This is a genomic window from Mesorhizobium sp. M0983 (genome assembly GCF_040318975.1).
GTDB lineage: Bacteria > Pseudomonadota > Alphaproteobacteria > Rhizobiales > Rhizobiaceae > Mesorhizobium.
Genome location: NZ_JAMYNH010000002.1, coordinates 332,776 through 387,856, shown reverse-complemented (window position 1 = coordinate 387,856; position 55,081 = coordinate 332,776). Strand labels below are relative to the sequence as shown.

Below are 55,081 nucleotides of genomic sequence, written 5' to 3'. Positions count from 1 at the left end.
ACCGCGTTGCAGAGCGGGGCAAGGGGCTATGTTTTGAAGGGGGTCGGGTCGAGGACGTTGGCTGCGATCCTGCGCACGGTAGCGTCGGGCGAACGATATGTCTGTCCACAATTATCGGCGCGCCTGTTGGCCGATCTGTCGGCTCAATCAAAAGAGCCGGCGAAAGCTGACGGACTTGCCGAACTCACCAGCCGCGAAAGGGAGATCCTGACGCTGGTTGCCGCGGGACTGAGCAACAAGCGGATCGGGCTTCGGCTGAACCTGCATGAGAAAACGATAAAGCACCACATGACGCGAATCCTGGCCAAGCTCAACGTCAGCAACAGGACCGAAGCCGCAATGACGTTGCGCGACGCGACTGAGCGCCAGCATCCGCCTGTTCGCGATCATGCTTGAGCCAAAATTGCCGCACAGCGCAGCTATGTGAACTGGCCCTCAGTTGATCATTTCAAGCAATCTGTCCCGATCGGAACGCGTCGCCAGGCGCCGAATGATGGTGCGGCCCTTGGCATCCCGCATTTCATATTGGCCGCTGTCGATGCGTTCGCTGAGGCCGTTCGAATGCACCACGCCAATGCTCGGCCCACGCACCTCGACCCGGTCTCCTGTGGTCGCGTTGACAAAGAGTTTTGGCTTGCTGTCGGGGTTTACCAAAGGGGCGGGATCAGGGGGATTGTCGTCCTGCGACTTTGCTTTGCCCTTGCCGGCTCCAGCGTTCGAGTTTGAATTGCCGGAGTTTCCACCCGAATTGCCTGAATTCCCGTTCCCGTTCCCGTTTCCGCCATTGCCGTTGCCGTTCCCACCGTCTTTGGCACAGGCGGCCTGCAGGCCGAGCGTCGGCGACGGTCCGTCGAACATGACGCGATACGGGCCTACGACGAGAATGAAGGTCAACACGATTACGGAAATACGGACACGACGTCCTCGTGAAGATCTGGTCCTTCGTCTCCGGGTCGTCATCAATGAACTTGCCAGTCGCATGTCGCAAATCCCCTTAATCATACGGACCTGTCGTGCTGCCTCCTGTTCGACTTCGTGTCATGCTTAAAACAATGGTTTGTATCCGGGACGTCAAGACCCACCAGTCCCACGATGGTAACTGGTGGGTCTCGCTGGCGCAGGAAGGGACTATTTACTGCGCAAGTCTTTTGCCTTCCGTTGGTTGCGTCTCTCGGTGATAGCGCCGACTTCCCACCGTCAGCCAACAATAAATCCAATGGCCGCGATCCCGAAACACAGGCCAAACAACGGAAAAAGCAGCCAACGTGCCTGATGAATGCTCGGGTCCATAGCGGCCTCCTGTACCAGTCGGCATCGCAACGGGGTTCTTTGGAACTCAGTTCCTGAAACTCTCGCATTTCGGGCTTTTGCGATAGCAGCCTCGGACCAAAGTTTGGCCGTGCAGGTCCTTGGTCGACAGTCTTACAGACTGAAGTCCCTATGCCAGGAGCAATGGACCCCGCCTTGCATTCGGCAACCTTTGTATCCGACTGGCAGCTGCGATCCACCGCTCCCTTTCCCCTCTGGAGGTTATAGACCTTCACGCTTGGCCGGACTTAACAGTCCGGCCTTTTTCTTTTGGTCATTTGTGCAGCAATCCGCCGGACAACTCGAATCTGCGAGGCGTCGGTAAAATCGATTTGCAAATGCATTCATGTGCTCATAACCTGTCACCATGAGCACGATTTCCAAGGTTGCCACGCGAGCGGGCGTGTCGCGCACGACCGTGTCGCATGTCATCAACCATGCCGACCGGGTGTCGAAATCGCTGCGTGAACGCGTGCAAGCGGCGATCGACGAACTCGGCTACACGCCGAACCCGCAGGCGCAAAGTCTGCGCACCGGCCGCACCAACATCATCGCGATGCTGATCCCCGACATCCGCAACCCGTTCTACCCGGAGCTGGTGAAGACGGCGCAGTCGACGCTCGAAGTGGTCGGCCTCGACATGCTGATCTTCAACACCGACGTACCGGGCGGACATTCACAGGATCACGGCCGCGAGTATTTGCGCCAGATCGGGCGCAAGCGGGTCGACGGCGTCATCGTTGCCGACTTCGCGCTGCACGGCATGCACAGCGAGCTGCTCAACCTCGATCTGCCCGCCGTCTTCATCGGCAATCTCCCCAATCAAGCCGTCGACAGCGTCCAGCTGGACGATTTCGGCGGCGGCTATCTGATGGGCGAGTATCTGGCGAAGAGGGGCCATCGCCGCGTCGCCCATGTCACCGGGCCATCCTTTTTCAAGGAGGCGATGGCGCGTGCCGCGGGCTTCGAGAAAGGGCTTGCCGACAATGGCGTGCCAATCGCCGCCGATCTTCGGTTCGAGGGAAGCTATCTTGCCCCGTCAGGACGGGAGGCGGTCGCTTGGCTCCTGGACAAGCACGGCGGAAACCTGCCGTCGGCGATGTTCTTCGCCAATTATCTGATGGCCTCCGGTGCGCTGACTGAATTCTACGACCATGCGATTAATATCCCTCAGGATATCGCCATCGCGGTCTTCGATGACCTGCCTCAACTGGAATATGTCAGGCCGAAGCTGACCCGTGTCGGCAACAGCCCGACAATGCTCGCCAAGCGCGCCACGGAAATGCTGCTCGAGCGCCTGGGCGGCAAAGTCGAGGGCGCGCCGCGCACCGAAGTGATCCCATGCGCGTTGAGCCCATCCGACAGCGCATGACGCCAAATGCCGGCAGAGGGAACGGAGGTCCTTCGCCAACGTTCGACCGAACAACACCCAGGGAGGAAATGATGACTGACAAAACGACCCTCAACCGCCGTCGGCTGATCCAGGGCGGCGCCACTTTCGCCGCCGCCGGCCTTACAGGCTTCCCGTTCATCAATAGGATGGCCTTGCGCGCTCAGGAAGCGCCGCTGAAATTCTGGCAGTTCTATGCGCCGGGCGGAGACGTGAAGCCACAGGTCCAGTGGTTCGAAAAGCTGGTGGCCGACTGGAACGACGGCCACGACCAGAAGGTCGAGCTCGAATATGTCGTCAACAGCGAATACATCTCCGGCTCCAAGCTGGCGACGGCCTTCGCGTCGGGCGAGGGCCCCGACATCTTCCTCATCAGCCCCGGCGATTTCCTGCGTTATTACAATGGCGGCGTACTGGCCGACCTGACGCCGCATATCGAGGATGCCGCCAAAGCCGATTTCCCGGAAAGCGTCATCGCCAACCGCATGGTCGACGGCAAGATCTACGGCGTGCCGATGGAGGTCGAGCCGATGGCCTTCTATTATTCGGTCAAAGCGTTCGAGGAAGCAAAGCTCAACGAAAACGACGTGCCGAAGACCTGGGACGAGTTGTTGGCGGTTGCCAAGAAGCTGACGACGCCCAACCGTTATGGCGTGCTGTTCGAAACGACGCCTGGCTATTACCAGAACTTCACCTGGTATCCGTTTCTGTGGCAGGGCGGCGGCGAATTCCAGGGTAAGGACGGCAAGAGCGCCTTCGATTCGGCGGCCACGGTCCAGGCGCTTAAACTCTGGCAGGATGCTATCAATACCGGTGTGGCGCCGCGTCAGGTGGTCGGCGGCGGCTTCGACATCGTCGCCAATCTCGGGGCAGGGCTGTGCGCCACGCAGAACTGCGGCATCTGGGGCATTTCGGCGATGGACAACAACGCCAAGGACGTGCCCTACGGCATCTTCAAATTGCCGACACCTGCCAATGGCAAATATGTCACCGTCGGCGGTGGCTGGGCCTTCGTCGCCAATGCCGGGGGCAAGAACCCGGATGCTTCCGCCCAGTTCTGCGCCTGGGCGCTGGCCTCGATGGATCAGGGATCGATCGACCGGGTCGTCAACTGGTGCACGGTCGCCAAAAGCGACATGCCGCCGCGCAACAGCGCACTGAAGGCCGGCGCCGATGTCTTCAGCACGGGTAAGTTCGGCACCTTCGCCAAGGAAATCCACCCGGGAACGCGTGCCGAACCGCGGGTTCCGCCTGAAGCCTACAAGATCATCTCGGATGCCATCCAGTCGGCACAGCTTGGCGGGGTCGATGCCCAGCAGGCCGCGACGGCAGCCAGTCAGCAACTCGACGCGTTCCTCGCTTCCTATTCCGGCGCGCCGATCCTTTAGGTCCCCTTCCAGCATGCACGCAGACGAGATGAAATCGCCGGCCGCGGGCGCCAAATCCGCTCGCTGCCTTACCGCCAAGCAAAGGGAACGCTACGCCGCATGGCTGTTCGTCCTGCCCGATGCGCTCGGACTGCTGGTGTTCGTCGGCGTGCCGATGCTGCTGTCGCTCGCCGTCGGGTTTTTCGAGGTCAACGGCTTCGGCGGCTATAGATTCGTCGGGCTCGGCAATTATCGGCGCATGTGGAGCGATCCGCTGTTCTGGTCGTCGGTGAAGGTGACCGTGGCCTATGCCGTCATGCTGGTGCCGGCGCTCTACGCCGCCGGGCTGGGGCTGGCGCTTCTGGTGCAGAAGACCAACCGCTTCAACGCGGTCATGCGCTCGATGTTCTTTGCGCCGCAGATGGTCAGCCTGGTCGTCGTGGCGCTCGTCTGGCAACTCATGCTGGTCGAGAAGGTCGGCATCGTCAGCCGGCTGGCGCCGCTCGTCGGCCTCAGCGGAATTTCGCTGCTCGGCGATCCAAATCTGGCGCTGTTCACGCTGGTGCTGGTCAGCGTCTGGTTCCTGATGGGCTTTTACATGCTGATCTTCCTCGGCGGGCTCCAGGACATCCCGGCAGAGTATTACGAGGCCGCAAAGATCGACGGCGCCGGGCCGGTGACAAGCTTCTGGTACATTACCTTGCCCTTGCTCAAACCGACCAGCTTCTTCGTCCTCCTGGTCTCGCTGGTCGCGGCTGTCGCCGGCGGCCAGGTCTTCGACCTGATCTATGTGATGACCAAGGGCGGGCCCGTCAATTCGACCTCGGTGCTGATCATCTACATCTACAAGCAGGCGTTCCAGTTCGGCGCCTTCGGCTATGCATCGGCAATGGCATCGCTGCTGGTGCTGGCGCTGATGCTGGTCACGGTGTTCTTCTTCCTGCTGACGCGCGGCGGACGTTTCGAGCATGACTGACAGCCGAACTCCTTCCACGCGTTCGCAGATACGAGCGGCGAGGCTTGCCTGGATGCTGGCGACCGCGGCGCTTGGCCTGATGACGGTGTTCCCGCTTGTCTGGATGCTGGTCATCTCGCTCAAGCCGGCGAGCGACGTCTTCACGCCGAGCCTCATTCCGGAACAGCCGACGCTCGGCAATTTCCTCTATGTGCTGACCGAGGTGCCGTTCCTGCGCTACCTTTTCAACTCGTTCTTCGTGTCGGCGACGGTGACCGTCGCTGCGCTGTTCTTCCATTCGATGGCCGGCTATTCGCTCGCACGGCTGCGTTTTCCGGGCCGCGACATCCTGTTCCTCGCCATGTTCTCAACGTTCCTGGTGTCGCTACCGGTGATCATCGTGCCGCTGTTCATTTTGACGCGGACGCTGCACATGCTGGACAGCTATGCCGGGCTGATCATTCCGGCGATCTTCAACGCATTCGGCATCTTCCTGCTCAGGCAATACTACCTGTCGCTGCCGAGGGAGCTGGAAGAAGCGGCGATCATGGATGGCGCCAGCTATTGGCGCATCTATTGGAGCATCATCCTGCCGCTCAGCCGGCCGATCCTGTCGGCGTTGGCGATCCTGTTCTTTCTCGCCAACTGGAACGCTTTCCTGTGGCCGTTGACGATCACATCGGACCTCAACCTCTGGGTGGTGCAGGTTGCCATCGCAAACTTCAAGAGCCAGTACGCCGCCGCCTGGAATTATGTCATGGCCGCCTCGACCATCGTCGCCGTGCCGATGCTGGTCCTCTTCGTGATCTTCCAGCGCCAGATCATGGAATCCATCAAGACAAGCGGCCTGAAATAACCGCTGAAGCAAGAGGAGAAACACATGGATAATGCCGGCCTGTCGCCGCTTCGCGGGCTCGCCAAATTGCGCGATGCCAAAACCCGCCGGTTCTCAAGCTACGACCGCACCGGCGGCAATGACGACCGGCTGCATATTGAACCTGGCCAGACGCTGGTGATTGCCGAGCATTATGGTGCCGGCATCATCACGCATATCTGGGCGACGCTCGCCTGCAAGAGCGAGGACTTCCTGCGCAAGATCGTATTGCGCGCCTATTGGGATGGTGAAGAACATCCGAGCATCGAAACACCGATCGGCGATTTCTTCGGCATGGGCCATGCCCGCACCCGCAATTTTGCCAGCCTGCCGGTGCAGGCAAGTCCAGAGGATGGCAAGGCCTTCAACTGCTATTTTCCGATGCCGTTTGCCAGCCATATGCGCTTCACCGTCACCAATGAAGCTGAGGACGACCTGCTTTTCTATTACTATGTCGATCTCGAACTGCATGAGGAACTCGAGGAAGGCCTGGGCCGCTTCCACGCCCAATACAGGCAGCAGCGACCCGATGGCATCGACGAGACGGGGCTGGCCAACGAGCAGGTCCTGTTTGGCGGGGAAAATACCGACGGGAACGGCAACTACACCATCCTGGAGGCGGAGGGTCACGGCCACTATGTCGGCCTGCTCTATTCGGTCTATTCGCGGCGCCGTTCCCCTCTATGGGACTGGTATGGCGAGGGCGACGACATGATCTTCGTCGATGGCGAGCCGGGCATTTCCGTGCCGGATGCGGTGCGCAAGCCCGATCCGCGTATCGGCCCGAAGGCCGAACTGGTCGGCGATCGTGGCGAGACCAGCCCCGGCGCCAACGACGCATGGCCGCCGACGCTGCACGGCACCGGCACGGAAGATTATTTCAATACGGCATGGTGCCCGACACAGGACTACAGTGCGTCCTATCACGGCATCATCGCCGCCGGCGGGCCGAACTGGACCGAGCCGGTTACGCTCTATCGCTGGCACATAGAAGACCCGGTCATCTTTCACAAACGCATCCGGGTGACCATCGAGCACGGTCACGCCAATCGCCGCTCTGACGACATCTCGTCGGTCGCTTTCTGGTATCAGGCGGAACCGCACAAGCCGTTCGAAGAGCTTGCCGATGTCGAGAACCGCATCCCCACCTTTCGCGCGCCTTATCACAATTGGAACGCCGCCTTCGACGAGAAGAGGCGTTAGGCCGGGATGCGTTCGAGTTGAAGCGTGCATCCCGCGCTATCTGCGTCGGGGCGCGACCCTGCCGTAGCGCGCCGCCTCAGCTGCGAGGTGGAAGTTGCTGGACAGACCAGGTGTTGCCGTCGGGATCCTCAAAGAAGACAAATCTGCCCCAGGGAAAATCCTTGATATCGCTGACCACGATACCTTGAGCTGCCAGGTGCCGGTGTGCCTCATCAATATCGGGCACGACCAGTTGCAGGCCTCTTATGGATCCCGGGGGGCTGTCGACGAGGCCCTTGCCCATGGCAATCGAACAGGCCGAACCGGGCGGCGTCAATTGCACGAAACGTATCTCGTCGCTTACGGTGTGGTCGTGATCGAGATGAAAGCCGACCTTGCCGACATAAAAGGCGATTGCTCTATCGACATCCGATACGGGGACCGGGACCAGTTCCAGCTTCCAATCCATGACAGGCCTTTCGCAGCTTGATCGGCAAGTGGTGCCGAACACCGTGGACGACATCCGCCATCTTCCCAATGCCATTGTCGGCGCGGGCCGCTCATTCAGTCAAGAGATGTCCGGCAAGAGATATCCGGTTCGGGCAACGTGAGGACTGGTCTCATTGCCGGCCTAGACGGCGAGGCGTTCGGAACCGATGAGCGCAAGCCCAGTTAGGGGGACAAAGACGCATTTCGGATCAGCAGAGACGGCTTTCATGATCGGAACGCAGATGGCCGGATACGACCATGGGAAGGTTGCGCGCGCCGTTGACGTTCGAAGAGCTGCGCGCCTCGAGACGGCGCTCACCGAAGCTGGCGAAGCTCGTCGGCAGCGAAGCCGAAGCGCCAAGAGCAGACCTGACGCAAAGAGGCTCTCCGACCTAAACCGGCTTCCATCGCTTTGCCAGGCTATTTTCACAGGACCACGAAACAATTGTCTCCGGTCGCCGTTTCGCCCGCAGAACCTTTCGAGGAGGCGACGATGAGCACAACCGGCTTGGACGTTTTTGACAAAACGCTGCAACTAACAAACATCTGGCTCGACGAGATCATGGCGGATCTTGGTCCAGATCGCCACGTCGCCTGGCACACATTGGGCGCCGTTCTGCGAACCCTGCGGGACAGGCTACAGATCGGACTGGCGGCCAAATTGGGAGCCGAACTGCCGCTGCTCGTGCGCGGCGCCTACTATGATCGCTATCGGCCCGCCGACATGCCCGACAAGACACGCTCGCTCGAGGAGTTCCTGCAACACATCGCCGATGAATTGAAATCGACCCGTCCTGTCGATCCCGAGGATGCAGTACGCTCGGTATATCGCGTGCTTGCACGGCATATCGACCTTGGCCAGTCGGCAAAGGTGCGAGATGCGCTGCCAAAGGAAATCCAGGCGCTCTGGCCTGAAAGCGTAGGCGTCAAATAGCGGCGATCCTGCTCATGCGGACGTGCGACGGACCAACTGCCACGAAACGCTGAAAAGGGTAGGTATTGCGCCCGGTGTTGCCGAAATCAATGAGATCAGATGATCGGCAAAATGGTCGTAGTGGGCCGTTTCAGGACCGATCGTCGTCAATGCCGTATGACTGAATTCGCCCTCGTCGATATTGCCACACCCGATGACCGCTATGTCGCCCGGCACGGAGAGCCCGGCCTCCTCGAATGCGTGCAGGGCGGTCACGGCGGCAAGATCGGATTCGACGAAAAGCGCGGTCGGCCGGTCCATGCGGGCGGCCAGCGCCGTGACATTGGCAAACGCAGCCTTGCGCGCCTCTGCACCGCCGATCACAAGGTCATCTCGCAGCGGAAGGCCGCGTGCTTGCAGGAAGCTGTGATAGGCGGCGTGACGGCTTCCGTTCACCGCTTGGGGGTTTAGAAACCTGCCGACGGTGTCCAGGTCGTCACGAACGCCGCACGATGTGTTCCGCAAGGCGATGGGCCTCCTCGGCAATCGCCAATATTATGCCTGATTTGCGCGTGGAGGCGAAATCCAACCCGGCGAAGTAGATGCCTGGCAGGGCGGCCACGCCATCCTCGTGAACAGGCTGTCCTTCCGGGTCGAGCAGACCGGAAAGCCTCACCCAACTGAAATCGCCCTTGAATCCGGTGCACCACACCACGGTCGTGATGCCGGACTCGGCAGCATCAAGAGAACGGACAGCCGGATTCGGCAGCTGCGCTGCGACAGTCTCCGCTGGGTCGGGTTCCGAAACGGGGGCATCGATTCCGGAGCGGCTGATGTATTCGTCGATATAGCGTTTGACGTTGGCGGAGGCCTCATCCGCAAAACGAACATGCTCTTCGAGATCGTCGGCGAATGACAGACGGCCGTCATCTTCGACGAACCGCCCCAGCAGCACGACACCTTGGGCGCCGAGCCCTTGCAGGCTTATCGTGTGTTCTACCCCAAGCAGACCACGAGGTGGAATGCGCCCCGCAAGTCGAATGATCTCGTCTCGACGCACGTCGAGAAATCCGCTTTCGACGAGCCAGAGCATGATGTCGCGACCTCTGTAGTGCCGCGAGAGCCGCCCGACCCGGCTGGTGGCAAGGAAGACTGTTCGGCCTGCTTCCGCCAGTTCTTCCGCGATCTGGGCACCGGACTGGCCGCTTCCGACCACCAGCACCGCTCCAGCCGGGAGATCAGCGGCGCTGCGATAATCAGAAGCATCGATCTGGCGCAGGCCCGGCGGCAACGCAGCGGCCCCAAACTGGGCGCACCGGACAATTCAAGTTGCCGCTGGCGATCACCACGTTGCGTGCCAAAAGTGTTCCGCGCGAGGTGATCAGCCGATAGCCGCCATTCTCGTGCCCGCCGGCGAGCTCGGTCACCACAGTGTCCGGTTCGACCGGCAATTCGTTTCGCCTGGCGAAATCCTCAAGCAGGGCGACGAACTGGTTGCGCGTCAGGGCACCGAACGGATCCGAACCGTCATAGCAGTCGCCGGGCATGACGGTCTGCACGTTGGGCGTATTCATCCGGAAGGAATCCCACCGCTGGGTGCGCCAGGTCTCTCCGATGCGGCCGCGCTCCAATACGGCATGGCGCAAGCCTTGCCGAGCCAGCGAATAGCTGACGCCCAGACCGGCCCAGCCGGCCCCGACTACTACTGCATCAAGGACGTTGGCATTATCCGTCATTTGCCGCGGATCCGGAGGCTAGCGCCGTTGCAGCGCTGTGAGGCGGCACTGGCGCCATCAGCGTAACGCCTCTGCCAACGGACAACCGCCAAACAGCGGCCGATGCTGCCCGAACCCATCCCCTCGATCTGCATGGTTTCGCCCCCGACGCGAGGGCACGATAACAGTTTTATCGGGTCACGGCACGATCAAATACTCATCCGAAACCGGCAATGGTTGCGGCTTAACCTGGAAAGATTGTGAAACCGCCATCGACACGGATTACCTGCCCGTTGATGAAGCGCGCGCGCGGACCGGCGAGGAAGGCCACCGCTTCGGCGATCTCTTCAGGCTCCGCATACCGGTTCAGCGATTTCTTGCTCGAATCCATGCGCTGCGGATCGACCACGCGACTCGCCTGGAACCGTGCCGTCTTGGTGGCGCCAGGGCTTACCGCATTGACGCGTACGCCATCGTCGATCAATTCCTTGGCGAGGCAGCGCGTATAATGGACGACGGCCGCCTTAAGCGTTGAGTAGACCACCTCGGGTGAGCAGCCGATATGCGCTGCCGCCGAGGCGATGTTGATCACCGAGCCCGAGCCCCGCTTGACCATCGGCGGAACGAACGCCTGGCAAACCAACATCGTGCCGATGAGATTGTTCTCGGTTAGAACCTTGATGTCGTCGTAGTCGATGTCGAGTGCGTTGTTGGGACTGGGCTTTACGCCCTTGGCGCCGATGTCGCCGCCGGCGCAGTTGACCAGAATGTGCACGTCGCCGAGGTCCGCCTCGATCTTCCTCTTCATTTCGGCGACAGCTTGCTTGTCGCCTATATTGCCGGTGACCGCGGTCACCCGTGTCCCATGCTTCTCCAAGCCCCGGGCAGAGTCGCCGAGGTCCGCGAATTCACCATATTGAGATGGCCGGGCCCAATCGAGGTCGTGGACCGCGACGTTTGCGCCAAGTTCGGCCAAGCGGTCGGCCATCACGCGGCCGAGGCCGCGTCCCGAGCCGGTGACGAAGGCGGTCAGGCCGCTGAGGTCTCGGGTGGTCATGCTGATCTCTCCATTGCAATGAAACCGAACTTCTTCATATTGGCGGCGCTGCGGCGGATCATGTCGAGCTCATACGAAACGAGCGCGCCGTCATTGTCGCGCTCCCATGGCGTGCGGTAGTCGGCGTCGTCCGCAAGACGGTTCGCGCGCGCAGCACTCATGCAGGCCGCGAACTCGCGTGCGGTCTTCGGCGCATATCCGTTCCACCAGTCGTCCGTGAGACAGCGAACGTGACGGGCCTCCAGCGCGCCCGGTTCGAGCACCGCCGTCAGCGTGTCGTGGTGCTCGCCAAGGATGGCTGCCAGTTCGCCAAAAGGCACGGCGCCGTCGCCGATCGCGCAGCGGACCAGACGGTAGCCCTCATCCGTGAACTGCACGCGATAGTCCTTGAGGTGAACGTGGCGGACATAGGGTGCGATCCGCTGCGTGAAGGCAAGCGGCGCCTCGCCGACAGGAAAAGTGTTGCCGGTGTCGTAGGTGATGCCGACGCCCGGTCCGCCGAGCTCGCAGAACGCGACCAGTTCGTCGCTGCCGAAGTCCTGATGGTTCTCGATGCCGAGTACCCGGCCCTCGGCCGCCGCACGCGGTCCCCAATCTGTCAACGCAGCGCGGATCGTCGTATTGAACTCACTCCATTTCCGGCCCCAGGCGTTGCGGTCGCCGCACAGGACAGGCGTCAGTGCGATACGGATCGTCGTCGCCTCGAGCAGGCGCGCAGCCCGAAATGCGTTGTCCAGCGGACCTGCCACCAGCAGCCCGCCGCTCACCACGGGGACAATATCGAGCGCACTCATACGCTTGCGCAGCGCGACGATTTCGGCATCCGGCAAGTCGGTCAACCAGGGTTCGTAGATCTCGAGCGTGCGTGCGCCCAGTTCCTGCGCCAGCGCGATGAAGCCTTCCAGTCCCACGCCGTCCGGATTGTGCCGCGGCGTGCCACGGCCCTGCAGTCCGAGATAGTAGGTCAGTCCGTAGGGGTTGAGGCCGAGACGAAGCATCAGCTTGGCGGTTCCAATGGAGGGCGGAGAGGGGTCACTAGCGCAGGCCGGCATCGACGGTGATGGACTGCTTCGTGATCATGCGGCTGTCATCCGCTGCCAGGAAGAGCACGGTCCGTGCAATCTCCTCGCCCAGGAGGACGCGACGGATCAATTGCCGCTGCACCGTCTGGTCGACTGCCTCCTGCGTCTTGAACCACAGCTCGCGCTGCCGCTCGGTCATGACGGCGCCGGGTTCGACTGCATTGACGCGGATGTTGTCGGGTCCGAACGACCGCGCCAACGCACGCGTCAGCGCCACCACAGCCCCTTTGGCGGTGGCGTAGGCCACCATCTGGTCCGCTCCGAAACGCCAGGCAATGGAGGAGAAGTTTATGATCGAGCCGAAGCCGAGTTCCTGCATATGCGGATGCACAGCTTGAGCGGCGAAGAAGTGATGCCGGAGATTGATGTCGAAGCTGCGGTCCCAATATTCGGCCGTCACTGCGTCGATGGGATGGCGCTGATCATTGGCAGCGTTATTCACCAGGACGGCGACCGGACCAAGCCGCGCGCGCACGCCTTCTACCGACGCCTTTAACGCATCGACGTCGGTCACGTCGCAATGGAGATATAAGGGAGCCCGCCCGGCGGCACCGCCGAGCTCGCGCAGCAACGCCTCCGCTGGTTCGTCCTGCACATCGAGAAAGGCTACCCGGGCGCCATTCGAGGCGAAGGCGCGGACCATATCGGCGCCGATGCCGGAGGCGCCGCCGGAGATCAGCACGACCCGATCGGCCAAGCTCGGATAGGTTGCGAATTGTACGGACATCAAATTACAGAAGCGCCTTGGTTGTTGGATCGAACAGGCAGGCGCGCGACATATCGATGCCCAGCGTTATCGTCTCGCCCATGACGGGAGCGTCGTCCGGCTCGAAGCGGCCGGTGATCTCCAGGTCACCCAGCCTGAGCACGGCAAGCGTCTCGGCCCCGGTCGGCTCGACCAGCTCGACCGGCGCCTGCATGGACGCCACAGCAGGTTTGCGCGACTTCAGGTCGGTCGTGAAACGGTAGATGTGTTCCGGCCGGATACCGAGCACGACGTCCTTTGGCGCACCGGCGGGCATCGGCGCAGCAAGGGCAAGGCTGGCGTCGCTGCCGTCAGCGGCGCGTACCGAGATGCTGGTCGAGCCGGTAAGCCGCGCCGGGATGAAATTCATCGCCGGCGATCCCATGAAACCGGCAACGAACATGTTTGTCGGCCGGTCGTAGATCCGCTTCGGCGTGTCGAACTGCTGTACCGAGCCCTGGTTCATCACCGCAATGCGGGATGCAAGCGTCATCGCCTCGACCTGATCGTGGGTGACATACACCGTGGTCTTGCCGACGCGATGGTGGAGCTTCTTGATTTCGGTACGCATGTCGACGCGCAGCTTGGCGTCGAGATTGGACAGGGGCTCGTCGAACAAAAACAGCTTCGGGTCGCGGACGAGGGCACGCCCCATCGCAACGCGCTGCCGCTGGCCGCCCGAGAGCTGGCCAGGCTTGCGTTTAAGCAGCTGTTCGATCTGCAGGAGTGCGGCAACGCGCTGGACAGCTTCCGCTTGCACCGCTTTGGGCACGCCGCGGCTTTCCATGCCGAAGGTGATGTTCTGGCGCACCGTCATCGTGGGATAGAGGGCGTATGACTGGAACACCATCGCAATGTCGCGGTCCTTGGGTTGCACCGAGTTCACCAGCCGGTCGCCGATCCAAATCTCTCCCGACGTGACGGTTTCCAGGCCGGCAATCATGGCGAGCAAGGTTGACTTGCCGCAACCCGACGGACCGACAAGCGCGACGAATTCTCCGGTCTTAGCCTCGAGATTGATGCCGGAAAGAATCTCGAGCGAGCCGTAGCTCTTGTGAAGGTTGCGGATCATCAACGCGGACATGGGCGACGCCTCATTTGATGGCGCCCTGCGTGAGGCCGCGCACGAAGTATTTGCCACCGAACAGATAGATCAGCAGCGGTGGCAACGCGCCGATCAGCACGGCTGCGCTCATCACATCGTAAGCACGTGCGGTCGTGCCGCCGGCCGTGAGCGCGACCAACGCCGCCGTAATCGGCTGCTGCTGGCCCGACGTGAAGACGACGCCGAACAGATACTCGTTCCAGATGCCGGTGAACTGCCAGATGACGGTGACAATCAGAATGGGCGGCGACAGGGGCAGGATGATCTTGCGGAAGATTCGCCAGAAGCCGGCGCCGTCAATGCGCGCCGCCTTGATAAGGTCGTCCGGTATGCTGACGTAGAAATTGCGGCAGAACAGGGTGGTGAACGAGATGCCCTGGACGACGTGGATCAACACCAGCCCATATGTGGAATTGGTCAGGCCGAGCTTGCCGAGCAGGAACGCCCACGGCATCAGCGAAATCTGGCCGGGCATGAATACGCCGAGCAGCATCAGATTGAAGATCAGTTCGGAACCCCTGAAGCGCCATTTGGAGAGGATGTAGCCGTTCATGGCGCCGAGAATGGTTGAGATGATTGTGGCGGGGATCGTCATCGCCAGCGAGTTGAAGAAATTGCGCTTCATGCCCTCGCAGGTACCGCTGACACAGTAGGATCCCCAGGCCTGCGCCCACGCATCGAACCGGAAGCTGCGAGGTACGGAGATGAGGCCGTTGCGGGCAATCTCCGACTGCTCGCGCAATGAGTTGAAGATCACCACCAGCAACGGCACGAGATAGACCATCGCGAAAAGCGCCAGCACGGCATAAACAAGGAAGCGGCTCCAGAAATGCCGGCGCGTGGCTGCGGCAGCTTCCGGATCAAAGCCGGTCGGATTGGGGCGGGCCGGGTCAAAGCTGGCATTGGGGGCAATTTCAGCCATTGCGGCCCTCCGCCCGCCGGCGCCAGACGATCCACAACGAGTACGGCACCAGCACCACCGCGACTGCCGCGAGCATCATCATCGCCGCGGCGGCACCCTCGCCGATTTGCCCGCGCTGGAACATCAGGTCGTAGACATAGATGGCGGGGAAGGTGGTGGACACGCCTGGCCCACCCCGCGTCAACGCCGCCACCAGGTCGAAGGTCTTGATGGCGAATTGTATCTGAATGACCGCCACCGCCAGGAATATCGGGGCGATGGTGGGCAGGATGACCCTGCGATAGGTCCGGAAAACCGACGCGCCGTCGATTTGCGCGGCTTTGACGAGATCCGGATCGACCGACCGCAGACCGGCCAGGAAAAGTGCCATCGCGAAGCCGGACGACTGCCAGATACCGGTTATGATCACCGCATAGATCGCCGTGTTGCGGTTGGCCGTCAGGGCGAAGCTGAAGTCGGTCCAGCCAAGCCCGCGAACGAAGGCCTGGATACCGTCGACAGGGTTATAGAGCCAGCTCCACACCGTACCGGTGACGATGAAGGACACCGCCAACGGATAGAGGAAGATAGTGCGCCAAACCGCCTCGCCGCGGACGCGCTGGTCGATCGCGATCGCGAGCAGCAGGCCAACCGCCATCGAGCCAACGATATAGAAGCCGCTGAACAGGAAGAGATTCGTATAGGCGATGTTCCAGCGCCGGTTTGCCCAGAGCGAAGCGTAATTGTCGAGGCCGACGAACCCATAGGTCGGCAACAGCGACGAATTGGACAGCGAGATGTAGAGCGTCCAGAGCGTGAAGACGAAAACATAGACGAAGCTCGCCGCTATCGACGGCGCCAGCACCAGAATGGGCACCATCGTGCCAAGGCGCTCGCGCCACGGACGGGTCGTGGCGGCTGCGGCCGGTACAATCAGGTCATGGGTGGACATCGGGCTGCTCCGGCGAAGTCAGGCCGGGCGCTTCGCCCCCGGCCATCATCGGCAGCTTCACTTCTGCGCTTCGGCCGCATCCGCCATGGCATTGGCCGCGTCCTGCGCACTCATATCCGGCGTCGCCACAAACTCGGTGATTGTATCCATGATTGCGCCGCGGACTTTTTGCGGCACCGTCATGTTGTGCGCCATGGAACGGACGAGCGTGCCGGCGGCGATCGAGGCTTGCAGATCCTTTTGCGAGAGTTGCTGGCAGGGATTGAAGCCGTTCGAAAGATCGACGTCGAGGCGGGCCGGGATGGAGCCTTTGGTCTGATTGAAAATGGTCTGGAACTCGGGCGATAGGATGATGCTGGCAAGCAGCTTCTGTCCCTCGATGTAGTCCGGGTCCTTCTGCTTGAAGAACACAACCGAGTCTGAATTCAGGATGAAGCCGGGCTTGCCCCAATCGGTCGGCGCCTGGGCGCAGACATAATCGGTGCCCTCCTTGAAGCCGCCAGCCGTCAGCAGGCCGATCGTCCAGTCGCCCATGATGTGGAAGGCGGCCTCGCCGCGGCCGACCAGGTGCGACATGGTATCCCAGTCACGCCCATTCATGCCGGGGTCCATGTACTTCGAGGTCATGGTGCGGAACTGCTCGAAGGCCTTGACCATGCCGTCGCTGCGCATGGCATCGACGTCGCCCTCGACGAAAGCTTTCTTGTAGAGATCGAGGTCCTGACCGTACACGACCACTTCGAAAACCGTCGAGTCGGTCCAGTCGGCGGTCGAGTGCGAAATGCAGATCTTGCCGCTGGCCACGATCTTGTCGCAGGCGGCGTTGAATTCCGCCCATGTCTTCGGCATCTCGGTGACGCCCGCATCCTTCATGACCTTTGGCGATGCCCACAGCCAGTTGATGCGGTGGATGTTCATCGGCGCCGCCACCCAATTCCCCGTCGGCTTCATCACCGGCAGCAATTCGGGAGCGACGACCTTCTCCCAATTTTCCGCCTTCGCCAGGTCGTCGAGATTGGCTGTCATGCCCGTCTCGTTCCATTCGGCGATCTCGGGGCCCTTGAGCTGCACAGCGGGAGGTGCGTTGCCGGCGATCACATCGGCACGCAGTTTGGCCAATGTGTTGGCTGTATGGCCTGCGATCGAGGTCTGCTGCCAGGCGCCGCCCTTGGCGGTAAACATCTCGCCGAGCTTGGCGATAGCCTGGGCGTCCGATCCGGTCGCCCATTGGTGCAAGAGGTTGGTCTTGGGCTCCGCGAGTGCTGCTCCGGTAAGCAAGGTGAAGGCGGTAGCGGCCGCAAAGGCCGTCCTCAGATATTTCATCGTTTCACTCCCATAGGTGATGCACGGTTCGTATCGACCGCTTGTGGCCCGCGATTTGAGGTCGTGGCCGGTGAGATGCAGTAATCTCCGTTCTTTCCAAGATGACATATTTGGGCTATCAGTCAACGTCCTTTGTGCTCATCATGAACAAACCTTCGCTTAGAAATTGGCTGATCGACAGGCCGTCCGCGTCGCCGGAGAGCCTGATCGTCCGATGCCTGCGTGAGCGCGGCGTGCTTTCTGCGTCGCAAATTACCCGCATTACCGGTTTGGCGCGGTCGACGGTTTCAACCGCGCTCAATGGCTTGAGAAAATCGGGGATGGTGATCGAATCCTCGGCCCATCATGACGCGGCCAGGGGTATCGGCAGGCCTGCCACGGCATTGACGCTCAATCCCGCTGCGGGCACCTGCGTCGGCATCCATCTGGGCCTCGACGAAATGCGATGCGTCGTCGCCGACGTCTCGCATTCTTTCATTGCCGAACAAACTATCCCCATGGGTCTGGACTACCAGCCGCAGCAGGCGGCCCAGCTCGCCAAGTCAGTAATTGCCCGATGCTATGAAGAGAACGGTCTGCCGATGGCGGGGCTCCTGGGGGTTGGGGTCTCCGTCTCAGGCCCAGTCAGCCGCGAAGGAGTGGTGCTGCGCGCGAGTATCGTTCCGACCTGGGCCGGGGTCAACATCCGCGATGTGTTCGGGCCGGTCCTCGAACAGCCGATCTTCGCCGACAATGAGAGCAACTGCTCGGCCATTGCGGAGCTGATGTGGGGGGCTGCCGTAGGCCAGGACGATTTCGTGCTGTTCAAGGTCGATCTGGGGGTCGGCGGGGCCATTGTCCAGCATGGCCGGCTGGTGAGCGGCATCGCCGGCGGCGCCGGCGAATTCGGGCATATCAGCATCGATCCCGGCGGTGACCTTTGCCGGTGCGGCAATCGCGGATGCCTGGAGCTCTATGCCAGCTTTGCCCGGCCGCTCGAGCAGATTTCGCGCATCGTGCGGCGGCCGGTCACGATGGACGACGTGATCATGATGGCCGAGCAGGGCGACGTAAGGGCGCTGCGGATGATCGAGGACACCGCCGAGTTCGCCGGACGTGGGCTCGGCTTGATCGGTTCGGTGCTCAATCCGCCGCTCATTATCATCGGCGGCCGCATGGCCTTGGCGGGCGACATTCTCCTGGCGCCACTGATCGCGTCATATGAACGCCACACGCTCATCAAGTCCCGCGATGTGGCGCCCGCGCTGCGCACGCGGATAATCGTTGGCAAGCACACGGAGAACGATGCATTGCTCGGCGCGGTCGGCCTCGTGCTGCGCCACAACAGCCGACTGCGATGATATGGCTACGTTCCAGGTAAACCTTGCCGTACGAAGGCAGAGGTCATGGGTTCGAATCCCTTCGGGTGCACCAAACACCGCCATTTGCCGCCGCCTACGGCGCACGCGCCGGCCAGAGCACGCCAGCCTAGCAGGGGCGGCGACTGATTGAGTTCGAATCCTTTGAGGCGATGACGGCTCGGCCCTCATTTTGCGACATTTGGGGTCTGGTCCACGTGAGCGGACATCACACTTCGGCGCCCACGACGCCCCAGCGATCGGCCCAGGATTCCAACGTACCCGCCCTAGGACTATCAGTCTGCATTGATTGGGTCTGCACCTTGTGGCCGTTGCGAGAGTTCAGCGATCAGATGGTCGGCAACGACCCTAACGGAGGGGAGCTGCCCGCGACGATGCGGCATCAGCAGAGTCGTCGCCACGCCACGCGCTGTCCAGTCCGGTAAGATGCGGACAAGCGCGCCGGACTCGATCAGCGGCGCACAGAAGCTGCCCGCCAGGCAAGCCACGCCGAGCCCGGCCCTCGCGGCTTCCCGCAAGGAGACGGTTTCGTTGGCGATATAGCGCGGAGATGGCGTGACCTCCGCAACGACGCCTTGCCCATCGTGAAGCGTCCAGACCCTCTCCGACGACGATGCCATAATCCCATCGAGCCCGTTCGCTTCCTCGGGTCGAGAAGGCATGCCGTTCTTCCGAATATAGTCGAGCGAGGCGACGAGCCAGGCGGGGTCGTAATCGATGCGACGTTGCACGAGTTCGGTATCCGGCAACGGGGCGAAGTGGTTGCGGATGGCGATGTCGAAACCTTCCTGCACGATGTCCACGAACCTGTCGGAGACGTCGAGCATGATGCGGACCTTCGGATAGCTCGCTGCGAGACGCGGGAGGATCGCCGCTAGACGGAACTGGGCGATCGGCAGCGATGCCGTGATCCGCACCGTTCCGCTCGGTTCCGCAAGGCGACCCTTGATCACATGCTCGGCCGCCTCCGCTTCGATCAGCATGGCGGCGGCATGACGATGAAAATCTCGGCCGATCTCGGTCACGGTGAAGCTGCGCGAGGTCCGCTGGACCAGACGCACGCCAATCGCCTTTTCCAGCTCGGAGAGCCGCTTGCTGAGAGTGGACTTGGGGATGCCCAGGGCACGCCCCGCCGCAGCGAAGCCGCCATGATCAACTACTTGAACGAAAACGAGGAGGTCGTTGAGATTCAGCATCCGGAGCTCTCATCGTTCCTAAATGTGGACGATAGGTCTACAGATAACCCACTACTGCTTCTGCGTCCAATATTGCATCTCTTTGTAGCCGCCGCCGTGGGGCGGGGCTGCAATTCGGAACGTAGAAGGACGCACGTACATGGCCAATATCTCGATCCTCGGCCTCGGGGCTATGGGGCAGGCGCTGACCGCCCGATTTCTTTCGCAGGGCCACACGGTCACGGTCTGGAACCGCACGCCCGGCAAGGCCGCATCACTGCTTGCCAAAGGCGCGCGCGAGGTGAAGTCCGCCGCCGACGCGACCGCCGCAAGCGACGTCACCGTGATGTGCGTGCTGGACTATGCCGCGTCGGATTCGGTGATCGATGATGCGGCATCGGCGCTCTCCGGGCGTTCGCTGGTCAATCTGACCAACGGCACGCCGGCACAGGCGCGCGCCACGGCCGAGCGGATTGCCAAGCTGGGCGCCGCCTATCTCGACGGCGGCATCATGGCGACGCCTCCGATGATCGGCGGCGAACATGCGCTTATCCTCTACAGCGGCTCCAAAGCGGCCTTCGATGCGCACGCCCGAACGCTCGAGGCGCTTGGCGCCGCGAACTATCTCGGCGGGGATGCCGGGCTGGCATCGCTGCACGACTTGGCCCTTCTTAGCGGCATGTATGGCCTTTTCGCCGGCTTCTTCCACGCTACCGCGCTCGTAGATTCCGAAGGCATTGGCGCGGGCGCTTTCCTCAAGCTCCTTGGCCCATGGATGACCGCGATGATGGGCGAGCTGCCGGGATATGCGGAGAAGATCGACAGCGGCAGGCATGGCGTGAATGTGGTGTCGAACCTCGGGATGCAGGCCGCCTCACTGGACAACATCCTCACAGCTACCCGGGAGCAGGGCGTCGCCACCGATCTGCTCGACCCCATGCTGGACCTGTTCCGCAAACGGGTGGGAGGCGGATTCGGAGATGAGGATATTTCAGGTGTTTTCGAGCTGATCCGGCGAAAGAGCGGGAAAGGCGGGTGAAGCCGTCGTGGATGGCGCCATATCCCTCGCCGCTGCCGACATTCTCGGCCTCCCGGGGAGGCGGTGCACCAGCGTCCAAAATGAACCCAGCTTCGGGGTTCGCTGCCCGCCGGCAAGCGGTTCGTCATCCTCTCCTCGCGCGGCGATGCGGGATACACTCCCGGCGGTCGGCTGGAATTCGAGTTTTGCACGGGATGATGGCTGGAACACTCGGTCAGGCTCCGCTTGATCCGGACGACTTCCCTGCGTCCTCAATGACGTCGTAGTGGCATACACGCGGATCGAAGGAGAGCAGCTCGGCGACAGCGCCCGGTTCGACGACCGCCTTTTCGACATCTGACCCGGCAAATCTGCCGATGGCCTCCATCGATTGCCACCGGGTCTGCACCTGAAATTCGATTTCGGCATCAACTTTGCGCACGCTCAACTGCGCTCCGAGAAATCCGGCCGTCTGGAGCAATGCCGGAAGGACACTGGTTCTGAAGTGGTTGGGATAACCGTGCGGATTGGACGCCGCGGCGCGAGCGCGCCATTGACGAATAACCATCTTGCTCTCCTCGATGCGTTGCCGCCAAGCAGCGGCATGTGGACCTCAAATATCTAATGCACAACTCTGGCCGCGCTGAGCCAGGCTGGGCAACCACGTCGGCGACGTCAGCCAGCGTATCGTCGTCGACGCGGGGCAACTACAACTCGATTCGCTGTCGGCCCAAGGCGTCGCGGAACTCGATCGGGCCGGGGCGCGCGCTGCTGAGCAGTTCTGGTTTCGTAGACGCGTCTAAGCATCGGCACAGCCTACATATTGACTTGTATGATGCAACCCATATGGCCCGTCGCAGGCTGTGCCGCCTCGCGTTTGCGCATCTGGTAGGGGAGCCGCGACGGCGGCTCCCCAATTCCTCATACCCCGACGTGCACCGGCGCAGGGGCCGGCGTTCTGTCCCGCGAAAGAAGGAGCAGCGCAAGCGTTGCACCGGTGGCGGCGATGATCACACAGGCCCAAAAGCCCGCCGCATACCCTGCGGTCAGTGCTGCGGGGGTATCCGACGTCCCCGTCATCGAGACAGCGACGGTGGCGGTGATAGCTACCCCCAGAGCAGCGCCAATCTGGAACATCGCGCTGTTTATCCCGGACGCGAGGCCTGCGTCGGCTTCCTTGACCTTCGAGAGAGCTGCAACGGAACCGGCAACGGCAGCCATTCCGATACCAGGCCCGAAGGCGATCAAGCCCGGAAGCAGATGCGCGAGGTAGGTGCCTTCGGGAACAATGAAGGTGAAGAGTGCGCACCCAGCGCCCATCAAGAGCATGGCGATCACGGCAATCGCACGCGCCCCGGCCCGGCCGATCCATTTACCCGTCAGTGTTGAGGAGACGATCGACAGGATTGCATAGATCATCGTGCCAAGGCCAACGACAAGCGGCGAGTAACCCAGGACCTTCTGGGCATAAAGCGACACCAAAAGTGCCATGCCGAATACGAGCGCCCCGGCGAAGAGCATGGTCAGGTTCCCGCCGACAAATGAGCGAGACCGAAAGATGGCAAGGGGAACAAGCGGGTTATTCACCCGCCTTTCGATCAACACGAATGCGCCGAGCAGTCCGAGCGTTGCACCCAACAGGCCCAGGGTTTGCGGATGGGCCCAGCCAACGCTGGGAACCTCGGTGATCGCCAGTACGAATGCCACGAGCGCCGCGGTAATCGTCACGGCGCCGCCGAGATCGAAGCCACCGCGGCTGCCGATAGCACGGCTCTCGCGCAGCGTGAACGGGCTGAGCCCCAGGATCATGGCGCAGATGGGGACATTAATGAAGAACACCCAGCGCCAACCGAGCCAATCGGCAAGCGGTCCACCCACCAGCAGCGCGGCGGTGGCCCCGCCGGCTCCCATCGCGGACCATAGCCCCAGGGCTCGATTCCGTTCATTTCCCTCGAAGGTGGTCATGAGGATCGATAGGGCGCTGGGGGTCAATACGGCAGCGGCAATTCCTTGAACAACCCGGGCACCGATGAGAAATCCTGGATTGCCGGAAAGCCCGCACGCCAGCGAGGCGACAAGGAAAGCAGCTGTGCTCGCCATAAACAGGCGCCGCCGACCCAACAGATCCGATACTCGACCCCCGAGAAGAAGAAGCCCGCCCAGAGCCAGCATGTAGGCGCTCATCACCCACTGCACCGCGGATGGGGTGAAACCGAGTTGTGCCTCGATCGAGGGTAAGGCGAGGAGGACGATCTGTCCGTCAAGGCAAACCATAAAGAAGGCTACGCAAAGTACCGCCAATGCAATCCAGCGTCGTGGATCGGGTGCGGCGGAAAAATTCTTGGATGGGATATCCATGGGAAAGTCCTTTTGCTTGCCTGCGGCGCGATAACGCCACGAGGGAGGCGCAAGGTGATTGACTTACCGCCGGTTTGGCAAGTACCTACTATTTTGTAGGTACCCTATCGGAGCGATGTGATGGCAACGAACTTACCTGAAGCCTGCGGCCTGGGGCCGGCATTCCTTGTGATCAGCGGCAAGTGGAAAGGCACGATCCTCTGGCTTTGCCGGAAGCAGCCGCGGCGGTTTGGCGAGTTGCGTCGCCTTATTCCCGACATGAGCGAGAAGATGCTCATCCAGCATTTGCGAGAGATGGTGGCGGACGGACTCCTTGACCGACACGATTTTGGGGAGGTTCCGCCTCGCGTCGCATACTCGTTGACTGACCTAGGTCTGGAGCTGGACGACGCTCTTGCTCCGCTTGCGCACTGGGGTCTCAAGCATTCGGATCGACTGACACGGGATCGACCAATGTCGCTGGTCAAGGCGTAGCGCCTTAGGTGCGGCGGTGTGCTGTGCGCGAGTATCGTTCCGACCTTGTTTGGGCCGACCCTCGAACAGCCGATCTTCGCCGAAAATGAGAGCAACTGCTCGGCCATTGCGGAGTTGATGTGGGGTGCGGCCGTCGGCCAAGACGACTTCGTGCTCCTCAAGGTCGATCTGGGCGTCGGCGGGCCATTGTTCAGCACGGCCGGCTTCGATGATCCGGCTTCGCTTCAGCGGTGCTCTGAGGCTCGTTGTTCCGCACCATTGCGGGTCCGTCACCCGATATCCTTACGCAGCGGCGCGCAGCTCTCGCCAACGATCAGTGCCGGCTGAAAAACGATGTTGCGCACGGGCTCCGACACTCTTTCCTCGATGCGGTCGACGAGCAGGCGCAGCGCTTCGTTAGTCATGTCGGCAATGGGATGTTCCGTTCTCGTCAGTCGCGGCTTCAGGCCTCCGGCGCCTGCGACGGTGTCGGTAGAGGCGACCGAGACGTCTTGCGGACAGCGCAAGCCGAGATCGGCAATGGCGCGCATCACGCCGATCGCCATGACGCCGTTCGCGACATAGATCGCCGTGGGACGGTCGGGCGAACCCATCATGTCGCGGGCCACCGAATAGGCGGCCTCCTCGCGAAATTCGCCGGACCTGACATGGCCAGGCTGCGGAGTTAATCCCCGCGCGGCCATCGCGTCGATCATGCCGTCAAGCCTGCCCTTGCTGGTCGACAGTTGCATCGGCCCGGTGACCGAACCTATGCGGCGATGCCCAAGATCGAGCAGGTAGTCGACCGCCTGCCTGCCGGCTGCCCGATTGTCTATGCTCACCGTATCGGCGCTGTTGCCTTCGATCGGTCGACCTAGAAGAACGGTCGCGATGCCTTCGAACTCATGCGGCTGATATTGATTTGCGGCGCCCACCGGAACCAGAACCATTCCGTCGCAACCGAGGGTGCGAATCCGCGACAGGATGCGCCGTTCGGTGTCGGGCTTTTCATCGCTGTTGAAGAGAACGAGTGAATAACCCCATGCCGCGACCGCTGCCTCGGCCGACCAGACGATGCGTGCGTAAAACGGGTTCGAGAGATCGGCCACCGCAAGGGCGATCAGCTGGCTGCGGTTGCGACGCAGATTGCGGGCGGCCAGCGACGGTTCATAGCGCAGCTCGCGAATGGCGGTGACGACGCGAGCCCTCAGCTCGGGACTGACAAAGGCCGTATCGTTCATGACGGCCGAAACCGTCGCAGTCGATACGCCTGCCGTTCTGGCGACGTCTTTGATGGTGGCCATTTTGCCCCGATAGCTAATCGTTTCGCTGAACTTTGGTTCAGATTTATCCCTGTGTCCAGCGGATTCATGCTTGCATTGGACTGCGTTTTGCAGGACGTTAGCGAAACGGTTTGCTATCAAGGGGCTCTGACGGCAGACTAGGCGAAGGGAGGAACACCATGAAAAATCTAGCTTGCATTATTGCCGCAGGAGCGCTCTCGCTGGCGACGGCCAGCGCTGCCGCGCAGGACAAGCCGCTTCTTGGCGTTGTGTCGATAAGCGCCACCGAGGCCAACAATGTCCGCTACATCCAGGGCGCGACGAAGGCCGCCGACGAGCTTGGCTGGAAGACCAACGTCGTGGATGCCGCCGGCAGCGCCGACCAGGCGAACGCGGCGATCCAGAATTTCGCGCAGCTCAAGGCGGATGCGATCATCGACATGGTGTTTCCCTATTCGTCGATCGGCGCCGGTCTGGCCGCCGCAGGCGACGCTGGAATACCTGTGGTGACCTGGGGCGGCGGGCTCGGCTCGACCGTTGCCGCAACCAACGGCTCGGGCGGCCCGATGGCGATTCCGGTCGTGGATCTGATGGTCAAGAAGATGGACGGCAAGGGCTCGATACTGGCGCTCACCTACCGGACCGGCGAAGTCTGCCGGAACCGCGAAGTCGTCATGGACGAGATCGTCGCCAAACACCCCGAGATCACCGTCACCAAGAACGAGGTGCGTATTCCCGGCTATTTCGAGGACGGCGCCCAGTACGCCAATGCGTGGCTGGCGTCGCATCCGGCCGGCAAGGAAAACCTGGCGATCTGGGGATGCTGGGACGACCCGGCGATTGGCGCTATCGGCTCGTTGCGCGCCCAGGGGCGCGACGACGTTCTCGTCTACGGCATCAACGGCAATGCCCAGGCGCTGGAGAACATCAAGAATGGCTTCATGACCGCCACGGCCTGGCAGGACAGCTTCACCGAGGGCTACAACATGGTCAAGATGTTGAAGGACATCAAGGACGCAGGCGGCGCATGGCAAGCCAAGGCAGCCGAGGTTCCGGCGGTGCTGGTGACCAAGGAAACCGTCGACGCCTTCCTCAAGGACCATCCGGAAGCCATAAAGTAGGACTTGGTTTGGCGGCGGCGTTCACAAGAGGTGCGCCGCAGCCGGGCGGCGCTGAAATGACGGTCCCATTGCTGGTCGCACGCGATATCGCAAAGGCCTTCGGCGGCACCCAAGCGCTGAAGGGCGTATCGCTCGATATTGCGCCGGGTGAAATCCATGGCCTTGTCGGCGCCAACGGTGCAGGCAAGTCGACCTTCATCCGCATCCTCGCCGGACTGAACCACCCCGACGCCGGTCGTATCGAGCTCGACGGCCGCCGCCAGGAGATTGGCACGCCGCAGCGGGCGACCGAACTCGGCATGAGCTTCATCCATCAGGAGCTTGCGTTCGTGCCGGGCATGACCGTGCTGCAGAACATCATGCTGGGCGTCCCGAAGAAAACGCGCTTCGGGCTGACCGATTGGCGTGCAATCGCGCGTGACGTTGCGCCGATCGCCGGTCGCGTCGGCATATCGGCGCCGCTCAACGCCAGCGTGAAGGGACTTTCGACGGCCGAGATATGGCTGATCAACATTTGCCGCGCCCTGGTGCGCAAGGCGCGCCTGATCGTCATGGACGAACCGACCGCATCGCTTGCCGCAGGTGAAGCGGAACGGCTGTTTGCGATTGTCCGCGATCTTTCCGCGTCAGGGGTGTCGGTGCTCTACATCTCGCACCGGCTGGACGAGATCCTGAACCTGTGCACGCGCGTGTCGGTCTTCCGCGATGGCCGCTCCGTCGCCGAACTCGCCGGAGACGCGCTCCACCGCCCCGCGCTGGTCGAGGCGATCGTCGGCGGTGCAATTCGCGACACTCAAAGGACGGCCACCGCAAGGGCACGCGGCGGTGTCGTGCTGGAAGCGAAGAACCTGACGCGGGTGCCGAAAGTCCGCGGCGTCAGCCTTGAGCTTCACGCCGGCGAAGTGTTGGGCATCGGCGGCCTTGTCGGCGCCGGACGAACGGAGCTCGCGCGGCTGCTTTTCGGGGCGGACCGGCCGGACAGCGGCGAGATGGCGCTGATGGGCCGGCCCTATACGCCCGCTTCCCCCGCGGCGGCCGTCCAGGTGGGGCTTGGGCTGGTCCCGGAGGAGCGCCGGGCGGAAGCGCTCTTCCTGTCCAAGAGTATCGCCTTCAATCTGAGCATCGCCAATCTCGACAGGGTCGCTTTCGGTCGCTACCTGCCGCTGATGAACCGCCGCGCCCGCACGTCTATGGCCGGCGAGATGATCCGCGCCCTGTCGATAAAGGCGCGGAACGCGAGCACGCCGGTCGGCCGTCTCAGCGGCGGCAATCAGCAGAAGGTGGCGATCGGCCGCTGGCTCCAACGCATACCGAAGGTGCTGATCCTCGACGAGCCGACGCGAGGCGTCGATATCGGAGCGCGCACCGAGATCCACCGACTGATCCGCCAGCAAGCCGAGGCAGGAATGGCGGTTCTGGTGATTTCGTCGGAACCGGACGAGTTGCCTGAGCTGTGCGATCGCGTTCTGGTGATGGCGGAAGGCCGCATCGTTCGCGAGCTGACCGGCCTAGCCATGTCGCGGAAGGCAATCGTCGAGGCAAGCTATGTCGAACCCTAAGCACTGATGGAGGACCATCCCTGATGAGCGATGTTGCGATAAGCGCCCGGCGTCTGTCGCCCGGAACCAAGGCGGCGCTCGGTATCTTTGCCCGCTATGGGACGATCATTGGGCTTCTGGCGATGATCGTCACGTTTTCGATCCTGTCGCCCGCCGCCTTTCCAACCGTGGGCAATTTCACCAATGTGCTGAACCAGGCTTCGCTGGCCATGATCATTGCCGGCGGGCTGACACTGGCCGTTGTCGTTGGCGAACTCGATCTCTCCATAGGCTTTGCCGCCAGCCTGCACGGCATTCTGATCACCGGCTTCGTCGTCCACGACAAGCTGCCAATCCCGCTTGCGGTGGTCATCGTCATCGCGCTGGGCGCGGTGATCGGTCTGGTCAACGGCTTCATCGTCACCAAGATCAAGGTCAATTCCGTCATTGCGACGCTGGGCGTCGGAACGATCCTTACAGGCCTGGCCTTCGCCTATTCCGCCGGCGTTCCCATTGTGGCGGGCGTGCCGGAGGCATTTCTCCAGCTTTCCCTTGGCCGCTGGCTGTTCGGCATTCCCAACAACATCATCGTCATGATCCTCGTTCTCGGCGGGCTTTGGGTGCTGGTCGAGCGAACGCCGCTCGGCCAGGAGATCCAGGCCGTGGGCGGCAATGCGGTGGCTGCCCGCCTTGCCGGCGTGAATGTCGATCGTATCAAGATCCTCGGTTTCGTCATTTCGGGAATGTGCGCGGCGCTGACCGGAATACTGCTTGCCTCGCGTCTCGGCAGCGGCACGGCCAGCGCCGCGGACTCCTACTTGCTCACCGCATTCGCGGCTGTGTTCCTTGGTTCGGCGACGCTGCGTGACGGGGAATTCCATGTGCTCGGCACATTGGTCGGCGCTCTCATCATCGCCTTCGGCTTCAACGGCCTCAACATTTTCGGCGCCCCGACCTTCTCGCAATATGTGTTGCAGGGCGCCATCCTGATCATTGCCGTGGGCATGGCGAGCCTGGGCCGCTCGCTGGCGGAACGCTGAAGGAGAAAGCATGACAAGCGAAAACACGCATTGGGAGGTTTACGTCGTCGAATTCGCCCGATCGAAGCAGCAGCCCTGGGTGGATCTCGTCGCAGGCATGTATGACGATGGCAAGGTCGATCTGCCCTTCTCCTTTGTCCTGCTACGCCATGGCGACCGCAACGTGCTGGTCGACACCGGCTTCATTCAGGAAACGAGCACAGCCTTCTCGCTGAAGTTCGACATTCCCCACTGGATTTCGCCGGTTCGCATGCTGGCCGAGCTTGGCATTGCAGCCGGCGCGATCACCGACATTTTTGTGACCCATGCGCATTTCGATCACATGGGATCGATCGCCGAGTTCCCGAATGCAAATCTCTATATCCAGAAAAGCGAATTGCTGTCCTGGTATGAGGCGATCGCATTGCCGCCGCGGTTCGGTTATCTCACCGCCATCATCGATCCCGACACGTTGCGCGCCGCCCTTGATGCATCGGTCGAACACCGCGTTTCGCTGATCGATGGCGACAAGGACGATGTGCTGCCGGGCATCCATGTACGGCTGGGAAGCGGCCACACGATCGGACAGCAATTCGTCATCGTCCAGTCCGCGCGGGGCAAACTGGTCGTCTCCGGCGACTGTGTCTATTCGAAGCGCCAAATCACCGGACACAAGCACGACGGCGTCTATGCGCCGCTGAACAATGCCGTCGGCAGTGTTTGGGAGCAGCTGAAGACCATCGACCGCATCAACACCGCGATCGGCGGCGATCTTGGGCAACTGATCGTCCTGCACGACATAGAGCGATGGAAGGGTCTGCCGGTCATTGCGGAAGTCGAAGGGTTCCGGATCGTCAGGGCCGGATAGGAAAATCGAAGGCGGCCTTCGCGGCAGCCTCTTCGTACGGACCTCGACCGGTGACGCAGCTCTCATGGGCCGCTCCGGCCGAAAGGACTGTCAAAGACTTACGAATTGCTGGCCGAAGCGACGGTGCTGAGGTTCGCTAAGCTACACGCACCGTGCGCTGCCTCGGCTTGATCGCGGTGGCGAGCAGCAGGCCGGCGACGATGAAGGCGGCGCCGGCGAGATCGTAGTCGTGCAAGCTTTCGCCAAGGAACAGATAAGCGAGCACGGCGACGAAGGCGGTCTGCAGATAGAGCAGCATGCTGGCGCGCCCGGCGCCAAGCGTCTCGACGCTGCGGTTGTAGAGATAGTACATCAGAGCGCCGCCCGGGCCGGCAACATAGGCGAGGGCCAGAAGGCCGTTCGCATGCAGCGCCGAACGATCCCCGGAAAACAGTTCCCAGAGATAGAGAGGCAGTGCGGCCAGCGCGCCGGCTCCCAGCAGCAGGACCACCATCGGCAGAAGCTCAATGCCGAATTTCGCGCGACGCAGCAGCACGGTGTAGAGGCCCCAGCAAAGCGCGCTGCCGACGATCCACAACTCGCCGGGATTGAACCGTAGCTGCATCAGCGCGGCAAGGTCGCCGCGCGCCACGATCACCACCATCCCAGCCAGAGCGACCAGCGCTCCAAGCGCTTTCCAGACACCGAGGGGCTCGCCAAGCACGAAGCGGGCAAGCACCATGGTCATGATCGGCGACAGCGCCATGATGATGCCGGCGGTTGTCGCGTTGGTGTAGTTGAGGCCCGTGTAGATCATGCCCTGACACAAGGTCAGCCCGATGGCGCCGATGACCAGCACCTCGATCACCCGGGATTGGATCAGCACGAGCATCGCCCCGTGATGACGATGGACGATAGGCAGCAGGATCGCGCAGGCGAGCGTCAGCCGCCAGAAGCAGAGGGCCCAAGGCGGCATCTCGGGGGCAACCCACTTGGCGGCAATATAGACGCCGGCGGACAGGAGCCAGCAGAGCGTCGCGAGGGAATAGGCGAGCGGAAGTGATGCGCCGGGTGTCGCCTTAGCTACATTTGGCTGTGCTATCGGCAGTGATTGGATATCCGTCTCCTCCCATCGCAGACTTTAGCAGATTTGCAGCGTTTTGCTAAGCAGCAACAACAGCTGTTTCACCGGCTGGTGCAATCGGTGGGTCATTGTGGGTCCCGCCGTTCACGGTCTCGTTCCATTCGAACGCATGTTGGCCCATGAGCAACTCGATACCGAAAAGCGCAAGCCGTATCGATTTCGCGCGATACGAATCTGAGATTCATATTGCGCGACAGATATTCGCGCGGTTGCCACAATCTTCTAGCGCCATATTTCTGCCGAGAGCAGATCTGTCGCGAATTCCTGGCCCTCGGATCACGAGCGCCGCTGTTTTTTTCGAAGCAATTGGAAGAATAAGCCACTGACTTCCGTTTGCACAAAGAGCGCGACACATATCCATGCGGAGGACGTCCGATGCATGCCGGCTTCCGAGGGAGCGTACTCGTAGCGGTGTTGGGCGCCGTCATGGCAAGCTGCGCCGGCATCCCGGCGCAAAAAACCGGGGCAATAACCGGCTATGGCCCCAACCCCACTTTACCGAAACCAAGACCGACGCTGATCCCGACTGTTAACATCGCCGAGGCGAAAGGCTGGCAGAAAGGAGGTATGCCGATCCCGGCGAAGGGGCTGACAGTGAACGCCTTCGCCACCGGCCTCGACCATCCGCGCTGGCTGCATGTGCTTCCGAACGGCGACGTTCTGGTTGCTGAAACCAATGCCCCTGCCAAGCATGACGAAGGCTTCAGTCTTAGAAAGGTCTTCATGGACCTGGCTATGAAGCGGGCTGGCGCCGCGACCAAAAGCGCCAATCGCATCACGCTGCTGCGCGACACCGATGGCGACGGCATTGCGGATGTGGGCACGACGTTCGCGGAAGGCCTCAATTCGCCCTTCGGCATGACGCTGTCCAAAGGCAAGCTCTTTGTCGCGAACACCGACGCGCTCGTCGCTTTCCCCTACTCCAATGGCCAGACCCGAGTCAGCACGTCGCCGGAAAAGATCATCGACTTGCCGGCCGGGGACCTCAACCATCATTGGACCAAGGACGTGATCGCAAGTCCGGATGGACGCAAGCTCTATGTCACCGTTGGTTCCAACAGCAACGTTGGAGAAAACGGCATAGCCGCGGAGAAGAACCGCGCCGCTGTCCTTGAAGTGGATCGGTCGACCCGCCGCACGCGGGTCTTCGCCTCGGGCCTGCGCAACCCGAACGGGCTCTCCTGGAATCCTGAAACTGGCGAGCTTTGGGTCGCCGTGAACGAGCGTGACGAGATCGGCGACGATCTCGTGCCGGATTACATGACCTCGGTTCGTGACGGCGCTTTCTACGGCTGGCCCTACAGCTACTACGGACAGAACGTCGACGAACGCGCTAAGCCGCAGCGCCCCGATCTCGTGGCGACGGCGGTCAAGCCCGATTACGCCCTGGGCTCTCATACCGCCTCGCTGGGACTGACCTTCTCCAAAGGCGCCCGGCTCGGTCCGACCTACGGCAACGGCGCCTTCGTCGGCCAGCACGGCTCGTGGAATAGAAGCGTGCACAGCGGCTACAAGGTGATCTTCGTGCCGTTCCATGGCGGCAAACCGAGCGGTCCTCCGAAAGATGTGCTCACTGGCTTCATCGGGCGTAATGGCGAGGCGATGGGCCGTCCGGTCGGCGTTGCTATCGATCAGACTGGCGCACTGCTCGTCGCCGACGACGTCGGTAACGTCATCTGGCGGGTCCGCCGGGCGAATGGCCGTTGAGCGCAGGTGCCTTTCTGATTCCGACCTCACCAGCCTTCGGCTACAGCGCCACGCCCGATATGACTGCATTCGGCTACGATCTCGATGCATATGGCAGGCTGAGCGACCCGAGACATAGGTGACATTTTGTACCGGACACATGGGTAACACTTTTGGCTTTTGGCCGGAGGCATTTGGCTCGTCAGCTTCATGCACTATGATCTGGGATATCTCGACCTGGAACAGAGGACGTTGCAGACCATCGGCAATCCGTTCGGCACGAGATTGTCACCCATGTCTTAGGTACAAACTGTTACCCATGTCTCCGGGCTGGACAAATATCTGAATTTGGTAGCGGGAGACCGCTACATCGCAATACCCACTATCGAAGACGCGTCTTCCATTTTCGCCGGCATGCGGCGTAGCTGCAAACTACGAATCTGGGGTCAGGAGTTCGAATCTCTCCGGGCGCGCCAACATTTCAATGACTTAGAAGGACATCGCAGACTAGAGAGAGAAATTAGTCTGCGATTTAGTCTGCGGAGTTCATCGTCTTTCTCTGGTCTCGACATGTGAACGACGGAGAGTTCCTAGCCAAGGGTCCAGTCGCTAGGCTGATGCGCTCACCTCTCGACGTGAACGGTGCGCTGAGGCTTCTAACCAGGATTACACCTGCCGTAGCAGTAGGGAAGCTGAACGTCCGAAGTTGGCGCAATCGCGCAGTTCCCGAAACGAAAAGTCTGACCCGCAGACGACGAACGCCTGCCGCGACGTCAATGTCGGCTTTGCGGGGGCCTCGCCCTACGCCGGAATCCGTTTCGGCAACAAGGCACGAGCCCGGGATCCCAAACAACAACTGCAGAGGAGAGCGCTTTGATCCGGCGTTGCGTACAGGATCGAATGACGCAACGGATCGACAGCCGCACACTTGTGCCAGGAAGCGGATCGCCAGATTTGGCTCGAGAGCAGGCATTTCGGACTTTTGGGATAAGTCCGGTTCGGGGCATAGTTCATGCCGATGCTCGCGGGGCGCTTGAAGGTCTGGCTCTGACCTTCCGAGCCACGGAGCCGCAACTCCACTTTCGGCTACAGAACTGCTGGCCAACTCCAAGTTCAGATTCTGCCCAAAATGAGCGCCGCCAAGGAGAAGATGACCTTCGCCGATCTGGAGCCGCTGATCTGTGACGCGGACAACGTGGCCGACGTCTTGCTGACCATGCTGGAGGTCTTTTCCACAGTACCTGACGGGAATTTCGTTCTGACCCAAGCGAGGGGGAGCGCCTTTTCTTCATTGCCACCATTGCAGAGCAGATGACGCGGAAGGTTAAGAACGCCTATTACGAAACCCTCGGGGGCGCCGCGTCATGACCGCGCCTTCAGATGACCTCGACGACCTGCAATTCGATACTGGGAACCTGCACCACTTGCTCGAAGTGCTCTATGGCCAGACCATGGAACAGGAGTTCGAGCGCGACGGGAAGAGGGTCGCTTTGGCGGACCAAATAAGCGCGCTGGCCATGATCGCCCGCGACCTCGCCGAACGTCTGAACGAAGCGGCTGGAGCGTGTATCGACAACGCGATGGCCGACGCCAAGGCCAGAAAGGCGGCATCATGAGCGCCGTCCCGACCGTCGAACCGTTCTGCGTCTCTGACACGTTCGTCACTGGTGCCGGCCCACTCCAATTTATGGGCGACAATCTCAGGCTGACGCTGCATGTCCTGCAGCGCTCGACTTATGACGGCGGCACAGAAAATGCCGTGGTGTCAAAGATTGTTGGAAGTCGCACCGATATGCTGAAAATCGCCGCCGCCATTCTCAGTGCTTGCAACTCCCGGTCAACGCCAGCGGACAGAGCGGTGGAAAACTTCATGGAGTTCCTTGAAGGGCCCGCTGGGCGCCACTGAACCGGCACCCAGACGGAACTGCTAAGCCCGCCGCCTCACGGTGGCGGGCTTTTTCCTTGCGTGTTCCTGTCGCTTTTGTCACTCCCCGCCTGCAGCAGCGTATTTTTTCGCCACTAAATCTCCGTCCTTAAGCTTCTTAACGGTAGTGGTAACATACCCGCTCTTTAGATCCGGCTTTGATCCATCATAGTGGACAGACCAAAGGTCATATATCCTTTTTCCAGAACGCCAAAATTTGTTGCAGTCCCTGTAGATTTTTGGATCACCCTTTGGCTTATTCTTGGCGCACATCTCATTACCACTTACGCTCCAAGTGCCCTTAAAAGTTGCCGTTACCTTAGGTTTGCCAAAGATTCCTTTGGTTGTGCCGTCAGATGCATAGTAAATGCTAGAGACGTCATAAATACCGGTCTTGCCTGAATATATCGCCTTGACCTCGGCTGCGGTTAATTCGACCGCGTCCTTCGGCAGCTTGCCGGCCCATGCGGACGCACACACAAAACTAGTCAAAGCGCCGCCTAACAGAAAAATTGCAAATGCACGCATAAAGACCTCCCTCTCTTTGCCCAAGCAATGACTAATTTAGCATTTCCTCAGAGGAGAATCGAGGCAGGAAATCGCCGACGTGAGGCACTTGCGCTGGCACACCCCGCTGCGCTGCGGCGCCTGCGGGTCGGGCATGTCGGTCAAGGACAGGATGGGTCGCCTGACGCGCATCATGTGCACGCGCGCCAAGGAATCGCGCTCATGCACCAATGTCAGGCCCTATGCGCTCGATCATATCGAAGCGACGGTCATCGACGGGTTGCGCGCCAGGTTGAACGACAAGGCGCTGATCGACCACTATGTCGCCGCCTACAATGACGAGCATCAAAAGCTCTATTCGGGGCAGGGCGCCTCGCGAAAAGGCCGCCCAGCGGCTCGACGCCGCCAGGCGCGAATACGACCGCGTGCTGAACGCCTATGTCAAAGGCATGATTTCGGAAGCCGAAGCCGAGCAGCGCTTGCCAGTGCTACGCGAGGAGCGCCAGCACCTCGAGGCCGAGCTCGCCGTGCTGCCGCAGCCGCCGAAGGTCGTCACGCTGAAGCCGGCGCTTGTCGCCCGCTACATCCGCGATCTGGAAGCGCTCGCCGCCGCGATCGGAGAGAATGGCTTCGTCTCGGAAGAAGCCAAGAAGATCGTCCGCGACGTCGTGTCGACCGTGACAGTCTACCCGCCGAAGGCAGGCGAGCAGCCGTCGATCCTGATTGATGGATACCTGTCAAACATGGTCGACCAAGGCCTTGGCCACCTCGTCTCCGTTCGGGGGGAGCGATGGTAGCGGGAGAGCGCTACCGCCTTTCCCCAGACCCTATAATTTACCAGTTCAGGCTTCGTTGCTGCGGTTGAGTAGAGCCGTCTGCTGGGAATCAAATTCGGGGGTCAGCAGTCTAATCTCTTCGGTCGTGCCAGATATCTTAAACGAATCAAAATCCAGCGCTTTGGTCCGGTGTTGAAAGGCAGCTTCGCGCCTGATTTCGGTCATAGAGATCAGCTTCGCCGCGTCCTGAAAGCAGACATCGCAAGCGAGGACTCCGGAGGTCGCGGTTGTCGCGCAGATCCTGGCCGTTACCGCGCCGCCGATTTTCTGGAGTGATAAGCCGCGCCCGACGCGGCGAATTCGTAACCCTACTCGGCGGCCGTCTCCGATGGCGCCTCTGCCGGCCCCGAAGGCTCGGCCTCGGCACGGGGCTTGCGCCGTGAAAACAGCGACCTGAGCGTGACGTAGAACACCGGCGTCAGGAACAGGCCGACGAAGGTGACGCCGAGCATGCCGGAGAACACCGCGGTGCCCAGCGACTGGCGCATTTCTGCGCCCGGGCCCGTTGCGATCATCAGCGGCACGACGCCGAGGATGAACGAGAAAGCGGTCATCAGGATCGGCCGCAGCCTGAGCCGGCAGGCTTCGACGGCAGCCTCGGCGGCCGACAGGCCGCGTTCCTGCGCCTGGCGCGCGAATTCGACGATCAGGATCGCGTTCTTGGCGGCAAGCCCTATCAGCACGATGAGGCCGATCTGCACGAGGATGTTGTTGTCCAGCCCTCGGAAAGACACGCCGAGCAACGCCGCGAGCACGCCGAGCGGCACCACCAGCACAATGGCGAACGGCAGCACCCAGCTTTCATATTGCGCCGCCAGCGCCAGGAACACGAACAGCACCGACAGTCCGAAGATATAGACAGCGGCATTGCCGGTGTTGCGCTCCTGATAGGCGAGCTCGGTCCATTCATAGGAGGTACCGGCCGGCAGCGTCTTTGCCGTGATCCCTTCCATCAATGCCAGCGCGTCGCCCGTGGAAACGCCGGGCGCGGCGTTGCCCTGCAGCGGCACCGAGACGTACATGTTGTAGCGCTGGACCAGCGCCGGGCCGGTGACGTCGCGGATCTCGATCAACGTGCCGAGCGGAACCAGCGCGCCGGTCGCCGAGCGCACCTTCAGTTTCAAGATGTCGGCGCGATCGAGGCGGAACGCCTGGTCGGCCTGCGCCCGCACCTGGTAGACGCGCCCGAAAGCGTTGAAGTCGTTGACGTAGGCGGTGCCCAAATTGATCGACAGCGTCTCGAAGATGTTGGGGATCGGCACGTTCAGGATGCGCGCCTTGTCGCGATCGATCGCCAGGAAGAATTGCGGGCTCGACGCGGAGAACGTGGTGAACACGCCCGTCAGCCCCGGCGTCTTGTTGGCCATGCCGGCGATTTCGTTGGCAAGCGCCAGGATCTGCCGCATGTCGGCGCTGTTGCGCTCCTGGATCTGCAGCTTGAAGCCGCCGGCATTGCCGACGCCGCGGATCGGCGGCGGCGGCAGTGCGATAATGAAGGCTTCCTTGATGCTTTGCAGGCTGCCGAACAGATTGCCGATGACCTGGGTCGCCGACTGGCCGGCTTTCAGTCGCTCGTCAAACGGCTTGAACCTGGCGAAGATCACGCCCGCGTTGCTGGCGTTGGTGAAGGTCGCGCCGGAGAAGCCGGCGAAGGCGACTGCGTAGTCGACGCCTGGCGTTTTCTGGATGATCTGCGACGCCTGCTGGATGACCGCATCGGTCCTCGACAGCGAGGCGCCGTCCGGCAACTGGACGACGACGATCGCATAGCCCTGGTCGAGCGACGGAATGAAACCGCGCGGCACCGCCTGCACCATGTAGACCGTGGCGTAGATGAGGGCCGCGAAAACGGTCAGCATGGCGGCGATCGTTATCCACGACCCGACTAGCACGCGGATGATGCTCGAATACCAGTGGGCGACCCTGTCGAAGCCGCGATTGAAGCCGTCGGCGAGCGCCCGTCCGAACCGCGCCAGGAAAAAGCGCGGCGGCGCCGCCGCAGCGTGATGCGGCTTGAACAGCAGTGCCGCCAGCGCCGGCGAAAGCGTCAGCGAATTGAATGCCGAGATCGCCGTCGACACCGCGATGGTGATCGCAAACTGCAGGTAGAACTGCCCAGAAATGCCGGGGATGAAGGCTGTCGGTACGAACACGGCTATCAGCACCAGCGAGATCGCGATGACCGCCGTTCCGACTTCGTCCATGGTCAGGTGCGACGCCGGATTGGGCGCCAGCCCTCTGGCGATATTGCGCTCGACGTTCTCGACCACGACGATCGCATCGTCGACGACGATGCCGATCGCCAGAACGAGGCCGAACAGCGTCAGCATGTTGAGCGAGAAGCCGGCGGCGTAAAGCACCGCCAGCGTGCCGATCAGCGACACGGGGATCGCCACGATCGGCACGATCGCCATGCGCCACGATTGCAGGAAGACGATGATGACGATGATGACCAGCAGCATCGCCTCGAGGATTGTCTTGTATACCTCCTGGATCGACTCGGCGACGAACTCGGTCGGATTGTAGACGATGTCGTAGCTCAACCCCTTCGGGAAGTCGCGGGAAAGCTCCTTCATCTTGTCCTGGATCTCCGCGGCTGCGGCGAGCGCATTGGTGCTCGGCCGCTGGAAGATGGCGAGCGCCACGGCCGGTTTGCCGTTGAGATAGGAGTTGGTGACGTAATCCTTGGCGCCGAGCTCGATGCGCGCCACGTCCTGCAGCGAGATCAGACGGCCGTCGTCGGTCGATTTGACGATCACGTATCGGAAGTCGCGTGCGTCGTTGAAGCGGCCTTGCGTGGTGACCGTGTACTGGAACGCCGTGCCGGTGCTGGTCGGCGGCGCGCCGATCGAGCCACCCGACACCTGGACGTTCTGGTCGCGCAGCGCCTGCACCACATCGCCCGAGGTCATCCCCAGGGCGGACAGTTTTTCCGGATCGAGCCAGATGCGCAGCGAATATTCGCGTTCGCCGAAGATGATGAGGTCGCCGACGCCGTCGAGTCTGAGCAGTATGTCGCGCACCCGCGAGCGGGCGTAGTTCGAGACGTAGAGCTGGTCGTAGGTATTGTCGGGCGACAGCATGTGCACGACCATCATCAGGTCGGGCGAGGTCTTGGTGGTGGTGATGCCGAGGCGGCGGACTTCTTCGGGCAGGCGCGGCTCGGCGACCGACACGCGGTTCTGCACCAGCACCTGCGCCTGGTCGAGATCGGTGCCCAGCTTGAAGGTGATGGTCAGCGCCATCGCCCCGTCGCCCGATGAATAGGACGACATGTAGAGCATGCCCTCGACGCCGTTGATCTCCTGCTCGATCGGCGTTGCCACCGTCGCTGCGACCGTCTCGGCGTCGGCGCCCGGATACTGCGCGCGAACGACGATGGTCGGCGGCGCGATCTCGGGATATTGCGCGACCGGGAGCTGGGTATAAGCAATCCCGCCGAGGATCAGCAGGACGATCGAAACGACCGATGCGAAGATCGGACGGTCGACGAAGAAATGTGCGAACCTCATTGCTGCAACTCGGCGGTCTCGGCCTTGGGCGGCAACGTCACCATCTCGACCTTCACCTTGGTGCCGGGCCTGGCGTGCATCAGCCCGTTGACGATGATCGTCTCGTCGCCGGTCAGGCCCGCGCGGATCACCCGGTAGCCGTCGAGAAGCGGGCCGGTGCGCACAGGCTTGGCCGACACCATCCCGGCCTCATCCACCAGGAACACGATGCGGCGATCCTGATCGGCGCCGATCGCCTTGTCGGGCACCAGCACGCCGCTATGCGGCAGCGACCCCGGCACGTTGATGCGCCCAAACATGCCTGGCTGGAGAATGCCGTCGGCGTTGGGAAAACTTGCACGCACCCGCATGGTGCCGGTCGCGTTGTCGATCCGGTTCTCGGCAAAATCGAGCTTGCCTTTGAATACCGCCTCCGCGCGGTCGGCGACGCGAACCACCACCTCGAGCCCGCCGGCGCCTTCCTGCATGCTGCCGCCACGCTCCTTCGCGTCGCGGGCGTAGCTGAAATACAGGCGCTCATCGACGTCGAAATAGAAGTCGATCGGATCGCGCGTAACGATGGTCGTCAGCAAGGTAGAATCCGGCTGCACGAGGTTGCCGACCGACACCAGCCGGCGGTCGATGCGGCCGGACAAGGGCGCCTTGATCTCGGTGAATTCCATGTTCAGGCTGGCCGTCGTCAGCGCAGCCGTCGCGCCCTGCATCTGCGCCTGCGCCGAAAGGTATTCCCGCCGGCGGTCGTCGACCGTCGCGGTTGAGATATTGCCGGTCTTGGCGAGTTCGTCGGCGCGATCCAGCTGCATCTTGGAGAATTCGAGCAGACTCTTGGCGACGTCCACTTGCGATTTGGCGGCATCATAAGCCGCCTGGTACGGACGCTGGTCGATGGTGAAGAGCAGGTCGCCCTTGTTGACCAGTGCGCCGTCCTGGAAGCTGACCTTGTCCAGATAGCCGCTGACGCGCGAACGGATGGCGACCTGGTCGACGGCTTCGAAGCGCCCGACGAACTCGTCGTCCTCGACGATTTCACGGACCACCGGCTTGGCCGCCGTCACCGCGGGAAGCTGCTGGTCCTGCGCAAACGCAGTGCTGCTGAAAGCCATGCCGAGCAGGAATGCCGTCGAGATGGCGGCGCGGGCAAGCCAGCCGGCCGATCGACGGGGTCGCCCGCCCGCGTCGCGATGCAATTGCCCATTCTCTGGGGTGTCCATTTGCGTCCTCGCTCGCTGGACCGGAGGTCGGTTGATCCGCTTCTACGCTCAGGCTTCTCGTCGAGATCAGAGCACTGCAGTGTTGTGCATGGCAACATGATCATTTTCCATGTGGGCTGAAATGTCCACCCTGTGGCTGCCCCGCCACCGGGCTAAAAGTCAGTCGCGAATTAAGGGATTCAGGATTCCTTTGATGGACGGCCTATGATTCATATTGGTCGAAGGAGACCGATATGGGCATTACCACGCCGGCCGGATTCTAATGGACTGCAACACTTCGGCATCGAGCAGTGCGTTGACATATCCCTCCCGCTGCAGCCGTTGTTCCGTCTCGCTCGTTGAAGACGATACATCGACACAAAGAACCAGTTCGAGATCCACCGAGGAAACCTGCTCCGCCGTGGCCGACAGCGACGTTGTCAGGCTCACCGCCACAGCGAATAGCACGCCTCGTGCCCGTTCGGGTTTTCTCCGACCAGCGAAGCGTGGAATGAAGGACATCATCTCGGCGCGTCCATCCGGTTGGTCAAACGGGAGGATGCTGCGGCGGCAATTGCACGCGGCGTCAGCCGCGAAACCGCGCGCACCCAACTCGGCGACGGAAATGAAAAACCCGCCAAGGGGCGGGTCTAAATTACGTTTATGGTAGCGAGAGCCCGTTTTGCTGCTTCCCCCCCGAATGTTCCAATACCATTCGGCTGCCAGGACTCGGTCAGGAAGTAAGACCTCCATGCGCCTTCAGAATCCTGGCTTCTTGCAGCAGCGATGCACGATCGGTGCCAACCATGTCGATCAGGTCTCGAGCAAATCCGTTATGTGCGCGGCCGTCTCAACATCGTGCCGATGCGGAGGCGGACATGAGCGTGGCCCTACTGATGCCGCGCGAGCCGGTCCATGGGTGCGTTTGCTTCGGCCAACCTAGCCAGCGCTTGCTCGACTTTTTGAGCCGAGGCGTCTGTGCGCTGGATATGCCTCACCATTTCCCGCCTCAGCTGCGCGAGCCTTGCTGCGCGAAATACGTCGCCGTATCTCGCAGTTTCAAGGTGGAGGGTCGCGAGCCTCATGGGCGACGATTCCAATTATCTCGCAGTAGAATTCGCGGAGCCGACTTTCGTTCCGATGTCCGACCTTACGCTCGCAAAGGGCTGGCCGGAAGGCCGGGACGAGATCGTCCGATGATGCTGCTCAGTCGACCTGCTCAATCTCCGGACCTGGTTCAGTCGGCAGACCTGCCCGCAAAAGGCAAAGACAAACCTTCCGACCAGTGGAAGACCGTGACGCGGGAACGTGTCGAGCGGCTCGTCAACGCCTATCGCTCGGCAGAAAAGTCAGGCAACTAGAAAGCGCGTTCTGGTCTGCGGTCCAAGTCGAGATGATCAGGCAGTCCTGTCGTGGCAGTCAGCCCGGAGGGACCGCCGCGTGACCCGTGCGAACTCTGTCAGCGCTGCAGGGATCGATCTTCGTCAGCCGCGATCTCGCCTCTACCACGCGCCGTTGCGCGGCCTGTATTCTTCTGCACATCGCGAGATTCTCGGCCAGCATTTCTTCAGTGCGTTGAAGCGCGAGCTCGGTCCGGTGAATGCGCTGCCTGGCGTTGGCAACTTCTGACGTCAAAATATCGGCCGCCATCCCGTGGCCGTGGGGTTCCATAGTGTCCATTGATTTCTAATACATGGGGGCCGATATCGTTCCCTGATTTCGGGCGAAACGGCGGGCCGCAGACGGGCGGCGACACATTTTGAATCATTACCGTTAGGAGCCCGGAAGAAGAAAGTAGACGACGAAGTGATTGTTCGCCTCATTGATAGGTTGTCCGTTTAGCCCGCACTAGGCTGTGTCAGAGCGGGGCGGTTAGAATGCCGGCGTGACAGGCCAGTGAAAAGGCCATTCTGATCAACGACAGTTTCGATTGTTCGTCAGGCCGAATTCGCACGAAAATGGACAAAAGTTGAAACCAGAACCCCCAGGCCATGGTCTATCAAAGACCGAGGCCAGTGTTAGCGGCAATCAATCTTCGACCATCTCAAAATTGGAGCCGGAGATGTTGCGAACTCGCCAGTTGTGGCCTGCATTAGCCAATTCTGTGTTTAGCCACTTGGCAGGAGGAAGCTCTAGTCCTGCCATCATACGAGAAGTTATGCCGTCGTGGCTTAGGACGTACAGTCCGGCAAATTGCCGGACGATTTCAACGCGATTGGCGATTAGGTCCTTTTGAGCAGCATCCTTATCAACGGCCTTCGTCGTCGCGCTCAATCTCTCTTCAACTTCGGCCTGCAGTTTCGCGGGCACAGTAAGAAGTTTCGACACAAAGAAAATCGCCGCCAGCACCGTTGTCATACCTACGGCCGCCACAAGCTTTACTAGCGCTCCGGACATATCGCCAAGGAAATACCAAGTGGCAAAAAACACAGCGAAAAGCGGAGCCAGAGTAACTAGAATGCGCTCCCAATTGTTCCATCTGACCGATGCGAGACTTTCCCGCCAGGCGCGCTTTGCAATGGTCTTCCAGTAGGTCTTGGTCATTGCCGGTTCATAGCAGAATCGAGTTTCCAATTCAAACTGAGGGCAGATAGGCGTTCAGCTTGGGAAGCTAGCCCTTTCGACCCGATTCCAAGGACTTGCCTGTAAAACAGGCGGAAAGTCGCTTGTATGATATCAACGGGTTACGGCGGGATTGTAAAACCGTCGCGGCATCAGCACCGGTACTTATCAGTCTCGGCGATGAAGCACGTGAACTCGCGCTCGACCTCGAAGGCCGCCTCGTCTCTTGTGGCGGCGGTTCCTCGTCTCTTGTGGCGGCGGTTCCTCGCTGCCCGCGGCGCTGGCGCGCCTCGTCGAGGCCCTTGCGCGTCAGGCGGCGCGCGACGCTTATGAGCGCCGCCAGGAGAACACCCATGAAACGAGCGGCACTCTATGCCCGCTATTCAAGCGACCTGCAGACCGACAGGTCGATTGAGGACCAGGTAGCGCTCTGCTCGGACTATGCCGCCAAGCAGCAGCTGACCGTCGCCACCGTCTTTCACGACCGCGCCCGCTCCGGCGCCTCGATCATGGGCCGCGACGGCGTGCTGTCGATGATGGACGCCGCGCGCGACGGCCTGTTCGACGTCCCCATCGTCGAGGCGCTTGACCGCCTGTCGCGCGACCAGGAAGACCTCGCCGGCATCTACAAGCGGCTCACCCATCTCGGCATCGAAATCCGCGCCGTGCATGACGGCCGGGCAGACATCGTGCAGATCGGCATCCGCGGCCTGGTCGGCGCGCTATATCTACAGGATCTTGCGCAGAAGGTGCGGCGCGGCATGGCCGGCGTGGTGCGCGACGGCCGCAGCGCCGGCGGCAAGGCCTATGGCTATGCGCCGGTGCCGGGAAAGCTTGGCGAACTGTCGATCTTGCCGGAAGAAGCGGCGATCGTGCTGCGCATCTTCGAGGAGTATGCGGCCGGCCGAACGCCGCGCGACATCGCCGGCGGGTTGAACGATGACAACATTGCCCCGCCGCGCGGTCGCTACTGGTCGGGTGGGACTATCAACGGCAACCCAAAGCGAGGCTACGGCATTCTGCAGAATGCCATCTATGACGGCCGCATCGTCTGGAACCGTGTCCACATGGTCAAGGATCCGGATAGCGGCCGGCGCCAGTCGCGCGTCAATCCGAAGTCCGAGTGGCAGGAGCATGCCGCCGAGCATCTGCGCATCGTGCCGGCCGAGCTGTTCGCCGCGGTCAACAACCGCAAGCCGCGCAATCGTTGCGAGACGCCGCAGCGCAAGAACACGCGGCTGCTTTCAGGTCTGCTTCGCTGTGGCGCCTGCGGCTCGGGCATGTCGGTGAAGGACAAGATGGGACGGCTGACCCGCATCGTCTGCACGCGCGCCAAGGAATCGCGCTCGTGCACCAACACGCGGCCCTATGCCGTCGATCATATCGAGGCGACGGTGCTGGACGGTTTGCGCGCCAGGCTGAACGACAAGGCGCTGATCGACCACTATGTCGCCGCCTACAATGATGAGCATCAAAAGCTCTATTCGGGGCAGGGCGCCTCGCGCGAAAAGGCAGCGCAACGGCTTGACGCTGCCAAGCGCGAATATGACCGGGTGCTGAACGCCTACGTCAAAGGTATGATCTCCGAAGCCGAGGCCGAGCAGCGCCTGCCCGAGCTGCGCGCTGAGCGCCAGCGCCTCGAGGGCGAGCTCGCGGTGACGCCGCAGCCGCCCAAGGTCGTTACGCTGAAGCCGGCGCTGGTCACCCGCTATATCAGAGATCTCGAAGCGCTCGCCGCGGCGATCGGCGACAACGGTTTCGTCTCTGAAGAGGCCAAGAAGATCGTCCGCGACGTCGTGACCACAGTGACGGTCTACCCGCCAAAGGCGGGTGAGCAGCCGTCGATCCTGATCGATGGATATCTGTCCAACATGGTCGACCAGGGCCTGAGCCACCGCGTCTCCGTTCGGGGGGAGCGATGGTAGCGGGAGAGGGACTTGAACCCCCGACCCCAGGATTATGATTCCCGTGCTCTAACCAACTGAGCTACCCCGCCAGGGCGGCGAAGGCCCGAAATCCAGCTTAAATCGGCAGGCATATCGGCGCGTTCGCCAAGGTCGCGCGGATATAAGGTTGCGAGGCCAAGCCTGTCAAGCATCGAAGTGGCTGCCGCGCCGGCATATTGCTGGCGCCTAAAGCTTTGCCGGGCAGACATTTGGGCGCACAGGCCGGGGTTGAGTTCGGCGAGGCACGTCGCTATGTCTCGCCCACGAAAGCCATGGTCAGAAATTGATGAAACCGCGCATTGCAGTCCTGGGTTGCGGATACTGGGGAAGCAACCACATCCGCACCCTCAAGGCGCTCGGCGCGCTGCACGCGGTTTCGGACGTCAACCCTGCGCGTGCGGAAGGTTTTGCCAGCGAGCAGGATTGCCTGGCGATCGAGCCGGAGGCGCTGTTTGCCCGCGACGATGTCGACGCCATTGTCATGGCGCTGCCGCCGCAGTTCCATGCCGACATGGCGGTGCGCGCCGTGCTCGGCGGCAAGGACGTGCTGGTGGAGAAGCCGATCGCGCTGACGGTGCCCGACGCCGAGCGCTCGGTGCAGGCTGCCGCCGACAATGGCCGTGTCTTCATGGTCGGCCATGTGCTGCGCTTCCATCCCGCATTCGAGACGCTGAAGGCGCTGATCGACAATGGCGAGCTCGGCGAGGTCCGCTACATCCATTCGCACCGGCTCGGCCTCGGCAAGTTCCACACCGAAAACGATGCGTTGTGGGATCTGGCGCCGCACGATCTGTCGATGATCCTCGCCATCACCGGCACCGAGCCGGTCGAGGTGCGCGGCGAAGGCGCTGCCCTTCTCGACAATCTCAGCGACTTTGCGCATCTGCACATGCGCTTTCCCAACGGCCTGCGCGGCCATCTGTTCGCCTCGCGGCTCAACCCTTACCGCGAACGGCGGCTGACCGTGGTCGGCACCAAGGCGATGGCGGTGTTCGACGATGTCGAGCCGTGGGAGCGCAAGCTTGCCGTCTACCGCCACGCGGTGTGGCAGGACAGCGGCCAATGGGCGTTCACCGCCAACGAGCCGTCTTATGTGGCGGTCGGCGAGGGCATGCCGCTGACGCGCGAGCTGGAGCATTTCATCCACTGCATCGAGACGCGGGCCGAACCGCGCACCAGCGGCGAGGAAGCCATCCGAGTGCTGCGCATCCTGACCGCCGGCACCGTCGCCCACACCAGGCCCTAAGCGAAAAACGCCGTCTATTCGGCGGGAACCCGCGCCGGCTGGACGGCAAGCCGCGTCAGCATCGCCTCGGCTTCGGCGCCGCGCTCGGAGCGCTCGATGAAGCCGCCGCCGAACACGCGCGCCTCGTTGCCGTCGTCGGAATAGAGCACGCAGGCCTGACCGGGCGCGATGCCGGACTCGCCGTCGACCAGCTCCACCGAAGTGACGCCCGCGCGGTGATGCAGCACGGCCGGGCGCGGCGGCCGCGTCGAGCGCACCTTGGCGAAAAGCTCGAGCCCGGCCGCCAGGATCTCGGTCAGCGGGCCATCGCCCAGCCAGTTCATGTTGCGCAAGAAGATCTTGTGGGTTTCCAGCGCCTCGCGCGGGCCGACGACGACGCGGGCCCGGTCGGCGTCGAGATGGACGACGTAGAGCGGCTCGCCGGAGGCGATGCCGATGCCGCGGCGCTGACCGACGGTGTAGCGCAAAATGCCTTCGTGGCGGCCAAGCACGCGCCCGTCTATATGGACGATGTCGCCCGGATTGGCGGCAGCCGGCTTCAGCTTGGCGATGATGTCGGAATATTTGCCCTGCGGCACGAAACAGATGTCCTGGCTGTCCTGCTTGGCGGCGACCGTCAGTCCCATCTCCTCGGCGATGGCGCGAACCTCAGGCTTCGACAGGCCGCCGAGCGGAAAACGCAGATAGTCGATCTGCGCCTGGGTGGTGGCGAACAGGAAGTAGCTCTGGTCGCGGTCGGCGTCGACCGGCCGGTAAAGCGCGCGGTGGGCGCCATTGGCGCCGGAACGGATGTAGTGACCGGTGGCCAGCGCGTCGGCGCCGAGTTCCTTGGCGGTCGCGAGAAGATCGGCGAATTTCACCGTCTGATTGCAGGAGACGCAAGGGATCGGCGTTTCGCCGGCGACATAGCTCTCGGCGAACGGGTCAATCACCGCCTTGCGGAAGCGCTCCTCGTAATCGAGCACGTAATGCGGGATGGCGAGCGTCTCGGAGACGCGGCGGGCATCGTCGATGTCCTGGCCGGCGCAGCATGAGCCGGCCCGGTGCGTTGCCGCGCCGTGGTCGTAAAGCTGCAGCGTGACGCCGACGACGTCGTAGCCCTCGTGCTTTAAGAGACCGGCAACAACCGACGAATCGACACCGCCCGACATGGCGACGACGACACGGGTGTTTTCGGGGCGTCCGGGAAGATCGAGGCTGTTCATGGTTCTTTCGTTCTGCGCGGCGCTTCAATGCCAATGGCCGGAATATAGGTCAAGCGTCCCGGCCGCGCCAGCTTTGCAGGCCGGCTCATTTTTCCAGCCGGGTTCAATGCGCGTGCCGGCAGATATCTCAAATGCCGATGAAAAGACTAACGCGGCGTTCATGATCCTTACCTATCCATTAGGGTCTGCTTAGCCAAATTTTAAAGCTGTGGCGGTAATGTGGTGGGGATTGGGTCTTTGAGTTTTTTGTAGAGAGTACGATGACCGATCTAATTAGACCGCGAGTCAAATACGTTATCGGGCCTGACGGCAGCCCACTTACCATCGCCGATCTGCCGCCGACGAACACACGTCGCTGGGTTATCCGGCGCAAGGCGGAAGTGGTGGCGGCGGTGCGTGGCGGGCTTTTGAGCCTGGAAGAGGCGTGCCAGCGCTACAAGCTCACCACCGAGGAATTCCTGTCCTGGCAGGCGTCGATCGACGAATACGGCCTTGCCGGGCTGCGCACCACGCGCATCCAGCAATACCGGCATTAGTCCGATAAGGGCGCTGATCCGCGCCCTTAAAGTTTGCCGGAGCGACGATCTGGGATTTCAGACCGTCAGCACCACCTTGCCGATCGGCCTGGTGGCGAGAAAGGCATGGGCGGCACCGGCCTGTTCGAGCGGAAACGCCTTTGCCACGTGGACGGCCAGCTTTTTCGCGTCGATCAATTTGCCGAGTTCCACCAGAGCGGCACGGTCGGGCACCACGGACATGCGCTCGACGCGGATGCCTTGCGTCCTGGCCTTTGCCTTGGTGGCATCGCTGACATCGAGCAGCGACACCAGAACACCGCCGGCCTTGAGCACTTTTAGCGATTGCTCCGCATGCTCGCCGCCGAACGGCTCCAGAACGAGATCGATGTCGCGAGCCTTTCCGGTGAAATCATCCTCTGTGTAGTCGATCACCTCGTCGGCGCCGAGCGAGCGGACGAAATCGAGCTTTTCCGGGCTGGCGGTCGCGACGACGTAAGCACCGCGCGCCTTGGCGATCTGCACCGCCAGATGGCCGACGCCGCCGGCTCCGGCGTGGATCAGCACGCGCTGGCCAGGATTGAGCCGGCCATGGCGGACAAGGCCTTGCCAGGCCGTCAGGCCGGCCAGCGGCAGCGCGGCGGCTTGGGCGTGGTCTATGCCTTCAGGTTTCGGCGCAAGCTCATCAGCCGGGATAGTGGCGAGTTCGGCGTAAGCTGCCGCCTGTTTGGGAAAGCGCGACATGCCAAAGACGGCATCGCCGACCTTAAGGCCGGACAGGCCGGAGCCCAGCGCCTCGACAGTTCCCGAAACGTCCCAACCAAGGATGAAGGGCGGCTCGCCAAGCAGCGGATAGTGGCCGCCGCGCACTGCGCCGTCGACCGGATTGATGCCGGCCGCCTCGATGCGGACCAGCACTTCGCCGGCCTCGGGTGATGGCGCGGGACGATCGGCAATGACGAGGACGTTGGGTGCGCCGAAGGAATTCTGGATGATGGCACGCATGGGAGGCTCTCTCCTGCTGGTTTGATATGCCACTATCATTTGGATAGTAATATTCTCTTGTCTAGTATGTACCTTTTTGATATATACGCACCTCATGGATAGCGAAGATTGTTTCCCTTCCGGTTATGACGCGTTCCGACGGACGTGCCCCTCGCACGCGGTGCTTGAGACGCTCGCCAGCAAATGGGTCCACCTGGTGATTTGTGCGTTGCGCCGGGGCCGGCTCCGCAACGGCGAATTGGCGCGCAAGCTCGAAGGCATCACCCCGAAAATGCTGACGCAGACGCTGCGTATCCTGGAACGCGACGGCCTGGTGCGGCGCGAGGTGTTCCCGGTCATTCCCCCGCGGGTCGAATACGAGCTGACCGAACTTGGCCAGAACCTGGCAGGACTGCTCAATCAGATCAGGGCCTGGTCGGAGCAGCATGTGCCCGACATCAAGGACGCCCGCGCGCGGGCGGCCGAACAGCAAGAAGATCTGGATGCCTGAGGCCGGCACCGTTCGGTGCACAGCAATAGCGCTCAAGCGCGACGCGCGTTAAAGCCTTGTTTTCAGCCGATCATGGCGCTGCGGCCGCCGGCTTCCGTGTCGCGCGCCTTGGTGTCGCGCGATTCGAGCATCTCGGCCTTGGAAAGCTCCGCTTCGGCTTCGCTCAGCAATGATTCGGCGACATTTCGCTGCTGGGCGAGGTCGCTTTGCGAATTTCTGAGGTTGTCGCGGCGCAGGCGTGCCGCCTTGGCGAAGGTCGGATAGGCAAAATGATTGATGTCGGTGATGCCGGCCTTCTTCTCTTCGGCCGCGATCTGAAGTTCCAGCTCGACGGCCATGCGCTCGAACTCGGCGATCATCATGTCGAGCTGCAGCAGCTGCCGCCGCTTCTCGCTCACCTGAAATTGCTTCAGCCGAACGAGGTTTTCACGTGACTTCATGATTCGGTACTCCCGGAAACGCACACCTGCACATATCGTCCAATTCACCCGGCAAGGCCCAGGCTTCACCCGTTTCCACCGGCTTTCCCGGAACTATGGGAAACAAACTCCTAAAGTTTTTTGCCGGCGGTAACCATTCGTTTACGGGCATTGTTAATCATACGGCTCAGGACTTAAGGGCGGGTAAAAATTCTGCTACTCGTCGCGAAACCCGGCCAACGAGTCCGAAGAGTCACTTAGTCTGGCTTATTAATGTGCTGCATTAACGGTTTGGGTCTGTGATTCATTATTGGATTCAACAAGGTGTAGAAAGGGGTTAAAAAATCTGATACCGTCATGGACGGGGAATTAGGTTTTATTAACCATTCGATGGCAGCCTCTGCTCAGGCAATCACTGCTCCGGTCCTGGACGGGTCGTGAAATGGTCCGGCAGCAGAAAAGGGGAATGAAATGCGCGTTCTGCTGATAGAAGACGACAGTGCAACCGCACAAAGCATCGAGCTGATGCTGAAATCGGAAAGTTTCAATGTCTATACGACCGACCTTGGTGAAGAGGGTGTCGATCTAGGCAAGCTTTACGATTACGACATCATTCTCCTCGATCTCAATCTCCCCGACATGTCGGGTTATGAAGTTTTGAGGACACTTCGCCTGTCCAAGGTGAAGACGCCGATCCTCATCCTCTCCGGCATGGCCGGTATCGAGGACAAGGTGCGCGGCCTTGGCTTCGGCGCCGACGATTACATGACCAAGCCCTTCCACAAGGACGAACTGGTCGCCCGCATCCATGCCATCGTGCGGCGTTCCAAGGGCCATGCCCAGTCGGTCATCACCACCGGCGACCTGGTGGTCAATCTCGATGCCAAGACCGTTGAAGTCGGTGGCCAGCGCGTGCATCTGACCGGCAAGGAATATCAGATGCTGGAGCTGCTCTCGCTGCGCAAGGGTACCACGCTGACCAAGGAAATGTTCCTCAATCATCTCTATGGCGGCATGGACGAACCGGAGCTGAAGATCATCGACGTCTTCATCTGCAAGCTGCGCAAGAAGCTCGACGCCGCATCGGGCGGGCAGAATTACATCGAGACCGTCTGGGGCCGCGGCTATGTGCTGCGTGAGCCGGAAGATATCCGCGTCAGCGCCTGATCCCGAAAAGTGGATGCCGGTTTTCGGAAAAGAACACAGTAAAACAATAAGATAGAGCCTCATCCCGATTTCATCGGAATGGAACGACCCCTGATCAGGCGGCAATCTTCAAGGCGCGGAAGCACTCGAGCAATTGCGGCCGGTTGAACGGCTTCAGCAGGTAACCCTGGGCGCCGGCGCGTTTTGCCCGCATGATCGCCCCGACGTCGACCTCGACCAGCGAAATCAGAACTTGCGGCAATACCGGGCTTTCCATGGAGCGCACGCGACGGATGAGGTCCTGCGCCTGCATGTCCGGCAAGGCGCCGTCGACGACGATGATGTCCGGCATGTCGGCAGTGCACATCTCGATCGCCTCATGGCCGCTGGCGGCTTCGATCACCATCATGCCGGAGCCGCCCAGGATACGCTTTGCAACCTTCCTGATGACGCTCGAATTGTCGACGAACATGCAGCGTTTCATTCCCGGACCCTCTTTGCCATGCGGCGAACCGGCAGCGTCGTGGCATCTGCCGGGGAACATAGGCCGATCTGGTAAAGAAGCCGAAAAGCCGTTAGCTAAAATTTTCCTGAAGGTGTTGTAAGCGAAATCTTCTTTCGCAATGCTTCGTCCAATCAATCCGCAAGCCCGTCTCGCAGATGTTAAGACAGTGCCGCAAATATGACCTGGAGAAATACTTCGCGCTCTTTTGGAGAACTTCAGGCTACGGAAAGGACGATCTCGTCGGCGGTCGCATGGATCGATATCGTCATGTTGGCTTCGCGGGCCAAAAGCAGCGTGTAATAGGGTTGCACCGAATGCGCGTCGATCGGCTCTTCCGGTCTGTGGCCGGAATGCAATTCCAGGAATTTGGGCGGCACGCGCAGCATCGGGCCGCTCGCCGCGAGCGCAAAGCGCGGCTCGGTCTCGAGGTTCTCCAGCGTGACCACCAGCCTGCCGCCGCGCGGAATGGCGGCGTTGGCGACGAGGATGAGGTTGAGCAGCAGCTTGACCTTGTTCTTGGGCAATAGGGCGCGGGTTCCGTTCCAGACCAGTTCCGGCTTCTCGTTCTTCAGGAAGGCGATGGCCACGGCCTCGGCGTCCCCGGTGTCGATCAGCATGCCGGCCGAACCGGCGGCGCCGAAGGCGATGCGGGCGAATTGCAGGCGGGCGGAGGCGTTTTTGGCGCTTTGGCGGATCAGCTTCATGGCGTCTTCGTCGGCGCCGCCTTCGTCGAGCAGTTCAAGCCCGTTGTTTATGGCGCCGACCGGCGAAATGATGTCGTGGCAGACCCGGCTGCACAGCAGCGCTGCCAGGTCGGGTGCGGAAAGGGTGAAAAGCTCGGCCATCGGCAAAAATCCCTGCAAATTTCACAACAAAATGACCGGGCGATCATGATCACGCCTGTCCACACGAATCACCCTCTCTCCCAAGCATTGTGAATACACAGCGCTTGTGCGTGCAGCAACAAATCCAAAATTATCATTGTCGAAAATGGTGTGTTCACGCAGCCTGGCTGCTGCGCGGGCATGCGAAAACAGCCTTCGAACCGCCATGTTCATGTGAGAGTTTAATGGTTGAAAAAGGATTACGGCATAGTTTGCCCCTAACAGTCATCCTTAACGGCCGCCAAAGAGCCGTACGGGTGCGAGGCGTCGGCGAAAGTGCTCCCTGACGGAGATTGGAAGCATGGTTTCCCGATTCTACGACCGGACTTTTTTCCGTGTCATCTCAATGACGATCGCGCTCATCGGCCTTGTCGCCTTTTCGACATCGGCCGCGCGGGCGCAAGAGTACACCGCCCAGGAGATCGTTGATTCCGGTCATAAATTCTTCGGCGCGACATCGGGTGGGCTGGCCACGGTCGTCGAGAAGATTTTCGCCACCTATGGCCTGCCGAACGGCTATCTGCTCGGCGAAGAGGGGTCCGGGGCGCTGATCGGTGGCCTGACCTATGGCGAAGGCACGCTCTACACCAAGAATGCCGGCGATCACAAAGTGTTCTGGCAAGGCCCGTCGCTCGGCTGGGATTTCGGCGGCGAGGGCTCGCGCGTGATGATGCTGGTCTACAATCTCGACGATGTGAGCAGCCTCTATAACCGCTTTGGCGGCGTCGCCGGCTCTGCCTATGTCATCGCCGGCGTCGGTTTCAACGTGCTGAAGAACAACAATGTGCTGCTCGTGCCGATCCGTACCGGCGTCGGCGCCCGTCTTGGCGTCAATCTCGGCTACCTCAAGCTCACCCAACGCGCGACCTGGAATCCGTTCTGACCTGCACGATGGCGCCACTGCGGTTGGCCCTGTGATCCCACGGTCTGAGCTTTGCCGCGGCAGACCCTTGCCGCGGCGCCGGATTTCCGTCATGCGAAGATGGCAAAGTCGAACTTTGACCATTGCCTGCCGCCCATAACGGCCGGCCATGCATAACGGATAGTCATCTTGGTCCAGTCGATCCTGTTCTTTGTCCTCGGCTTTCTCTGCGCGGGCTTTCTGGCGCTGATGATTGCCCCGGCCGTCTGGCGGCGGGCGGTGGCGCTGACGCGCAGGCGCGTCGAGGGTTCGATGCCGCTGACGCTGGCCGAGATCCAGGCGGACAAGGATCGCGTCCGCGCCGAGTTCGCCGTTTCGGCGCGCCGGCTCGAAATGACCATCAAGTCATTGCGCGAGAAAGCCGCCGAACAGCTGGTCGAGATCGGCCGCGACCGCGAAGCCCTGAAGGAATTGGCGGCCGAGCGGCAGGACAAGAACCGGGTCGTCGCCGACCTCACAACCAGGAGCGAGGAGCTTCGCAAGCGCGATGAGCAGCTGCAGCAGCTGTCGGAGAGGCTTGCGGAGACCGAGCGCGCGCTCGAAAAGCGCGGGCTCGAACTGCGAAAACTGGAGCACATGTATGACGACGCCAGTTTTTCGTCCAGCAGCCGGCAGATCGAGCTGGTGGCGCGCGAATCCGAGCTGCAGAAGCTGGCAAGCGACATTTCGCTGCTGCGCGGCCAGCGCAAGGAGGCGGACAGGCGCAGCCAGGAATTGACAGCCGAAAGCAAGGTTTTGCGGGACGTGCTGAAGGCCGAGAAGAAAAGAACCGGTGAACTGGAAAAGAAGGTCGAACGCCTGCTCGCCACGCTGGCCGATCGCGAGGACAGGCTGGAGCGCCGCGAGAAGGAACTGGTGCGCCTTCGCGAAAGGGCGAAAGGCGCTGAAAGCCCGCCTGCGGCGGGTCTTGCCGGCGTGCCAGGCAGCCAGGTCAATGCGGCCGCCAACGGCGACATCGAAAAGGCAACCGCCAAGCTCGATGCCGACCGCGAGCGGCTGGAGGCCAGGCTGACATCGCTGGCACGCGAGAACAGGAGGCTCAAGACAGATCTTGCTGCCGTCGAAACATCGAAATCACACGCCGGAGACGATACCGGCAGCGCCAGCGCGGCATTGCGCGAAGAGATGAACGATCTGGCGGCGCAAGTCGTCGCCTTGACGGCAAAGCTCGACGGGCCGGATTCGCCGATCGCCCGGGCGCTTGCAGCGCCTGAGGATGCGCGGCCGGAGAGCGGCGGACGCAGCCTTGCCGATCGGGTGCGGGCGCTGCAGAAGGCCGCATCGACCAACTGAGACGCCGCAAGCGCAAGAGCGGGACGCCCCCGGCCTAAAGCGCGTCGTGTTCGACCGGCCTCATGCGACGCGCTTTATGTTCTTGTTTTGATGCATGTCGTTACCGCAAAACCGCTGCACACTTTTGCGCGACATGCATCAGGCCCCGGAAAAATGATGAAGTGCGATGGCTGACGCCGCTGCGACATTCAGGCTGTCGAAATCCTGCGCCATACCGATCCGCAGCGTCTGCAGGCGAGCAAGCAGGCTTTCCGGCAGGCCTTCGCCCTCGGTGCCGAGATAGAGAGCCAACCGCTCGTTTCTCTTGGCATCGCGAATGTCGATTTGCCCGCGCGGCGACAACGCGAATTGGCTGAAGCCTTGCTGGTCGAGTATGGCGATGCAGCCGGCGGCGTCGGCAAAGGAGGCGAAGGGGACTTTCAAGGCGGCGCCCACCGAGACGCGGATTGCCTTGCGGTACAGCGGATCGCAGCAGGTCGGATCGAGAAGCACGGCATCCGCGCCAAAGGCGGCGGCATTGCGGAAGATCGAGCCCATATTGTCATGATTGGCGATGCCGACCAGCACAACGATCAGCGCGCGGGCGGGCAGCGCGCCGAGCAAGGCCTCAGCGGAG

At 61.6% G+C, this 55,081-nt stretch carries 58 protein-coding genes, 1 tRNA gene and 3 pseudogenes (2 of these 62 running past the window's edge); 32 read left to right on the top strand and 30 right to left on the bottom strand.

The window, feature by feature from the left end; genetic code table 11:
• Positions 1-396: the 3' portion of a LuxR C-terminal-related transcriptional regulator gene (locus NKH71_RS05555; RefSeq protein ID WP_352482007.1), read on the top strand. It extends 279 nt beyond the left edge of the window; only the last 396 of its 675 coding nucleotides appear in the window; the start codon falls outside the window, past its left edge; the stop codon is at positions 394-396.
• 39 nt (positions 397-435) lie between these two features.
• Here NKH71_RS05555 and NKH71_RS05550 read toward each other — a convergent pair whose 3' ends face one another.
• Complete coding sequence (locus NKH71_RS05550) at positions 436-894, bottom strand: hypothetical protein (protein WP_352494752.1); 459 nt, start codon at positions 892-894, stop codon at positions 436-438.
• Positions 895-1,675: 781 nt separating this feature from the next.
• Here NKH71_RS05550 and NKH71_RS05545 point away from each other — a divergent pair.
• The 5 genes from NKH71_RS05545 (at position 1,676) to NKH71_RS05525 (ending at position 7,097) form a co-directional block, all read left to right on the top strand.
• Positions 1,676-2,680 carry a LacI family DNA-binding transcriptional regulator gene (locus NKH71_RS05545; RefSeq protein ID WP_352494753.1) on the top strand — a complete coding sequence of 335 codons (1,005 nt, stop codon included), beginning with the start codon at positions 1,676-1,678 and terminating at the stop codon, positions 2,678-2,680.
• Between the two features lie 71 nt (positions 2,681-2,751).
• On the top strand, positions 2,752-4,086 hold the full coding sequence (locus NKH71_RS05540) for an ABC transporter substrate-binding protein (protein ID WP_352787835.1): 1,335 nt from the start codon (positions 2,752-2,754) through the stop codon (positions 4,084-4,086).
• A gap of 28 nt (positions 4,087-4,114) precedes the next feature.
• Positions 4,115-5,041, top strand: a complete 927-nt coding sequence (locus NKH71_RS05535) for a carbohydrate ABC transporter permease (protein WP_352494755.1) — start codon at positions 4,115-4,117, stop codon at positions 5,039-5,041.
• Positions 5,034-5,876: a carbohydrate ABC transporter permease gene (locus NKH71_RS05530; protein WP_023720278.1), complete on the top strand. Its 843-nt coding sequence runs from the start codon at positions 5,034-5,036 to the stop codon at positions 5,874-5,876. The genes NKH71_RS05535 and NKH71_RS05530 overlap by 8 nt, the downstream gene beginning before the upstream one ends.
• A 24-nt stretch (positions 5,877-5,900) precedes the next feature.
• Positions 5,901-7,097 (top strand): glycoside hydrolase family 172 protein, encoded by a 1,197-nt coding sequence (locus NKH71_RS05525; RefSeq protein WP_023720279.1) that lies wholly within the window; start codon positions 5,901-5,903, stop codon positions 7,095-7,097.
• Between the two features lie 76 nt (positions 7,098-7,173).
• On the opposite strand, the gene NKH71_RS05520 is transcribed toward NKH71_RS05525, so the two are convergent.
• A complete protein-coding gene (locus NKH71_RS05520) occupies positions 7,174-7,545 on the bottom strand; it encodes a VOC family protein (RefSeq protein WP_352494756.1) in 372 nt (123 codons plus the stop codon).
• 513 nt (positions 7,546-8,058) lie between these two features.
• Here NKH71_RS05520 and NKH71_RS05515 point away from each other — a divergent pair.
• Positions 8,059-8,499 carry a DUF2267 domain-containing protein gene (locus NKH71_RS05515; RefSeq protein ID WP_352787833.1) on the top strand — a complete coding sequence of 147 codons (441 nt, stop codon included), beginning with the start codon at positions 8,059-8,061 and terminating at the stop codon, positions 8,497-8,499.
• A gap of 12 nt (positions 8,500-8,511) precedes the next feature.
• Here NKH71_RS05515 and NKH71_RS05510 read toward each other — a convergent pair whose 3' ends face one another.
• From NKH71_RS05510 to NKH71_RS05465, 10 genes are all read right to left on the bottom strand, one after another.
• Entirely contained in the window at positions 8,512-9,003 is a 492-nt protein-coding gene (locus NKH71_RS05510; RefSeq protein ID WP_198030514.1) for a substrate-binding domain-containing protein, read from the bottom strand.
• Positions 8,975-9,769, bottom strand: a complete 795-nt coding sequence (locus tag NKH71_RS05505; RefSeq protein ID WP_352787830.1) for an NAD(P)/FAD-dependent oxidoreductase — start codon at positions 9,767-9,769, stop codon at positions 8,975-8,977. Before NKH71_RS05505 ends, NKH71_RS05510 begins: the two co-directional genes overlap by 29 nt.
• A complete protein-coding gene (locus NKH71_RS05500; protein ID WP_352787827.1) occupies positions 9,735-10,214 on the bottom strand; it encodes an NAD(P)-binding domain-containing protein in 480 nt (159 codons plus the stop codon). Before NKH71_RS05500 ends, NKH71_RS05505 begins: the two co-directional genes overlap by 35 nt.
• Before the next feature lie 223 nt (positions 10,215-10,437).
• A complete protein-coding gene (locus NKH71_RS05495; RefSeq protein WP_023720285.1) occupies positions 10,438-11,250 on the bottom strand; it encodes an SDR family NAD(P)-dependent oxidoreductase in 813 nt (270 codons plus the stop codon).
• Positions 11,247-12,248, bottom strand: coding sequence for a sugar phosphate isomerase/epimerase family protein (locus tag NKH71_RS05490; protein ID WP_352894622.1), 1,002 nt, complete (start codon positions 12,246-12,248; stop codon positions 11,247-11,249). Before NKH71_RS05490 ends, NKH71_RS05495 begins: the two co-directional genes overlap by 4 nt.
• A gap of 37 nt (positions 12,249-12,285) precedes the next feature.
• Entirely contained in the window at positions 12,286-13,059 is a 774-nt protein-coding gene (locus tag NKH71_RS05485) for an SDR family NAD(P)-dependent oxidoreductase (RefSeq protein ID WP_023720287.1), read from the bottom strand.
• Positions 13,060-13,063: 4 nt separating this feature from the next.
• Positions 13,064-14,161 (bottom strand): ABC transporter ATP-binding protein, encoded by a 1,098-nt coding sequence (locus tag NKH71_RS05480; RefSeq protein WP_023720288.1) that lies wholly within the window; start codon positions 14,159-14,161, stop codon positions 13,064-13,066.
• A gap of 10 nt (positions 14,162-14,171) precedes the next feature.
• On the bottom strand, positions 14,172-15,104 hold the full coding sequence (locus NKH71_RS05475) for a carbohydrate ABC transporter permease (RefSeq protein ID WP_023720289.1): 933 nt from the start codon (positions 15,102-15,104) through the stop codon (positions 14,172-14,174).
• Entirely contained in the window at positions 15,097-16,035 is a 939-nt protein-coding gene (locus NKH71_RS05470; protein WP_352482018.1) for a carbohydrate ABC transporter permease, read from the bottom strand. The genes NKH71_RS05475 and NKH71_RS05470 overlap by 8 nt, the downstream gene beginning before the upstream one ends.
• A 57-nt stretch (positions 16,036-16,092) precedes the next feature.
• Entirely contained in the window at positions 16,093-17,358 is a 1,266-nt protein-coding gene (locus NKH71_RS05465; RefSeq protein WP_352787823.1) for an ABC transporter substrate-binding protein, read from the bottom strand.
• 101 nt (positions 17,359-17,459) lie between these two features.
• Here NKH71_RS05465 and NKH71_RS05460 point away from each other — a divergent pair.
• Both NKH71_RS05460 and NKH71_RS05455 read left to right on the top strand, forming a co-directional pair.
• A pseudogene (locus tag NKH71_RS05460) lies at positions 17,460-17,675 on the top strand (ArsR family transcriptional regulator); the annotation flags it as partial.
• A 66-nt stretch (positions 17,676-17,741) separates the two neighbouring features.
• Positions 17,742-18,698 (top strand): ROK family protein, encoded by a 957-nt coding sequence (locus NKH71_RS05455; protein WP_352546850.1) that lies wholly within the window; start codon positions 17,742-17,744, stop codon positions 18,696-18,698.
• A 293-nt stretch (positions 18,699-18,991) separates the two neighbouring features.
• Here the strand turns inward: NKH71_RS05455 and NKH71_RS05450 are convergent, their stop codons facing one another.
• Positions 18,992-19,912 carry a LysR substrate-binding domain-containing protein gene (locus NKH71_RS05450; RefSeq protein WP_023720293.1) on the bottom strand — a complete coding sequence of 307 codons (921 nt, stop codon included), beginning with the start codon at positions 19,910-19,912 and terminating at the stop codon, positions 18,992-18,994.
• Between the two features lie 139 nt (positions 19,913-20,051).
• Here NKH71_RS05450 and NKH71_RS05445 point away from each other — a divergent pair, with 139 nt between their 5' ends.
• The gene (locus NKH71_RS05445; protein ID WP_352642728.1) at positions 20,052-20,930 is read left to right on the top strand and encodes an NAD(P)-dependent oxidoreductase; all 879 of its coding nucleotides are present in this window, start codon (positions 20,052-20,054) and stop codon (positions 20,928-20,930) included.
• Between the two features lie 214 nt (positions 20,931-21,144).
• On the opposite strand, the gene NKH71_RS05440 is transcribed toward NKH71_RS05445, so the two are convergent.
• The gene (locus NKH71_RS05440; RefSeq protein ID WP_352482021.1) at positions 21,145-21,477 is read right to left on the bottom strand and encodes an antibiotic biosynthesis monooxygenase family protein; all 333 of its coding nucleotides are present in this window, start codon (positions 21,475-21,477) and stop codon (positions 21,145-21,147) included.
• Between the two features lie 353 nt (positions 21,478-21,830).
• A complete protein-coding gene (locus NKH71_RS05435) occupies positions 21,831-23,267 on the bottom strand; it encodes an MFS transporter (protein WP_352494764.1) in 1,437 nt (478 codons plus the stop codon).
• Between the two features lie 120 nt (positions 23,268-23,387).
• On the opposite strand from NKH71_RS05435, the gene NKH71_RS05430 reads away from it, so the two are divergent.
• Positions 23,388-23,741 carry a winged helix-turn-helix transcriptional regulator gene (locus tag NKH71_RS05430; RefSeq protein WP_023720297.1) on the top strand — a complete coding sequence of 118 codons (354 nt, stop codon included), beginning with the start codon at positions 23,388-23,390 and terminating at the stop codon, positions 23,739-23,741.
• Positions 23,742-23,759: 18 nt separating this feature from the next.
• Positions 23,760-24,068 (top strand): ROK family protein, encoded by a 309-nt coding sequence (locus NKH71_RS05425; protein ID WP_352787817.1) that lies wholly within the window; start codon positions 23,760-23,762, stop codon positions 24,066-24,068.
• Here NKH71_RS05425 and NKH71_RS05420 read toward each other — a convergent pair.
• The gene (locus tag NKH71_RS05420) at positions 24,011-25,024 is read right to left on the bottom strand and encodes a LacI family DNA-binding transcriptional regulator (protein WP_023720298.1); all 1,014 of its coding nucleotides are present in this window, start codon (positions 25,022-25,024) and stop codon (positions 24,011-24,013) included. The genes NKH71_RS05425 and NKH71_RS05420 overlap by 58 nt on opposite strands.
• 158 nt (positions 25,025-25,182) lie before the next feature.
• Between NKH71_RS05420 and NKH71_RS05415 the strand changes: the two genes are divergently transcribed.
• From NKH71_RS05415 to NKH71_RS05400, 4 genes are read left to right on the top strand one after another with little or no spacing between them, the layout of a single operon-like run.
• The gene (locus NKH71_RS05415; RefSeq protein WP_023720299.1) at positions 25,183-26,124 is read left to right on the top strand and encodes a sugar ABC transporter substrate-binding protein; all 942 of its coding nucleotides are present in this window, start codon (positions 25,183-25,185) and stop codon (positions 26,122-26,124) included.
• 56 nt (positions 26,125-26,180) lie between these two features.
• Positions 26,181-27,683, top strand: coding sequence for a sugar ABC transporter ATP-binding protein (locus tag NKH71_RS05410; protein WP_352787814.1), 1,503 nt, complete (start codon positions 26,181-26,183; stop codon positions 27,681-27,683).
• Between the two features lie 23 nt (positions 27,684-27,706).
• Positions 27,707-28,702, top strand: a complete 996-nt coding sequence (locus NKH71_RS05405) for an ABC transporter permease (RefSeq protein ID WP_352482025.1) — start codon at positions 27,707-27,709, stop codon at positions 28,700-28,702.
• A gap of 10 nt (positions 28,703-28,712) precedes the next feature.
• The gene (locus NKH71_RS05400; protein WP_023720302.1) at positions 28,713-29,549 is read left to right on the top strand and encodes an N-acyl homoserine lactonase family protein; all 837 of its coding nucleotides are present in this window, start codon (positions 28,713-28,715) and stop codon (positions 29,547-29,549) included.
• 136 nt (positions 29,550-29,685) lie between these two features.
• On the opposite strand, the gene NKH71_RS05395 is transcribed toward NKH71_RS05400, so the two are convergent.
• Positions 29,686-30,645 (bottom strand): DMT family transporter, encoded by a 960-nt coding sequence (locus tag NKH71_RS05395; protein ID WP_023720303.1) that lies wholly within the window; start codon positions 30,643-30,645, stop codon positions 29,686-29,688.
• A gap of 402 nt (positions 30,646-31,047) precedes the next feature.
• On the opposite strand from NKH71_RS05395, the gene NKH71_RS05390 reads away from it, so the two are divergent.
• From NKH71_RS05390 to NKH71_RS05375, 5 genes and pseudogenes are all read left to right on the top strand, one after another.
• Positions 31,048-32,379, top strand: a complete 1,332-nt coding sequence (locus NKH71_RS05390) for a PQQ-dependent sugar dehydrogenase (protein WP_352787812.1) — start codon at positions 31,048-31,050, stop codon at positions 32,377-32,379.
• A 168-nt stretch (positions 32,380-32,547) separates the two neighbouring features.
• Positions 32,548-32,661: pseudogene (locus tag NKH71_RS33395) on the top strand (transposase); the annotation flags it as partial.
• A gap of 826 nt (positions 32,662-33,487) precedes the next feature.
• Positions 33,488-33,673: a hypothetical protein gene (locus NKH71_RS05385; protein ID WP_023720306.1), complete on the top strand. Its 186-nt coding sequence runs from the start codon at positions 33,488-33,490 to the stop codon at positions 33,671-33,673.
• A gap of 49 nt (positions 33,674-33,722) precedes the next feature.
• Positions 33,723-33,974 (top strand): hypothetical protein, encoded by a 252-nt coding sequence (locus NKH71_RS05380; RefSeq protein ID WP_352482027.1) that lies wholly within the window; start codon positions 33,723-33,725, stop codon positions 33,972-33,974.
• Positions 33,971-34,264, top strand: coding sequence for a hypothetical protein (locus NKH71_RS05375; protein WP_352482028.1), 294 nt, complete (start codon positions 33,971-33,973; stop codon positions 34,262-34,264). The genes NKH71_RS05380 and NKH71_RS05375 overlap by 4 nt, the downstream gene beginning before the upstream one ends.
• A 78-nt stretch (positions 34,265-34,342) precedes the next feature.
• On the opposite strand, the gene NKH71_RS05370 is transcribed toward NKH71_RS05375, so the two are convergent.
• Positions 34,343-34,810 carry a DUF995 domain-containing protein gene (locus NKH71_RS05370; RefSeq protein ID WP_156948081.1) on the bottom strand — a complete coding sequence of 156 codons (468 nt, stop codon included), beginning with the start codon at positions 34,808-34,810 and terminating at the stop codon, positions 34,343-34,345.
• 79 nt (positions 34,811-34,889) lie between these two features.
• Here NKH71_RS05370 and NKH71_RS05365 point away from each other — a divergent pair.
• Both NKH71_RS05365 and NKH71_RS05360 read left to right on the top strand, forming a co-directional pair.
• Positions 34,890-35,063: pseudogene (locus tag NKH71_RS05365) on the top strand (recombinase zinc ribbon domain-containing protein); the annotation flags it as partial.
• 61 nt (positions 35,064-35,124) lie between these two features.
• Positions 35,125-35,586 (top strand): hypothetical protein, encoded by a 462-nt coding sequence (locus NKH71_RS05360; RefSeq protein ID WP_023719289.1) that lies wholly within the window; start codon positions 35,125-35,127, stop codon positions 35,584-35,586.
• A gap of 45 nt (positions 35,587-35,631) precedes the next feature.
• Here NKH71_RS05360 and NKH71_RS05355 read toward each other — a convergent pair whose 3' ends face one another.
• From NKH71_RS05355 to NKH71_RS05340, 4 genes are all read right to left on the bottom strand, one after another.
• Positions 35,632-35,790, bottom strand: a complete 159-nt coding sequence (locus tag NKH71_RS05355) for a hypothetical protein (protein WP_352482029.1) — start codon at positions 35,788-35,790, stop codon at positions 35,632-35,634.
• A 143-nt stretch (positions 35,791-35,933) separates the two neighbouring features.
• Positions 35,934-39,137 (bottom strand): efflux RND transporter permease subunit, encoded by a 3,204-nt coding sequence (locus NKH71_RS05350; protein ID WP_352591652.1) that lies wholly within the window; start codon positions 39,135-39,137, stop codon positions 35,934-35,936.
• Positions 39,134-40,240 (bottom strand): efflux RND transporter periplasmic adaptor subunit, encoded by a 1,107-nt coding sequence (locus NKH71_RS05345; RefSeq protein WP_352894674.1) that lies wholly within the window; start codon positions 40,238-40,240, stop codon positions 39,134-39,136. The genes NKH71_RS05350 and NKH71_RS05345 overlap by 4 nt, the downstream gene beginning before the upstream one ends.
• A 348-nt stretch (positions 40,241-40,588) precedes the next feature.
• Positions 40,589-41,080: a DUF1194 domain-containing protein gene (locus NKH71_RS05340; RefSeq protein WP_352894616.1), complete on the bottom strand. Its 492-nt coding sequence runs from the start codon at positions 41,078-41,080 to the stop codon at positions 40,589-40,591.
• Between the two features lie 443 nt (positions 41,081-41,523).
• Here NKH71_RS05340 and NKH71_RS05335 point away from each other — a divergent pair, with 443 nt between their 5' ends.
• Both NKH71_RS05335 and NKH71_RS05330 read left to right on the top strand, forming a co-directional pair.
• Positions 41,524-41,688, top strand: a complete 165-nt coding sequence (locus NKH71_RS05335; RefSeq protein ID WP_023719283.1) for a hypothetical protein — start codon at positions 41,524-41,526, stop codon at positions 41,686-41,688.
• A 79-nt stretch (positions 41,689-41,767) separates the two neighbouring features.
• Positions 41,768-41,956 (top strand): hypothetical protein, encoded by a 189-nt coding sequence (locus NKH71_RS05330; protein WP_352482032.1) that lies wholly within the window; start codon positions 41,768-41,770, stop codon positions 41,954-41,956.
• Between the two features lie 399 nt (positions 41,957-42,355).
• Here the strand turns inward: NKH71_RS05330 and NKH71_RS05325 are convergent, their stop codons facing one another.
• A complete protein-coding gene (locus NKH71_RS05325) occupies positions 42,356-42,871 on the bottom strand; it encodes a hypothetical protein (protein WP_023719281.1) in 516 nt (171 codons plus the stop codon).
• A 371-nt stretch (positions 42,872-43,242) separates the two neighbouring features.
• Here NKH71_RS05325 and NKH71_RS05320 point away from each other — a divergent pair, with 371 nt between their 5' ends.
• On the top strand, positions 43,243-44,814 hold the full coding sequence (locus NKH71_RS05320; protein ID WP_352894614.1) for a recombinase family protein: 1,572 nt from the start codon (positions 43,243-43,245) through the stop codon (positions 44,812-44,814).
• Here the strand turns inward: NKH71_RS05320 and NKH71_RS05315 are convergent.
• Positions 44,809-44,885 (bottom strand) — tRNA-Met (locus NKH71_RS05315). The two genes, NKH71_RS05320 and NKH71_RS05315, sit on opposite strands and share 6 nt — an antisense overlap.
• Positions 44,886-45,121: 236 nt before the next feature.
• Here NKH71_RS05315 and NKH71_RS05310 point away from each other — a divergent pair.
• Complete coding sequence (locus NKH71_RS05310) at positions 45,122-46,081, top strand: Gfo/Idh/MocA family protein (RefSeq protein ID WP_352482033.1); 960 nt, start codon at positions 45,122-45,124, stop codon at positions 46,079-46,081.
• 14 nt (positions 46,082-46,095) lie between these two features.
• On the opposite strand, the gene mnmA is transcribed toward NKH71_RS05310, so the two are convergent.
• Positions 46,096-47,286, bottom strand: a complete 1,191-nt coding sequence (gene mnmA, locus NKH71_RS05305; protein ID WP_023719279.1) for a tRNA 2-thiouridine(34) synthase MnmA — start codon at positions 47,284-47,286, stop codon at positions 46,096-46,098.
• Between the two features lie 260 nt (positions 47,287-47,546).
• Between mnmA and sciP the strand changes: the two genes are divergently transcribed.
• Positions 47,547-47,822 (top strand): CtrA inhibitor SciP, encoded by a 276-nt coding sequence (gene sciP / locus NKH71_RS05300; protein WP_023679563.1) that lies wholly within the window; start codon positions 47,547-47,549, stop codon positions 47,820-47,822.
• Positions 47,823-47,879: 57 nt separating this feature from the next.
• Here sciP and NKH71_RS05295 read toward each other — a convergent pair whose 3' ends face one another.
• Positions 47,880-48,806 (bottom strand): NADP-dependent oxidoreductase, encoded by a 927-nt coding sequence (locus NKH71_RS05295; protein WP_352787800.1) that lies wholly within the window; start codon positions 48,804-48,806, stop codon positions 47,880-47,882.
• 94 nt (positions 48,807-48,900) lie between these two features.
• Here NKH71_RS05295 and NKH71_RS05290 point away from each other — a divergent pair, with 94 nt between their 5' ends.
• Positions 48,901-49,296, top strand: coding sequence for a winged helix-turn-helix transcriptional regulator (locus NKH71_RS05290; RefSeq protein ID WP_023719276.1), 396 nt, complete (start codon positions 48,901-48,903; stop codon positions 49,294-49,296).
• A gap of 62 nt (positions 49,297-49,358) precedes the next feature.
• On the opposite strand, the gene NKH71_RS05285 is transcribed toward NKH71_RS05290, so the two are convergent.
• The gene (locus NKH71_RS05285; protein ID WP_023719275.1) at positions 49,359-49,736 is read right to left on the bottom strand and encodes a flagellar export protein FliJ; all 378 of its coding nucleotides are present in this window, start codon (positions 49,734-49,736) and stop codon (positions 49,359-49,361) included.
• Between the two features lie 450 nt (positions 49,737-50,186).
• Between NKH71_RS05285 and ctrA the strand changes: the two genes are divergently transcribed.
• Positions 50,187-50,882, top strand: coding sequence for a response regulator transcription factor CtrA (gene ctrA, locus NKH71_RS05280; RefSeq protein WP_006203583.1), 696 nt, complete (start codon positions 50,187-50,189; stop codon positions 50,880-50,882).
• A 94-nt stretch (positions 50,883-50,976) separates the two neighbouring features.
• On the opposite strand, the gene NKH71_RS05275 is transcribed toward ctrA, so the two are convergent.
• Both NKH71_RS05275 and chpT read right to left on the bottom strand, forming a co-directional pair.
• On the bottom strand, positions 50,977-51,345 hold the full coding sequence (locus tag NKH71_RS05275; RefSeq protein WP_023719274.1) for a response regulator: 369 nt from the start codon (positions 51,343-51,345) through the stop codon (positions 50,977-50,979).
• A 236-nt stretch (positions 51,346-51,581) separates the two neighbouring features.
• Positions 51,582-52,211, bottom strand: coding sequence for a histidine phosphotransferase ChpT (gene chpT / locus NKH71_RS05270; protein ID WP_023719273.1), 630 nt, complete (start codon positions 52,209-52,211; stop codon positions 51,582-51,584).
• A 385-nt stretch (positions 52,212-52,596) separates the two neighbouring features.
• Here chpT and NKH71_RS05265 point away from each other — a divergent pair, with 385 nt between their 5' ends.
• The gene (locus NKH71_RS05265; protein ID WP_245278600.1) at positions 52,597-53,133 is read left to right on the top strand and encodes a DUF1134 domain-containing protein; all 537 of its coding nucleotides are present in this window, start codon (positions 52,597-52,599) and stop codon (positions 53,131-53,133) included.
• Positions 53,134-53,301: 168 nt separating this feature from the next.
• Entirely contained in the window at positions 53,302-54,465 is a 1,164-nt protein-coding gene (locus NKH71_RS05260; RefSeq protein ID WP_352787798.1) for a coiled-coil domain-containing protein, read from the top strand.
• 138 nt (positions 54,466-54,603) lie between these two features.
• Here the strand turns inward: NKH71_RS05260 and NKH71_RS05255 are convergent, their stop codons facing one another.
• Positions 54,604-55,081 carry the 3' portion of a TrmH family RNA methyltransferase gene (locus NKH71_RS05255; protein ID WP_352894611.1) on the bottom strand. 320 nt of this gene lie beyond the right edge of the window, so only the last 478 of its 798 coding nucleotides appear in the window; its start codon lies beyond the right edge, outside the window; it ends in the stop codon at positions 54,604-54,606.

Bases quoted from the DNA above. Each gene is read 5' to 3' on its own strand.
- NKH71_RS05545 (WP_352494753.1), top strand. From the start codon at position 1,676: ATGAGCACGATTTCCAAGGTTGCCACGCGAGCGGGCGTGTCGCGCACG.
- NKH71_RS05540 (WP_352787835.1), top strand. From the start codon at position 2,752: ATGACTGACAAAACGACCCTCAACCGCCGTCGGCTGATCCAGGGCGGC.
- NKH71_RS05535 (WP_352494755.1), top strand. From the start codon at position 4,115: ATGAAATCGCCGGCCGCGGGCGCCAAATCCGCTCGCTGCCTTACCGCC.
- NKH71_RS05530 (WP_023720278.1), top strand. From the start codon at position 5,034: ATGACTGACAGCCGAACTCCTTCCACGCGTTCGCAGATACGAGCGGCG.
- NKH71_RS05525 (WP_023720279.1), top strand. From the start codon at position 5,901: ATGGATAATGCCGGCCTGTCGCCGCTTCGCGGGCTCGCCAAATTGCGC.
- NKH71_RS05520 (WP_352494756.1), bottom strand. From the start codon at position 7,545: ATGGATTGGAAGCTGGAACTGGTCCCGGTCCCCGTATCGGATGTCGAT.
- NKH71_RS05515 (WP_352787833.1), top strand. From the start codon at position 8,059: ATGAGCACAACCGGCTTGGACGTTTTTGACAAAACGCTGCAACTAACA.
- NKH71_RS05500 (WP_352787827.1), bottom strand. From the start codon at position 10,214: ATGACGGATAATGCCAACGTCCTTGATGCAGTAGTAGTCGGGGCCGGC.
- NKH71_RS05495 (WP_023720285.1), bottom strand. From the start codon at position 11,250: ATGACCACCCGAGACCTCAGCGGCCTGACCGCCTTCGTCACCGGCTCG.
- NKH71_RS05490 (WP_352894622.1), bottom strand. From the start codon at position 12,248: ATGCTTCGTCTCGGCCTCAACCCCTACGGACTGACCTACTATCTCGGA.
- NKH71_RS05485 (WP_023720287.1), bottom strand. From the start codon at position 13,059: ATGTCCGTACAATTCGCAACCTATCCGAGCTTGGCCGATCGGGTCGTG.
- NKH71_RS05480 (WP_023720288.1), bottom strand. From the start codon at position 14,161: ATGTCCGCGTTGATGATCCGCAACCTTCACAAGAGCTACGGCTCGCTC.
- NKH71_RS05475 (WP_023720289.1), bottom strand. From the start codon at position 15,104: ATGGCTGAAATTGCCCCCAATGCCAGCTTTGACCCGGCCCGCCCCAAT.
- NKH71_RS05470 (WP_352482018.1), bottom strand. From the start codon at position 16,035: ATGTCCACCCATGACCTGATTGTACCGGCCGCAGCCGCCACGACCCGT.
- NKH71_RS05465 (WP_352787823.1), bottom strand. From the start codon at position 17,358: ATGAAATATCTGAGGACGGCCTTTGCGGCCGCTACCGCCTTCACCTTG.
- NKH71_RS05450 (WP_023720293.1), bottom strand. From the start codon at position 19,912: ATGCTGAATCTCAACGACCTCCTCGTTTTCGTTCAAGTAGTTGATCAT.
- NKH71_RS05445 (WP_352642728.1), top strand. From the start codon at position 20,052: ATGGCCAATATCTCGATCCTCGGCCTCGGGGCTATGGGGCAGGCGCTG.
- NKH71_RS05440 (WP_352482021.1), bottom strand. From the start codon at position 21,477: ATGGTTATTCGTCAATGGCGCGCTCGCGCCGCGGCGTCCAATCCGCAC.
- NKH71_RS05435 (WP_352494764.1), bottom strand. From the start codon at position 23,267: ATGGATATCCCATCCAAGAATTTTTCCGCCGCACCCGATCCACGACGC.
- NKH71_RS05430 (WP_023720297.1), top strand. From the start codon at position 23,388: ATGGCAACGAACTTACCTGAAGCCTGCGGCCTGGGGCCGGCATTCCTT.
- NKH71_RS05420 (WP_023720298.1), bottom strand. From the start codon at position 25,024: ATGGCCACCATCAAAGACGTCGCCAGAACGGCAGGCGTATCGACTGCG.
- NKH71_RS05415 (WP_023720299.1), top strand. From the start codon at position 25,183: ATGAAAAATCTAGCTTGCATTATTGCCGCAGGAGCGCTCTCGCTGGCG.
- NKH71_RS05410 (WP_352787814.1), top strand. From the start codon at position 26,181: ATGACGGTCCCATTGCTGGTCGCACGCGATATCGCAAAGGCCTTCGGC.
- NKH71_RS05405 (WP_352482025.1), top strand. From the start codon at position 27,707: ATGAGCGATGTTGCGATAAGCGCCCGGCGTCTGTCGCCCGGAACCAAG.
- NKH71_RS05400 (WP_023720302.1), top strand. From the start codon at position 28,713: ATGACAAGCGAAAACACGCATTGGGAGGTTTACGTCGTCGAATTCGCC.
- NKH71_RS05390 (WP_352787812.1), top strand. From the start codon at position 31,048: ATGCATGCCGGCTTCCGAGGGAGCGTACTCGTAGCGGTGTTGGGCGCC.
- NKH71_RS05385 (WP_023720306.1), top strand. From the start codon at position 33,488: ATGAGCGCCGCCAAGGAGAAGATGACCTTCGCCGATCTGGAGCCGCTG.
- NKH71_RS05380 (WP_352482027.1), top strand. From the start codon at position 33,723: ATGACCGCGCCTTCAGATGACCTCGACGACCTGCAATTCGATACTGGG.
- NKH71_RS05375 (WP_352482028.1), top strand. From the start codon at position 33,971: ATGAGCGCCGTCCCGACCGTCGAACCGTTCTGCGTCTCTGACACGTTC.
- NKH71_RS05370 (WP_156948081.1), bottom strand. From the start codon at position 34,810: ATGCGTGCATTTGCAATTTTTCTGTTAGGCGGCGCTTTGACTAGTTTT.
- NKH71_RS05360 (WP_023719289.1), top strand. From the start codon at position 35,125: ATGACGAGCATCAAAAGCTCTATTCGGGGCAGGGCGCCTCGCGAAAAG.
- NKH71_RS05355 (WP_352482029.1), bottom strand. From the start codon at position 35,790: ATGACCGAAATCAGGCGCGAAGCTGCCTTTCAACACCGGACCAAAGCG.
- NKH71_RS05350 (WP_352591652.1), bottom strand. From the start codon at position 39,137: ATGAGGTTCGCACATTTCTTCGTCGACCGTCCGATCTTCGCATCGGTC.
- NKH71_RS05345 (WP_352894674.1), bottom strand. From the start codon at position 40,240: ATGGCTTTCAGCAGCACTGCGTTTGCGCAGGACCAGCAGCTTCCCGCG.
- NKH71_RS05340 (WP_352894616.1), bottom strand. From the start codon at position 41,080: ATGGAGGTCTTACTTCCTGACCGAGTCCTGGCAGCCGAATGGTATTGG.
- NKH71_RS05335 (WP_023719283.1), top strand. From the start codon at position 41,524: ATGATGCTGCTCAGTCGACCTGCTCAATCTCCGGACCTGGTTCAGTCG.
- NKH71_RS05325 (WP_023719281.1), bottom strand. From the start codon at position 42,871: ATGACCAAGACCTACTGGAAGACCATTGCAAAGCGCGCCTGGCGGGAA.
- NKH71_RS05320 (WP_352894614.1), top strand. From the start codon at position 43,243: ATGAAACGAGCGGCACTCTATGCCCGCTATTCAAGCGACCTGCAGACC.
- NKH71_RS05310 (WP_352482033.1), top strand. From the start codon at position 45,122: ATGAAACCGCGCATTGCAGTCCTGGGTTGCGGATACTGGGGAAGCAAC.
- mnmA (WP_023719279.1), bottom strand. From the start codon at position 47,286: ATGAACAGCCTCGATCTTCCCGGACGCCCCGAAAACACCCGTGTCGTC.
- sciP (WP_023679563.1), top strand. From the start codon at position 47,547: ATGACCGATCTAATTAGACCGCGAGTCAAATACGTTATCGGGCCTGAC.
- NKH71_RS05295 (WP_352787800.1), bottom strand. From the start codon at position 48,806: ATGCGTGCCATCATCCAGAATTCCTTCGGCGCACCCAACGTCCTCGTC.
- NKH71_RS05290 (WP_023719276.1), top strand. From the start codon at position 48,901: ATGGATAGCGAAGATTGTTTCCCTTCCGGTTATGACGCGTTCCGACGG.
- NKH71_RS05285 (WP_023719275.1), bottom strand. From the start codon at position 49,736: ATGAAGTCACGTGAAAACCTCGTTCGGCTGAAGCAATTTCAGGTGAGC.
- ctrA (WP_006203583.1), top strand. From the start codon at position 50,187: ATGCGCGTTCTGCTGATAGAAGACGACAGTGCAACCGCACAAAGCATC.
- NKH71_RS05275 (WP_023719274.1), bottom strand. From the start codon at position 51,345: ATGAAACGCTGCATGTTCGTCGACAATTCGAGCGTCATCAGGAAGGTT.
- chpT (WP_023719273.1), bottom strand. From the start codon at position 52,211: ATGGCCGAGCTTTTCACCCTTTCCGCACCCGACCTGGCAGCGCTGCTG.
- NKH71_RS05265 (WP_245278600.1), top strand. From the start codon at position 52,597: ATGACGATCGCGCTCATCGGCCTTGTCGCCTTTTCGACATCGGCCGCG.